The 57,671-nt window shown below is 52.9% G+C and carries 45 protein-coding genes and 3 tRNA genes (1 of these 48 running past the window's edge); 38 read left to right on the top strand and 10 right to left on the bottom strand.

Annotation, left to right across the window (positions count from 1 at the left end; all coding sequences use genetic code 11):
* The 5 genes from lon to G604_RS0101665 all read left to right on the top strand — a co-directional run.
* Positions 1 to 1,125 carry the 3' end of an endopeptidase La gene (gene lon / locus G604_RS0101685; protein WP_028909026.1) on the top strand. Its footprint begins 1,350 nt before the window's first position, so only the last 1,125 of its 2,475 coding nucleotides appear in the window; its start codon lies beyond the left edge, outside the window; its stop codon occupies positions 1,123 to 1,125.
* Positions 1,122 to 2,249, top strand: a complete 1,128-nt coding sequence (tgt, locus tag G604_RS0101680) for a tRNA guanosine(34) transglycosylase Tgt (RefSeq protein WP_028909025.1) — start codon at positions 1,122 to 1,124, stop codon at positions 2,247 to 2,249. The genes lon and tgt overlap by 4 nt, the downstream gene beginning before the upstream one ends.
* A gap of 59 nt (positions 2,250 to 2,308) precedes the next feature.
* The gene (locus G604_RS0101675) at positions 2,309 to 3,472 is read left to right on the top strand and encodes an LptF/LptG family permease (protein ID WP_036904443.1); all 1,164 of its coding nucleotides are present in this window, start codon (positions 2,309 to 2,311) and stop codon (positions 3,470 to 3,472) included.
* A gap of 101 nt (positions 3,473 to 3,573) precedes the next feature.
* Complete coding sequence (locus G604_RS0101670; protein ID WP_028909023.1) at positions 3,574 to 5,283, top strand: DEAD/DEAH box helicase; 1,710 nt, start codon at positions 3,574 to 3,576, stop codon at positions 5,281 to 5,283.
* Between the two features lie 172 nt (positions 5,284 to 5,455).
* The gene (locus tag G604_RS0101665) at positions 5,456 to 6,331 is read left to right on the top strand and encodes a DMT family transporter (protein WP_028909022.1); all 876 of its coding nucleotides are present in this window, start codon (positions 5,456 to 5,458) and stop codon (positions 6,329 to 6,331) included.
* A gap of 31 nt (positions 6,332 to 6,362) precedes the next feature.
* Here G604_RS0101665 and G604_RS0101660 read toward each other — a convergent pair whose 3' ends face one another.
* A complete protein-coding gene (locus G604_RS0101660) occupies positions 6,363 to 7,238 on the bottom strand; it encodes a hypothetical protein (protein ID WP_155941828.1) in 876 nt (291 codons plus the stop codon).
* A 151-nt stretch (positions 7,239 to 7,389) separates the two neighbouring features.
* Here G604_RS0101660 and G604_RS0101655 point away from each other — a divergent pair, with 151 nt between their 5' ends.
* From G604_RS0101655 to G604_RS0101625, 5 genes are all read left to right on the top strand, one after another.
* Positions 7,390 to 10,317 (top strand): DEAD/DEAH box helicase family protein, encoded by a 2,928-nt coding sequence (locus G604_RS0101655; protein WP_028909020.1) that lies wholly within the window; start codon positions 7,390 to 7,392, stop codon positions 10,315 to 10,317.
* Between the two features lie 9 nt (positions 10,318 to 10,326).
* A complete protein-coding gene (locus G604_RS0101650; protein ID WP_028909019.1) occupies positions 10,327 to 12,213 on the top strand; it encodes a DNA-methyltransferase in 1,887 nt (628 codons plus the stop codon).
* A gap of 364 nt (positions 12,214 to 12,577) precedes the next feature.
* On the top strand, positions 12,578 to 13,150 hold the full coding sequence (locus tag G604_RS0101635) for a hypothetical protein (protein ID WP_036904358.1): 573 nt from the start codon (positions 12,578 to 12,580) through the stop codon (positions 13,148 to 13,150).
* A 5-nt stretch (positions 13,151 to 13,155) separates the two neighbouring features.
* Complete coding sequence (locus tag G604_RS0101630; RefSeq protein WP_028909016.1) at positions 13,156 to 13,407, top strand: hypothetical protein; 252 nt, start codon at positions 13,156 to 13,158, stop codon at positions 13,405 to 13,407.
* Positions 13,408 to 13,458: 51 nt separating this feature from the next.
* Complete coding sequence (locus tag G604_RS0101625) at positions 13,459 to 14,361, top strand: alpha/beta fold hydrolase (protein WP_036904441.1); 903 nt, start codon at positions 13,459 to 13,461, stop codon at positions 14,359 to 14,361.
* Between the two features lie 139 nt (positions 14,362 to 14,500).
* Here G604_RS0101625 and G604_RS0101620 read toward each other — a convergent pair whose 3' ends face one another.
* Positions 14,501 to 14,932, bottom strand: a complete 432-nt coding sequence (locus tag G604_RS0101620) for an Hsp20/alpha crystallin family protein (protein WP_028909014.1) — start codon at positions 14,930 to 14,932, stop codon at positions 14,501 to 14,503.
* A gap of 265 nt (positions 14,933 to 15,197) precedes the next feature.
* Here G604_RS0101620 and G604_RS0101615 point away from each other — a divergent pair, with 265 nt between their 5' ends.
* The 4 genes from G604_RS0101615 to G604_RS0101600 all read left to right on the top strand — a co-directional run bounded on the left by G604_RS0101615 (position 15,198) and on the right by G604_RS0101600 (position 17,721).
* Positions 15,198 to 15,875, top strand: coding sequence for a hypothetical protein (locus G604_RS0101615; RefSeq protein WP_028909013.1), 678 nt, complete (start codon positions 15,198 to 15,200; stop codon positions 15,873 to 15,875).
* Between the two features lie 168 nt (positions 15,876 to 16,043).
* Positions 16,044 to 17,378: an NADP-specific glutamate dehydrogenase gene (locus tag G604_RS0101610; RefSeq protein WP_028909012.1), complete on the top strand. Its 1,335-nt coding sequence runs from the start codon at positions 16,044 to 16,046 to the stop codon at positions 17,376 to 17,378.
* A 172-nt stretch (positions 17,379 to 17,550) separates the two neighbouring features.
* Positions 17,551 to 17,624: transfer RNA gene (locus tag G604_RS0101605), tRNA-Asp, on the top strand.
* Between the two features lie 23 nt (positions 17,625 to 17,647).
* Positions 17,648 to 17,721 (top strand) — tRNA-Asp (locus tag G604_RS0101600).
* 112 nt (positions 17,722 to 17,833) lie between these two features.
* Here the strand turns inward: G604_RS0101600 and uvrB are convergent.
* The gene (uvrB, locus tag G604_RS0101595) at positions 17,834 to 19,885 is read right to left on the bottom strand and encodes an excinuclease ABC subunit UvrB (RefSeq protein ID WP_028909011.1); all 2,052 of its coding nucleotides are present in this window, start codon (positions 19,883 to 19,885) and stop codon (positions 17,834 to 17,836) included.
* 145 nt (positions 19,886 to 20,030) lie between these two features.
* Between uvrB and G604_RS13250 the strand changes: the two genes are divergently transcribed.
* The 12 genes from G604_RS13250 (at position 20,031) to G604_RS0101530 (ending at position 32,152) form a co-directional block, all read left to right on the top strand.
* On the top strand, positions 20,031 to 20,852 hold the full coding sequence (locus G604_RS13250; protein WP_036904355.1) for a DUF4468 domain-containing protein: 822 nt from the start codon (positions 20,031 to 20,033) through the stop codon (positions 20,850 to 20,852).
* Positions 20,853 to 20,863: 11 nt separating this feature from the next.
* Positions 20,864 to 21,160 (top strand): mechanosensitive ion channel protein MscS, encoded by a 297-nt coding sequence (locus G604_RS0101585; RefSeq protein WP_231376013.1) that lies wholly within the window; start codon positions 20,864 to 20,866, stop codon positions 21,158 to 21,160.
* Between the two features lie 15 nt (positions 21,161 to 21,175).
* The gene (locus tag G604_RS0101580; RefSeq protein WP_028909009.1) at positions 21,176 to 23,518 is read left to right on the top strand and encodes a putative porin; all 2,343 of its coding nucleotides are present in this window, start codon (positions 21,176 to 21,178) and stop codon (positions 23,516 to 23,518) included.
* On the top strand, positions 23,515 to 24,474 hold the full coding sequence (gene menA / locus G604_RS0101575; protein WP_410524357.1) for a 1,4-dihydroxy-2-naphthoate octaprenyltransferase: 960 nt from the start codon (positions 23,515 to 23,517) through the stop codon (positions 24,472 to 24,474). Before G604_RS0101580 ends, menA begins: the two co-directional genes overlap by 4 nt.
* Entirely contained in the window at positions 24,471 to 25,106 is a 636-nt protein-coding gene (locus G604_RS0101570; protein ID WP_028909007.1) for an HD domain-containing protein, read from the top strand. Before menA ends, G604_RS0101570 begins: the two co-directional genes overlap by 4 nt.
* A gap of 310 nt (positions 25,107 to 25,416) precedes the next feature.
* Entirely contained in the window at positions 25,417 to 26,019 is a 603-nt protein-coding gene (locus G604_RS0101560; protein ID WP_028909006.1) for a riboflavin synthase, read from the top strand.
* Positions 26,020 to 26,042: 23 nt separating this feature from the next.
* On the top strand, positions 26,043 to 26,417 hold the full coding sequence (locus G604_RS0101555; protein ID WP_051220179.1) for a LytR/AlgR family response regulator transcription factor: 375 nt from the start codon (positions 26,043 to 26,045) through the stop codon (positions 26,415 to 26,417).
* A 138-nt stretch (positions 26,418 to 26,555) separates the two neighbouring features.
* Positions 26,556 to 27,908: a TolC family protein gene (locus G604_RS0101550; protein WP_028909004.1), complete on the top strand. Its 1,353-nt coding sequence runs from the start codon at positions 26,556 to 26,558 to the stop codon at positions 27,906 to 27,908.
* 7 nt (positions 27,909 to 27,915) lie between these two features.
* Positions 27,916 to 29,166, top strand: coding sequence for an efflux RND transporter periplasmic adaptor subunit (locus G604_RS0101545; protein WP_036904352.1), 1,251 nt, complete (start codon positions 27,916 to 27,918; stop codon positions 29,164 to 29,166).
* A 2-nt stretch (positions 29,167 to 29,168) separates the two neighbouring features.
* A complete protein-coding gene (locus G604_RS0101540) occupies positions 29,169 to 29,990 on the top strand; it encodes an ABC transporter ATP-binding protein (RefSeq protein ID WP_081657609.1) in 822 nt (273 codons plus the stop codon).
* A gap of 87 nt (positions 29,991 to 30,077) precedes the next feature.
* Positions 30,078 to 31,322, top strand: a complete 1,245-nt coding sequence (locus G604_RS0101535; RefSeq protein WP_028909001.1) for an ABC transporter permease — start codon at positions 30,078 to 30,080, stop codon at positions 31,320 to 31,322.
* A 104-nt stretch (positions 31,323 to 31,426) separates the two neighbouring features.
* Positions 31,427 to 32,152, top strand: a complete 726-nt coding sequence (locus G604_RS0101530; protein ID WP_028909000.1) for a nitroreductase family protein — start codon at positions 31,427 to 31,429, stop codon at positions 32,150 to 32,152.
* On the opposite strand, the gene G604_RS0101525 is transcribed toward G604_RS0101530, so the two are convergent.
* The 6 genes from G604_RS0101525 to G604_RS0101500 all read right to left on the bottom strand — a co-directional run bounded on the left by G604_RS0101525 (position 32,070) and on the right by G604_RS0101500 (position 37,045).
* The gene (locus G604_RS0101525; RefSeq protein ID WP_081657608.1) at positions 32,070 to 32,750 is read right to left on the bottom strand and encodes a Maf-like protein; all 681 of its coding nucleotides are present in this window, start codon (positions 32,748 to 32,750) and stop codon (positions 32,070 to 32,072) included. The genes G604_RS0101530 and G604_RS0101525 overlap by 83 nt on opposite strands.
* A 50-nt stretch (positions 32,751 to 32,800) precedes the next feature.
* The gene (locus tag G604_RS0101520) at positions 32,801 to 33,319 is read right to left on the bottom strand and encodes a KdsC family phosphatase (RefSeq protein WP_028908998.1); all 519 of its coding nucleotides are present in this window, start codon (positions 33,317 to 33,319) and stop codon (positions 32,801 to 32,803) included.
* On the bottom strand, positions 33,312 to 34,088 hold the full coding sequence (locus G604_RS0101515) for a Rossmann-like and DUF2520 domain-containing protein (RefSeq protein ID WP_028908997.1): 777 nt from the start codon (positions 34,086 to 34,088) through the stop codon (positions 33,312 to 33,314). Before G604_RS0101515 ends, G604_RS0101520 begins: the two co-directional genes overlap by 8 nt.
* Positions 34,089 to 34,116: 28 nt before the next feature.
* A complete protein-coding gene (locus G604_RS13245) occupies positions 34,117 to 35,370 on the bottom strand; it encodes a DUF4861 domain-containing protein (protein ID WP_081657607.1) in 1,254 nt (417 codons plus the stop codon).
* A 74-nt stretch (positions 35,371 to 35,444) separates the two neighbouring features.
* Positions 35,445 to 36,419, bottom strand: coding sequence for a GNAT family N-acetyltransferase (locus tag G604_RS0101505; protein ID WP_051220158.1), 975 nt, complete (start codon positions 36,417 to 36,419; stop codon positions 35,445 to 35,447).
* A 2-nt stretch (positions 36,420 to 36,421) separates the two neighbouring features.
* Positions 36,422 to 37,045, bottom strand: a complete 624-nt coding sequence (locus tag G604_RS0101500; protein ID WP_028908995.1) for a TetR/AcrR family transcriptional regulator — start codon at positions 37,043 to 37,045, stop codon at positions 36,422 to 36,424.
* A gap of 119 nt (positions 37,046 to 37,164) precedes the next feature.
* On the opposite strand from G604_RS0101500, the gene G604_RS0101495 reads away from it, so the two are divergent.
* The 10 genes from G604_RS0101495 (at position 37,165) to G604_RS0101450 (ending at position 54,167) form a co-directional block, all read left to right on the top strand.
* Positions 37,165 to 39,456 carry an NADP-dependent malic enzyme gene (locus tag G604_RS0101495; protein WP_028908994.1) on the top strand — a complete coding sequence of 764 codons (2,292 nt, stop codon included), beginning with the start codon at positions 37,165 to 37,167 and terminating at the stop codon, positions 39,454 to 39,456.
* 294 nt (positions 39,457 to 39,750) lie between these two features.
* Positions 39,751 to 39,824: transfer RNA gene (locus tag G604_RS0101490), tRNA-Cys, on the top strand.
* Between the two features lie 88 nt (positions 39,825 to 39,912).
* A complete protein-coding gene (locus tag G604_RS0101485; RefSeq protein ID WP_028908993.1) occupies positions 39,913 to 43,479 on the top strand; it encodes a UvrD-helicase domain-containing protein in 3,567 nt (1,188 codons plus the stop codon).
* Positions 43,476 to 46,397 carry a PD-(D/E)XK nuclease family protein gene (locus tag G604_RS0101480; protein WP_028908992.1) on the top strand — a complete coding sequence of 974 codons (2,922 nt, stop codon included), beginning with the start codon at positions 43,476 to 43,478 and terminating at the stop codon, positions 46,395 to 46,397. The genes G604_RS0101485 and G604_RS0101480 overlap by 4 nt, the downstream gene beginning before the upstream one ends.
* Before the next feature lie 78 nt (positions 46,398 to 46,475).
* Entirely contained in the window at positions 46,476 to 46,715 is a 240-nt protein-coding gene (locus G604_RS0101475; protein ID WP_028908991.1) for a hypothetical protein, read from the top strand.
* A 253-nt stretch (positions 46,716 to 46,968) separates the two neighbouring features.
* Entirely contained in the window at positions 46,969 to 47,436 is a 468-nt protein-coding gene (locus tag G604_RS13240; protein WP_231376012.1) for an outer membrane beta-barrel protein, read from the top strand.
* Between the two features lie 202 nt (positions 47,437 to 47,638).
* Positions 47,639 to 50,755: a hypothetical protein gene (locus G604_RS0101465; RefSeq protein ID WP_155941827.1), complete on the top strand. Its 3,117-nt coding sequence runs from the start codon at positions 47,639 to 47,641 to the stop codon at positions 50,753 to 50,755.
* A 147-nt stretch (positions 50,756 to 50,902) separates the two neighbouring features.
* Entirely contained in the window at positions 50,903 to 51,682 is a 780-nt protein-coding gene (locus G604_RS0101460) for an acid phosphatase (RefSeq protein ID WP_028908989.1), read from the top strand.
* A gap of 29 nt (positions 51,683 to 51,711) precedes the next feature.
* Entirely contained in the window at positions 51,712 to 52,869 is a 1,158-nt protein-coding gene (locus tag G604_RS0101455; RefSeq protein WP_028908988.1) for an OprO/OprP family phosphate-selective porin, read from the top strand.
* Between the two features lie 11 nt (positions 52,870 to 52,880).
* Positions 52,881 to 54,167, top strand: a complete 1,287-nt coding sequence (locus G604_RS0101450) for a histidine-type phosphatase (protein ID WP_028908987.1) — start codon at positions 52,881 to 52,883, stop codon at positions 54,165 to 54,167.
* A 74-nt stretch (positions 54,168 to 54,241) separates the two neighbouring features.
* Here G604_RS0101450 and G604_RS0101445 read toward each other — a convergent pair whose 3' ends face one another.
* Positions 54,242 to 54,670, bottom strand: a complete 429-nt coding sequence (locus G604_RS0101445; protein WP_196801076.1) for a hypothetical protein — start codon at positions 54,668 to 54,670, stop codon at positions 54,242 to 54,244.
* 368 nt (positions 54,671 to 55,038) lie between these two features.
* Between G604_RS0101445 and G604_RS13235 the strand changes: the two genes are divergently transcribed.
* Positions 55,039 to 56,805: a polysaccharide lyase family 1 protein gene (locus tag G604_RS13235; protein ID WP_231376011.1), complete on the top strand. Its 1,767-nt coding sequence runs from the start codon at positions 55,039 to 55,041 to the stop codon at positions 56,803 to 56,805.
* A 435-nt stretch (positions 56,806 to 57,240) separates the two neighbouring features.
* Positions 57,241 to 57,579 (top strand): peroxiredoxin family protein, encoded by a 339-nt coding sequence (locus G604_RS14935; RefSeq protein WP_231376010.1) that lies wholly within the window; start codon positions 57,241 to 57,243, stop codon positions 57,577 to 57,579.
* The last annotated feature ends 92 nt before the right edge of the window (positions 57,580 to 57,671 follow it).

The following is a 57,671-nucleotide window of genomic DNA, read 5'->3' as shown; positions in this document are numbered from 1 at the left end:
GAGATCGATAAGGTAACCCGGAACCAATATAATGGTGACCCCGCGTCTGCTCTCCTGGAGGTCCTCGACCCGGAACAGAACAGTTCCTTCCATGACAACTATCTCGACATGGATTTCGACCTCTCGAAGGTCCTCTTCGTCGCTACGGCCAACGATCTGAACACCATTCCGCGGCCGCTCATCGACCGTATGGAGATCATCGAGGTCAGTGGGTATATCACGGAGGAGAAGATCGAGATTGCCAAACGTCACCTCGTGCCGCGGGAGTTGGAGAATACGGGACTTAAGGACCATGAGCCGAAGATCAAGTTTACCAAGGCCGCCCTGGAGAAGATCATTGAGTCGTATACCCGTGAGAGCGGCGTCAGAGAGTTGGAGAAACAGATCAACAAAGCGCTCCGCAAACTTGCCTATCAGCAGGCCCTCAACGGAGAGCTGGAGACGACAACGGTCACGCCGGCCCATCTTGAAGATCTCCTCGGCAAGCCGCCGTACTACCGCGATATCTATCAAGGTAACGAATACGCCGGTGTCGTCACGGGACTGGCCTGGACGAGCGTCGGTGGTGAGATCCTCTTCATCGAGACGTCACTGAGCAAAGGCCATGGTGGCAAGCTCACGCTGACGGGAAATCTCGGTGACGTGATGAAGGAGAGTGCGATGATCGCCCTGCAATATGTCAAGGCACATGTCGATGACCTCGGTATCGACTACCGCATCTTCGACAACTGGAACATCCATATCCATGTCCCGGAGGGTGCCGTGCCGAAGGACGGTCCGTCAGCCGGTATCACTATCGCTACGAGTATCGCCTCCGCCCTCACGCAGCGTAAGGTGCGTAAGAACACGGCCATGACGGGTGAGATCACCCTCCGTGGCAAAGTGCTCCCCGTCGGTGGTATCAAGGAGAAGATCCTCGCCGCCAAGCGTGCCGGCATCACGGATATCGTGATGTGCCAGGACAATCAAAAAGATATCGAAGAGATTCCTGAACAGTACCGTAAAGGTGTCACCTTCCATTATGTGGAGAATGTTCAGGATGTATGGGATTTCGCCCTCACCGATGAGGTCGTCAAGAATCCTGTCGATCTCTCCATCCCTGAAGAAACGAAGAAGAAAGAATGACATTCGAACTACAACATACCGATCCCTGTTCCGACGCCCGCGCCGGACGTATCACGACAGACCACGGCGTCATCGAGACGCCGATCTTCATGCCGGTAGGTACCTGCGGCAGCGTCAAAGCGGTCCATTTCAGTGAGTTACGGGAGCAGGTGAAAGCACAGATCATCCTCGGTAACACCTATCATCTCTATCTCCGTCCGGGACTGGAGATCCTGCGTGCCGCCGGTGGTCTCCATGGCTTCAACGGCTGGGAGCGCCCTATCCTCACCGATTCCGGTGGCTTCCAGGTGTTCTCCCTCACGGGCATCCGCAAACTCTCCGAGGAAGGCTGCGAGTTCCGCAGTCATATCGATGGCAGCAAGCATTTCTTCACGCCGGAGAATGTGATGGACACCGAACGTATCATCGGTGCCGACATCATGATGGCCCTCGACGAGTGTCCGCCGGGACAGAGCGACTATGCCTACGCGAAGAAAAGTCTCGGGATGACGCAGCGGTGGCTGGACCGCTGCATCAAGCGCTTCCACGAGACGGAGCCCCTCTACGGCTATCACCAGAGTCTCTTCCCCATCGTCCAGGGTTGTACGTATAAGGACCTGCGGAGAGAGGCGGCGAAATTCGTGGCCGACAAGGGCGCTGACGGTAATGCCATCGGCGGCCTCGCCGTAGGAGAGCCCACGGCGGTGATGTACGAGATGATCGAGGTCGTCAACGACATCCTCCCCAAGGACCGTCCGCGCTATCTCATGGGCGTCGGCACGCCGCAGAACATCCTCGAGGCCATCGAGCGCGGCGTGGATATGTTCGATTGTGTTATGCCCACACGCAATGGGCGCAACGCCATGCTCTTCACCTACCAGGGGACGATGAACATGCGCAACAAGAAATGGGAGGCCGACTTCACCCCTCTCGATCCCGATGGCTGCGAGACCGACAGGGTGTATACGAAGGCCTATGTACACCATCTCTTTAAAGCCGGCGAGCTCCTGGCCATGCAGATCGCCAGCATCCATAACCTGGCTTTCTATCTCCGCCTCGTCACCGATGCAAGACAGCATATTATAAAAGGTGACTTCGTCAAGTGGAAAGCAGGGATCATCGACCAACTGGGCCGGAGAATTTAACATCATTCATCATGCAGAAAAGGAATATCAAGCTGTTCTTCCGACGCGCCGCCATCCGGATGATCCGGATGTGGCGGTGGCTGAAAACGCATCTTGCTTTTCTTGGATTCCTCAGGGTCCTCAATCCGTTTCATTACATCAAGCGGATCGACTGGTATATCATCAAGAAGTTCATTGGCACCTACTTCTTCTCCATCGCCCTGATCATCTCCATCGCCATCGTCTTCGATGTCAATGAGAACCTGGCAAAATTCACGCAGTATCATGCTCCGCTGCGTGCGATCGTCTTCGACTACTATGCGAACTTCGTACCTTATTTTGCCAACCTCTTCAGTGCCCTCTTCGTCTTTATCGCCGTCATCTTCTTCACCTCGAAGTTAGCCGGCAACTCGGAGATCATCGCCATGCTCGCTACGGGAATATCCTTCAAGCGGCTCCTCCGGCCGTATATGATCTCCTGTACCTTCATCGCCCTCCTCTCCTTTTATCTCTCGGCCTTCGTCATTCCCCATGGCACCGTCATCCGTCAGAATTTCGAATCGCTGTATAAGAACAGTAAGAAGAACACGGCGGCAGAGAATGTGCAGTTGCAGGTGGCTCCCGGTGTCATCGCCTATATCCAGCATTACGATGACACGCAGAAGAAAGGCTATGGCTTCTGTTTGGACAAATTCGAGGATAAGAAACTCGTGAGTCACATGACAGCCATGGAGATCCAGTATGACACCATCTCCGACTCGAAATTCCATTGGAAAGCCTCCAACTGGAAGATCCGCAGTCTCCGTGGCCTCCGGGAGACGATCACCACGGGTGCGGAGAAGGACACCACGGTGATGATGGAGCCTACGGACCTCGTCTACAGTAAAGGTCAGCAGGAGACCTTTACGTTGCCACAGCTCAGCGACTATATCGCGAAGCAGCAGCACCGAGGGTCACAGAATGTGGTGCAGTATCAGGTGGAGTATCACAAGCGTATCGCTTCCTCCTTCGCCTCCTTCATCCTCACCATCATCGGCGCCTCCCTGTCATCCCGCAAGCGCAAGGGCGGCATGGGCATGTACCTCGGTATCGGACTGGCCCTGAGCTTTATCTACATCCTCCTGCAGACCATCTCGGCGACCTTCGCCATCAATGCCGGCGCGCCGCCGATCCTCGCCGCCTGGGCTCCGAACATCCTTTATGCTTTCATTGCCTGGGGATGTTACCGGAAAGCGCCGAGATAAAACGCAGCCATCCGACCTGACGGTCGGCGGGCCGCCACAAGGGACGGCCCCTGCAACTTCGCTGATCAGGCAATGAACCACCCATTAAAAAAATTGTAATAATGAAATTTGAAGAATTAGATTTATCCGATAACGTTCTCGATGCACTCTATGACATGCATTTCGATGAGTGTACGCCCGTTCAGGAGAAATGTATTCCTCCTATCCTCGAAGGTCATGACGTTCTCGGTGTCGCACAGACCGGTACCGGCAAGACGGCCGCCTATCTGTTGCCTATCCTCAGCCGTCTCGATGAAGGCGACTATCCCGACAAAGCCATCAACTGTGTCATCATGAGTCCTACCCGTGAGCTGGCCCAGCAGATCGACCAGGCCATGCAGGGCTTTGCCTACTATCTAGACGGTGTCAGCTCCGTCGCTGTCTATGGCGGCAACGACGGTAACCGTTATGATCAGGAGGTGAAAAGCCTCTCCCTCGGCGCTGATGTCGTCATCGCCACGCCGGGCCGTTTCATCAGTCATATCTCCATGGGAAATGTCGATATGAGTAAGGTGAGCTTCTTCGTGCTCGATGAGGCTGACCGTATGCTCGACATGGGCTTCTCCGATGATATCATGAAGATCGCGTCGAAACTCCCTGCAACCTGTCAGACGATCATGTTCTCCGCTACCATGCCGAAGAAGATCGAGGATCTCGCCAAGACATTGCTGAAGAACCCCGTAGAGGTGAAGCTCGCCGTGAGCAAGCCGGCAGAGAAGATCAAGCAGAGTGCCTATGTCTGTTATGAGACGCAGAAAATGGCGATCATCAAGGATATCTTCAAGGCCGGGGACCTCAAGCGCGTCATCATCTTCTGTGGCAGTAAGATGAAGGTCAAGCAGGTGGCCGGCAGTCTGCAGCGCCAGCATATCAACTGCGGTGAGATGCACTCCGACCTCGACCAGGCAGAGCGCGACGACATGATGTTCAAGTTCAAGAGCGGACAGTATGATGTTCTTGTGGCTACGGATATCGTTGCTCGTGGTATTGATATTGACGATATCGAGATGGTCATCAACTATGACGTGCCCCATGATGCCGAGGATTATGTCCATCGTATCGGTCGTACGGCCCGTGCGCAGCGTGACGGAAAGGCCATCACCTTCGTCAGTGAGGAGGATATGTTCTATTTCCAGCAGATCGAGAAGTTCCTGGAGAAAGAAGTAGAGAAGAATCCGCTGCCCGATGGTATGGAGGGTCCGGAATACAAGCCTCTGAAGCGCCCTGCCAAGGGTCAGAAGACGAGTGCCAAGAGCCGTCGCCGTAAGGACCGTGACCAGAACAGTCATAAGGACAAGAAACAGCGTACGAAGAACAGCCAGCAGGGCGGTCAGCGCCAGTCCCGTCAGCAGCGTCCGGCTCAGAAGAACGGTGAGGGACAGTCTCAGCAGTCTGCTACGCCGAAGGGTCAGGAGCAGGGTCAGCCGAAAAACAACCGGAAACGTAGAAATGACCCGTCCAATGGACAGAATGGCGAGCAGGAACAGCAGAGCCGTCGCCGTAAGCAGCGCCCGGCCAACAATGGTCAGAAGCAGGACGGTACCGCTGCACAGGAGCGTACGCCGAAGAACAATGCCACGAAGAATGCGGCCGCTAACGGTCAGCAGCGCCATAAGCGCCGTCGCGGTAATGTGGAGGGTAACTACCACAAGCGGCAGAAAGAACAGCAGAGTTCAACGAAGACGACAAAATATAATATCCCCGAGCCCAAGCGTCAGGAGAGCGGCATCAAGAAGTTCTTCCGTAAGGTCTTCGGCTTCGGCAAGAAATAATGTCGCCGTTTCGTCATTCCTTATACATAAAATTGCAACAAGAAGAAAGTATCTTTGCAAGTGTAAAAAGGACTTGTACTACTTCTTTAAATTGCAATAGTTTATGTAATCTTTTTTTGAAAAACGGCTATTCGGGAGAATAGCCGCTTTTTCTAATACACAAACATAAAATATGAAACACAAGAATTTTCTTTATCACCTCATTGCCTGTCTCACCGTTTTCGTATGGGGTGGTACTTTCGTCAACAGTAAGGTTCTCATCCTCCATGGCATGACGCCCGAGGAGATCTTCATGGTGAGATTCCTCATCGCCTATATCGCCATCTGGACCGTCTCTCCACACCGGCTGTGGGCGGATAACTGGCGCGACGAGGGTTTGATGCTGTTGCTCGGCATCACCGGTGGATCCTTATATTTCGTATCGGAGAACTGGGCCGTAAGCATCAGCTATGTCAACAACGTGTCGTTCATCGTCTGTACGGCACCACTCATCACCACCTTACTGGCCATTGCCTTTCTGAAGGATGTGAAGGCGACACCATCGCTTATCCTCGGTTCCCTACTGGCGCTGGCAGGTGTGGCTATCGTCATCTTCAACGGGCATTTCGTGTTGAAACTGAATCCCGTCGGTGACCTGCTGGCCCTCAACGCCGCCTTCTGCTGGGCCATATACAGTCTGCTGATGAAGAATGTCACGGGACGTTACGGGGCCGTGTTCATCACACGGAAAGTATTCTTCTATGGTCTCGTGACGATGATCCCCTTCTTCGCCGTCCATCCTTGGCAGTTCCCGTTGAGCGGCTTCCTCCATCCCGTGATTGCAGGAAACCTCATCTTCCTCGGTTTCATCGCTTCCTTCCTATGTTTCTTCCTCTGGAGTTGGGTGAACAAGAAGATCGGCGCCCTGAAAGCTTCCAATTATATTTATCTGAACCCAATCACTACGGTCGTCGTCAGTGCCCTCGTCCTCAGCGAGCCTATGACAACCCTCGCCTTCGTAGGCTCCGCCATGATCCTCATCGGCGTCTTCTTCGCCAACAGACACTAACTCCATATTCATCCACTTCCTCTTCCATCGCTCAAGATCTGATTACGCCAACCGCCCGGAGGACGCGCCAGTCTGTACGGGAACATACGAACAGATACCCGGCACCGACTAACGCAAAGAAAGGATAATTCCACACGGGACCGTTCATGACAAACGGAAGAAGGCTCAAAGCAGCCAACGGCGGCATGAGGAGACGGCATTGTCGCAGGACGGTGAAGGCCGTGAGAAGGACCAAGGGCATGACGATGAAAAGGGGCATTCCGCAAAACTCCAACAGAATTTCTTTCCCGATCACCCCGCAACAAGTCGTCAGGATCAGTGCCCGCACCAGTCTGTGGGGATGATGGCGCAGCGCGTTACCCGGTTGACAAAGTGTGGCAAAGACGACCATCAGCGGCGGTGCCACGAGGGCGGCATGACCGCCGTACTCCGCCATGAGCAATAACGGGAGAATGCCGGCGGCCATCAACAACCATTGCCGGCGACGGTCCAACGGACTCCTCCGCTTCGTTCCGTTCACAGGATCTACGTCCTTCCATCCCCTACTGACCGCTATCCGATTGAGAGATACCATCATCATAGCGATCAGGGCCACGGTCAACGGATAGAGTGGTGTTGTGAGGTGGAGAATGATCGGCAGCATCGCCGTGGCTACCGTAGGGAACAGTGTGGACCGGAACGTCATGAGTACCATGCCCGTCAACAGAAAGGCCATGAGCAAGGCCACCACCGGCACTTCTGGCAGCCACTGCTCCAGCATTGTCCCGATGAGCGCCCCCAATGTCAGCAACACGGGGATCTGCCACAGACGGACCTGCCACGGTCGATGGTCAGCCACGAGAAGTCCCGTAGCCAGCGCCGCGATCGGCGGATAAATCATCGCCCGCTGTCCGGACAATTCGGCCATTGCCGCCATCAAAGCTACTGCCAATAGGGCAAGCAGATCATTATAAAAGGAGTGATATCGCATTTGTCTGCAAAGATAATCTTTTTATTTTGAATCAAACAAAATTTTCAGAATTTATTTGTACCTTTGCACGGAAAGAACGAAAGAAGAAATGTTTTACCAGCTCATCCAACAGAAAGTAGAAGAATGGTTCCGACAGGACGACTGTCCCGCACGACAACTCGTAGGTTATATTACGCAACGCGGCATGATGCGTGACGCTCAGATTGCAGCCATCCGAACCTTTCTATATCTGAAGATCGCTTGCGGTAATCAGCCATTAGCAAGTCTATTCTGTGAAGGTCGTTTCAATGGTCCGGCTCCTGATTACGATGACATGCCCCTGAGCACCGCTGCTCGTAAGGCCCTCAAGAAACATGGTGCCGCAGAGGCACTGTTCCAGTATGCCCAGACGAAAGACCGGAAAGGCAAGCCGTTATCGAAAGAATTGGAGGAGTTTATCACCGTTCATTCCGACGAGATAGACTACGACCAGTCCTTCCGTGACATCTTCTATGGCATTTCCTATCCCGATTATGTTTTCTCCCTCCCGATGGGCGCCGGCAAGACCTTCCTCATGGCGGCATTTATCTACCTGGATCTCTATCTCGCCTTGCAGGATCCCGAGAATCCTGCTTTCGCGCATAACTTCATGATTATGGCCCCGTCGGGCTTGAAGACGAGCATCATTCCTAGTATCAAGCATATTCAGGACTTCGACCCTACGTGGGTGATGCCCGATCCTACGGCCTCGAAACTGCGGAGGATGATCTCCTTTGAGGTCCTGGACGAACAAAAAACTTCCAATAAAAGTAACCTCGTCAAGAATCCCAATGCGCAGAAGATCAACAACCACCAGCCTCTCCATGACTGCTGGGGCCTCGTGGCCGTGACAAATGCCGAGAAGGTGATCCTCGACCGCCTGGACAAGGATGCCGACAACAACCTTTTCCATGAAAATCCTACGGAATGGAATCATATCCGTTGCAGTAATGAGTTGCGCGATATCATCGGACGTATCCCCCATCTCGCTGTCTATATCGATGAGGTACACCATGCCAGTGACGGCGATATCAAACTCCGTCAGGTGGTCAACCACTGGATGGAGAGCACAAAGGATGATGATGATGGCTTCAACGGTGTCCTTGGTTTCTCCGGCACACCTTATCTGAAGAGTGCGGAGAAGATAACGCTTGGCGATACTTTCGACATCAAAGACACGAGTCTCTCTAATGTCGTTTACCACTACCCGCTCGTCAGTGGCGTGGGTAATTTCCTCAAACGGCCAACGATCAAGACGACTGCCAACAGTCAGGAGGCTATCGTCACCAAGGGTGTGGAGGAATTTCTTGACAACTTCGGATCTCTGGTCTATGCCAACGGCACAAAGGCGAAACTCGCCATCTACTGTTCCCGTATCGAGAATCTGGAAGAGACCGTCTATCCCCTCGTTGCCGCCCTCGTCAGCAAGCGCGGCATGAACCCACAGGATACCATCCTTAAATATCATGGTGGCAATAAACAGTATGCTGTTCCTGCCGGAGCAGCGGCTGCCTTTGCGGCCCTGGATACCGACTTCTCTCCCTACCGTATTGTCCTTCTCGCACAGATCGGCAAGGAGGGCTGGGACTGTAAGAGCCTGACATCCGTCATTCTCCCTCAGAAAGGGGCCTGTCCGCAAAACATGGTTTTGCAGACTTCCTGCCGCTGTCTGCGTCAGGTCATCAAGGGAGATACGGAGGAGCGGGCCCTGATCTGGTTGAATGATGACAATGCGAAAGTCCTCAATAAGGAACTGCAGCGCCAGCAAGATACCGATATCGATACCCTCAACCGGGCCGCAGATAACAAGAGGCCTCATATCGACCGCTATGTGCGCCGCGATGTTCCGCCTATCGATTTCTATCAATTACAGATACATTATAACACGCTCATCATCGCCGAGGAAAATGATGCCGCACGCCGTCTCGCCGCACTGGATATGGAGACGCAGGCAGCGATGGCGCAAACGGTGATCAGAGAAGCCCATGATCTCTCCGGACACATGGTGAATGAAACACTTGCCCATGTCCGTCAGGAGGGTGAGGCTGCACCCGTGAGTTACCATCAGTGGCTCCTGCGCATCAGCAAAGAGAGCATGGGTATGCTGAGGATGGCTGATCTGCGGGCGTGTGACGAACGGCTGAGACAGCTCTTCGAACAAGCCAGTGAGCAGAACCCGGAAGACGGACTGCGCTATCTCCGTACCGACATTGACCAACAACGTCTGCGGGCCCTCATCCGACGCTGCTTCGCGCCCGAACGGACGATAGAGACACGGAAAGACACGCTGCGCCGTGAGGCCAGCATCCTAAAGGTTGAGAACTTGACCTCTCCGCTCATCGTAGACTCTGAGCGTAACTTCTACCCCGATCAGCCCACGGTTCACAAAATTATCCTCGATGATCAAAGTAAGCCTACTGAAAATGAGAAGATGAAAGAGGCACGGGAAACGCTCGAGACTCTTCGGAAGATGAATCTCCCCGGGATGGAGGAAAGCATCAAGAAACTGGAGGAACTGGTGGAAAGACGGGGCAAGAATGACTCCGTTTTTGACAAGACCTATCATTATATCCCCTACCACTTTGACAGCAATTTCGAGATCAGCTATTTCTCCGATCAACTGCTGAGCATCGTCGGCAACAAGCCCTTGGAGGTCTATTTCAATGGTGATGACACCCTGACAGACTTCCGTATCGCCTGCTATAGCATGCGGGGCGATGACTGGCGGTATATCGGGTGTTACGTGCCCGACTTCCTCATGCTCAGCCGTAAGGAGGACGGAACCATCGACCGCGTGCTTATCATAGAGACCAAGGGTGAGGGTTTCGCGCCCCTGTTCCGTGAACGCCGGGACTTCATGTCGCAGGAATTCGTGAGACTGAATAATGATAAATTCGGCTATCGCCGTTTCGATTTCCTCTATATTGAGGACACGATGACAGTAAATGAACAATCGACGGTTACCCTACAGAAAATCAAAGATTTCTTTCAACTCTAACAGATTATTATGGCAGTAAAATATATTCCTTTCTTCCCGAATACCCTTGAGGGTCAGGCAATCCTCAACAACTTCGTACGTACACGCCGCTTCCTCGCCTATCGTGACAATGACCAGGTTGTGACGCAGATCCAGCGTGGCATGCCCCTCTATGAGGCTACCGAACGAGAGCGAGTGGGTAATGACAGTGACAATGTCGTGCTTCGTGGCGACTGCATCTCCTCCTGTGCCTGGCTCCGTGATCAGGGACGGACCGTCGACCTCGTCTATATCGACCCGCCCTTTGCCAGTGGTGCCGACTATGCTAAGAAAATTTATCTCCGCCGTAACCCGAAAGTGGCGCAGGCCGTGAAAGAGGCGGAACAGGAACTCGACAGCGAGGAACTGCGGGGCTTCGAGGAGAAGATGTACGGCGATATCTGGGATAAGGAACGCTACCTCAACTGGATGTATGAGAACCTCATGGCCATCAAGAGTGTCATGAGCGATAACGCGTCGATATATGTACACCTCGACTACCATATCGGACACTATGTCAAAATCCTTATGGATGAAATTTTCGGAGAACAAAACTTCCAAAATGAGATTATATGGCATTATTACAATAAGATGCAAGGTAATATAAATCGTTTTGCCTCAAACCATGATAATATCTTTGTATATCATAAATCTCCTGATTATTTCTTTCAGCCAATAAAAGAGGAACGTGAAAGTAAAACAAAACAAATTAAAAGAGTTTGGGATAAGAATTCACAGAAATTAGTAAATGCCAAAGACGAAAGAGGCAAAGTAGTATATATAGAAAGTAATGAAAAAACTGTGGATGATGTTTGGAGACTTTCTATGCTGCAACCAGCCGACAAGGAAGAACCGGTCGGTTACCCCACTCAGAAGCCCGAAGCCTTGTTAGAGCGAATCATCAAGGCCAGCAGCAATGAGGGGATGACGGTGGCAGACTTCTTCGGAGGCAGTGGTGTCACGGCCGTCGTGGCCAACCGGTTAGGACGGAAGTTTATCCATGGCGATGTCGGCGTCAACAGCACGCAGATCGTCCGTGACCGTCTCATCAAGGCCAAGGCCTCATTCCGTATCCTTGACATTGAGGATGGCGTACGCCTCTTCCGCAACCCCGTGCAGACGATGGACAAACTGAAGAGTCTCATCCCCGGCCTCCGCCAAGAGCCCGGTCTGGACGCTTTCTGGGCCGGTACGGTGATGGATCCGCACGATGGTATGGTCCCCGTCTATCTGCCCAACCTTCTTGATCCGGCCTGCCGCCTCCTCGACCGTCCGATGATGAACGAGATCGTTCGGGAGAAGCTCCCCGATCTGCCCGACAATACAAAGCGGGTCATCATCTATTATATCGACAGTATAGATCTCAAAGAGTTGGAGACGTTCATCCATGAACAGAATGCCACACTGATCCGTGTGGAACTGCGTGACCTCAAACGTGTCCTCGACGAGGTGGTCATCAATGATGAAGCCACCTGGCATCTCGAGGAAGTTCAGAAAGATCTCTTAAAGATGTGGCAGGTGACCATCGACTCTTTCCTCAGTGACCGTGTACTCTCTTGCATCCGCGACTATAATGCCAAGGGACAAGCACAAGCTGAAAACAAAGGCGTTACGTATCACCCCGTCACTGTCAGCGACGAGGGTCTGGAGACGATCGAGTGGATCAGCCTCGACACGACGACGGACGATGTCAAAGCCCCCTGGCACAGTACGACGGAGATCTTCATCGATGCAAAGGGCTTTGTACGCCAGGACTGCATCGATACCGGCAAACTCTGGGACGGGACGATCTGTTGTGACGAGAGACCGCTGCGCATGAAAATCCGCAATATCTGTGGCGACGAGAGCGTATTCTCACTTGGACCTATCACGCAATAGTTTCTAATTCTTGCCCGATTTTCCCGTCAAAAATGATCGGGTGGAAAGTCAGTTCTAGCCTCGATATGTAGAAATTTTTGATCTTTCGACGGCTAAACATCGTAGATAATTTTGTAAACATCGTGTTTAGAAAATTATCTACGGTGTTTACGCCTCGTAAATGACTGCTTTCTGATGAAAAACATCAGCCATTTTATGCATATTCATAAGAAATAGTCGCATATCCATGGTAATGTGGATGGCTATTCCCGTAACTTCTTCTCCCTGACGAGTGGCATCTATGTCCGCGACGGCAAGAAAATAATGATCAGATAAGTTGCACGACATATCAGAATTTCTTATATTTGCAAACGGAAAACGAAAAATGACAAAAATGACAGAAGAAAAGAAACTGGGGGCCTCGGCAACGAAAGAATATGAAAAGATCTTTCACGATGATCTCCATGACCATCTCAGAAAGATCGGACGCGTCGACGCCCATTTCCCTGAAGCCCCGGATATCGAGGAGCTGTGGCCGAAGATCGGTGAGAGTTATCTGCCCGACGCTCTCCGGGAGTTCAACGACTACCCCACGGTGGCCCTCGGCTGGATCATGTATGTCGGTATGGCCATCGCAAAATACTGGGATACGGACTGGACGCTCTACGCCCAAGTGCCCGATCTCTACAAATATCTCCGTGACCGCATCGACTTCGACCATCTCGACGACTATATCTGTTCACAGGTACTGTTGCTGAAGGATGAGGAGACGGCGGCGCTGCGGGAGGTTATCGCTGAGTGCGCCTCGCGTACCAACAACCGACTGTATCACCTTCATCTCAACCCCGGCAGCGAGTCCGCCTTCCGCGCCTTCATCGCCGCCCTCCACGAGCTCTATCTCATGGGGGCCGCCATACAGTTGAAGGATATGGGCTATCACATGACGAAAATCAACTAAACCTTATGATTACGCAAGACGCGATAGACTCTGCTTATGCCTTCTTCCATCAGAAATGGAGAGTCTACGAATTTTCCCACAGTGACGGGCAGAAGGATGACATTGAATATGCCATCAGCAGTTATGTTGATCAGATGGACCGTGACCTCTATGAACGGCTGGCCCATGGCCGTGAGGCCTTCCTGCAGGACCACACCACCTTCCCCGAGGATATGCAGGAGGCGCTGAAAGAACTTTCTGCCGCCGTAGGGACATGATTCATCATGTTCCGATTATGCCGCCGTAGGTTGATTAAAGATTCACCAATGATGGAAAAGAAATTCACACTTCAATCCAATGCCGACGGACTGAATCTCGCCGTTGAGCTCATCACGCCAACCGACTCTGCTCCCCGTGCCATTCTGCAACTGATCCATGGCATGTGCGACCATAAGGAACGCTATCTGCCCTTCATGCGGTATATGGCCTCCAAAGGCTATGTGTGTATCATCCATGATCAGCGCGGACACGGTGAGAGCGTGAAGAGCCCCGATGATCTCGGATTCATGTATGATGGGGGCTGGCGGGCTCTCATCGACGATACCCAGCTCGTCAACGAATGGATCCACACGCAATATCCCGGTCTCCCGCTGACCCTTTTCGGCCACAGCATGGGCTCCCTCGTGGCCCGCTCCTTCGTCAAGCGCTATGATGACCGTATCGACAAGCTCATCGTCTGTGGCTGTCCGAGTTATAACCCCGGCACCCCCATCGCGCTCCTGCTGGCCCGCATCTTCGGAGCTCTCCGCGGCAGCCATTACCGCCCAGAATTGTTACGGCATCTCTCTTTTGGAACTTTCAACCGCCCCTTCTGCCATGAGGGCTATGCGCAGGCGTGGGTATGTTCCAATCCCGAGACCTTGAAAGCCTATCATGCCGACCCGTTATGTATGTTCAACTTCACGGTCAACGGCTATGAGAACCTCTTCCGACTGATGCTCGACTGTTATTCCACGAAAGGCTGGCAGATGAAGAACCCCGACATGCCCGTCAGCTTCCTTTCCGGTGCCGCCGATCCCTGCCGCATCTCCGACCGTGCCTTCCACCATGCCGCCGACCTCATGCGCCGCGTCGGCTACCATCATGTCTCGGAAACACTCTTCCCGGGTATGCGCCATGAAATCCTCAACGAGACAGATCATAAAAAGGTTTGGACTTACGTTGGGACATGATTGATCTTATCGCTGCTGCCAACTTTTACTTTTTTACTTCTTTACTTTTACAAAAAAATCCCCGGCTTCCCTAACGCTAAAAGGAAACCGGGGACGAACCCTAATTAGACTGTATGTATTTAGATGAAACTTTCAACGATTAGGCCACGTTGATCTTGCGGACCTGATCCTTCTTCTCCTCAATCATCTTCGGCAGCGTGATATAGAGGATACCGTTCTCTACCTTGGCAGAGATATGATCCTTATCGACATCATCGGGCAGCGTGTAGGCCTGCTGGTAGTTGCCATAGGCGAACTCACGGCGCAGATAGTGCTCCTTCTTCTCTCCTTTCTCCTCCTCGTGATGCTCGAGCTTGTTCTCGATGGCGAGCTCCAGATCACCATCGGCGTTCAGGTCCACACGGCAGAACTCTTTCTTAATTCCGGGGACAGCCACCTCCATCGTATAGCTCTTCTCATCCTCCTTCACATTGACGGCGGGAGCCGTGGCGTTCATGCGGTTCATTGCACGATGATCGAAGAAATCATTAAAAGCATTATCAAACCAATCATTCAAAACGGGATACATCATAGTTTTAACCTCCTGATTATTTGTTTATTATTGTTTTTATTTTTCGTTTCTACATCCCTTTTTGCAACAGTTATACCAAGGTATCGAAGTGTGTAATTCTGACAGATTAGTGTGTCATTTTGGCAACGTCTGTATGCAGCCCCTTACGGCCCTTCGCATAGGCGATCCTTAAAACCGAATGGTTACTTTTATATTTTTAACACTACTTATTCACTTTCTTCCCCAAAAATATATATCTTTGCGAATAATAAAACCAGACAAGCCTATGGAACCGATTACATTTGAAAATTTTGAAAATACGTATATCGATCCTATTGAACAGGAAGAGATTGATAAGTTCGTCTGCAAGGAGATGGATCGCCAGATCCACCGCTATATCAAAGCCATGCATGGTACGAAAGGAGCGATGGAACGGTTCATCAAACGTCTTGACACGATGACGCTGGAGGAGAAAAAGCAGGCTATTGCACGCTACATCGATCTGAACCGGAAAGTCCTCGACGGACTGGACTTCAAGATTGTCCTCGCCAGAGCCGTGGCCAACTACTGCGATACCTTCTCGTATATGCTCACGCTGATCAACAACAAACGGAAGATGGTCTATTATCTCCATCGCATACGGGATACTTATATGCAGTTTCATGAAGTCTTTGAGGAGAATGGGAAATTCGGTATCCGTGACCATCAGGGCAATATCATCGTCAAGCCCGTCTATGACTTCCTGCGTACACCTTATATATATGTAGACGATCTCATCAACGTCCCTATCATCGCCGAGAAGAACGGAAAGATGGGACTGATCCTCGCTGACGGCAATGATACCGTCGTTGCCGATTTCGTCTTCGACGATATCTCCCTCCGTGACGAACCTCCCTATTTCGAGGCTCAAAATGGAAAGATGAAGGGCACCCTTGACTTCAACGGACAATTTGAGGAAATGTAAAAAGGTAAAAGAGTAAAAAAGTAAAGAAGTAAAAAGGTCCTACGTTTACTTTTTTTACTTTTTTACTTTTTTACATTTTACTTGATGATTTTCTTGCTTTTCTGCCGAAAAATGTTTAACTTTGCAACTGCAAACATTTTAACCAATAAAAGTAAATAGATTTTGTCAATGAAAGCAACAGAAGTCGTAGAGAATCTCAAGCGCAGATTCCCCAACGAGCCGGAGTACATCCAGGCCGTCAGTCAGGTCCTCGGCACCATCGAGGATGTCTACAATCAGCATCCCGAATTTGAGAAGTACAACCTCATCGAGCGTCTCTGCATCCCCGACCGCATCATCTCCTTCCGTGTCACATGGGTGGATGACAAGGGAAAGGTCCAGACAAACATGGGCTACCGTATCCAGCATAACAACGCCATCGGCCCTTATAAGGGCGGTATCCGTTTCCACAGATCTGTGAACCTCTCCATCCTGAAGTTCCTTGCCTTTGAGCAGACCTTCAAGAACTCCCTGACCACACTGCCGATGGGTGGTGCCAAGGGTGGCTCCGACTTCTCTCCCCGTGGTAAGAGCGATGCTGAGGTCATGCGCTTCTGCCAGGCTTTCATGTCGGAACTCTACCGTCACATCGGTCCCGACGAGGATGTTCCTGCCGGTGATATCGGTGTCGGTGGCCGTGAGGTAGGCTATATGTTCGGTATGTACAAGAAACTGACACACCAGTTCCAGGGGATCCTTACCGGAAAGGGCCAGGAGTTTGGCGGTTCTCTCATCCGTCCTGAGGCTACCGGTTATGGTAACGTCTATTTCCTGCAGAACATGCTCGCTACCCGTGGCATTGACCTCAAAGGTAAGACGGTCCTCGTCTCAGGTGCAGGTAATGTTGCGCAGTACACCATTGAGAAACTCATCCAGCTCGGCGCTAAGCCTGTCACCTGTTCCGACTCCGATGGTTATATCTATGATCCCGATGGTATCGACGCGGAGAAACTGGCTTATATCATGGAACTGAAGAATGTCGAGCGTGGCCGTATCCGTGAGTATGCTGAGAAATACGGCGTGAAATATGTGGAAGGTGCTAAGCCTTGGTTTGAGAAGGCTGACATCGCTACTCCTTGTGCTACACAGAACGAGATCAACGAAGAGGCTGCCAAGGCCCTCGTCGCCAATGGTGTCATCGCCGTCAGTGAGGGTGCCAACATGCCGACAGTCCCGGCTGCTATCAAGGTATTCCAGGACGCGAAGATTCTCTACTGTCCGGGTAAGGCCAGCAATGCCGGCGGTGTCGCTGTCTCCGGCTTGGAGATGACCCAGAACTCTGAGCGTCTGCGCTGGACCCGTGAGGAGGTGGACAACAAGCTCCATCAGATCATGAACGATATCCACGATGCCTGCGTGAAATATGGTACACAGGAAGACGGATATATCAACTACGTCAAGGGCGCTAACGTCGCCGGCTTCCTGAAAGTCGCTAAGGCGATGATGGCCCAGGGAATCCTCTAATAGACTGAGAATAAACGGATAGAAGGATATCCTCCCCTACCCGAACATGATAGGACGGAACTTTTTTGTAAGAAAAATGCAAAAAAGTTCCGTTTTTATTTGGTGGTTTAAAAGAAAGTTTGTACCTTTGCACTCGCATTTGAGAAACAAGCCTTCTCTGCAAGGCTCAAATGGTGCGTTAGTTCAGCTGGTTAGAATGCCTGCCTGTCACGCAGGAGGTCATGAGTTCGAGTCTCATACGCACCGCTCTTCTTCTCATTATGCATTTTGGTGCGTTAGTTCAGCTGGTTAGAATGCCTGCCTGTCACGCAGGAGGTCATGAGTCCGAGTCTCATACGCACCGCAAAAACCTTCAGAAGCAATTCTGAAGGTTTTTTGTTTGTAGGGACATGATTCATCATGTTCCGCCCCTATTCGAAATATCACTTTCTGATATCCTCAACTCCGACATCGTCCTACTTCAATTCCAGTTGTTTCTGCAACCGGAGAATCTCATCACGGTATTGCGCAGCCTGAATAAAGTCGAGGTTCTTGGCGGCCTCTTTCATCAGTGCTGTCGTGTCGGCGATACTCTTCTCCAACTGCGGTCTTGTCATGCGGGCAACGATAGGATCAGCGGCGAAGGCACCCTCGTCGGGCTCAAGACAAGCCTGCTGAGCCTTGATATTCGCCGACTGGATGGTGCCGATAGAAGTCCCTTTCTCGTCTGCATTCCCGACAGGGAGGTCCGTGTGGATGGCCTTCACGATCTGTTTCGGCGTGATGTGATGATCGGCATTATACTTCATCTGGATACTCCTTCGACGGGCCGTCTCATCGATCGTCTTCTGCATACTCTCCGTGATGGTATCCGCATACATGATCACCTTTCCGTTGACATTACGGGCCGCACGACCCGCCGTCTGCGTCAAGCTGCGATGGGAACGCAGGAAACCTTCCTTGTCGGCATCAAGGATAGCGACGAGGGAGACCTCCGGGAGGTCAAGACCCTCACGGAGGAGGTTGACACCGACGAGGACATCATAAACTCCCGCACGAAGATCGTTCATAATCTTTACACGGTCGAGGGTGGCCACATCACTGTGGATATAGGCCGCCTTAATCTCATGGTTCAGCAGGAACTCCGTCAGCTCCTCGGCCATCCGTTTCGTCAATGTCGTCACGAGGACACGCTCGTTCCGATGAATACGCGTGAGGATCTCATCCATCAGGTCATCAATCTGATTCTCACTCGGCCGTACCTCAATCTCCGGATCTAGGAGTCCTGTGGGGCGGATAATCTGTTCGACGACAACGCCCTCGCTCTCTTGCAACTCGTAATCGGCAGGCGTGGCACTGACATAGATCACCTGATGTATGAGACTATGGAACTCGTCGAAGGTCAGCGGACGGTTGTCGAAAGCGGCGGGCAGACGGAAGCCATACTCCACAAGATTCTTCTTACGGGCTCGGTCACCACCATACATCGCGGAGATCTGCGGCACGCTGACATGACTCTCGTCGATAACCATCAGATAGTCTTTCGGGAAGAAATCCAATAGACAGTACGGGCGCTCTCCGGGCTGACGACCGTCGAAATAACGGCTGTAGTTCTCGATACCCGAACAATGACCGAGTTCCTTGATCATCTCCATGTCATATTCCACCCGCTCTTTGATACGCTGAGCCTTCACCGCGTCACCAATACTATTGAAATAATCGACCTGTTTCACCAGATCATCCTGGATCATGCGGATAGCCCGCTCCGTCTGGTCCTTCGTCGTCACGAAGAGATTGGCCGGATAGATCTCATACGTCTCAAAGGATGTCAACCGATGGAAAGAGACGGCATCCACTTCCTCAATGGAATCGATCTCATCATCCCACCACGTCACACGCAACACATGATCACTGTAGGCCATGGCTACATCAACGGTGTCGCCCTTTACCCGGAAGTTGCCACGCTGAAGGTCTATATCATTACGGACATAAAGGGCATCAACGAGTTTACGAAGGAACTCCTGACGGTCGAGATGCTGCCCCTTCTTCAGTTTGATGACACTCTGTTGCATGGCCACGGGGCCGCCCATACCATAGATACAAGAAACGGAAGAGACGACGATGACATCTTTCCTTCCCGAGAGGAGGGCGGAGACGGCACCGAGCCGTAACTTGTCGATATCCTCATTAATCGCCAGATCCTTCTCGATATACGTATCCGTCGTAGGCAGATAAGCCTCCGGCTGATAATAGTCGTAATAACTCACGTAATACTCCACCGCATTATCGGGAAAGAACCCTTTCATCTCCTGATAGAGCTGAGCTGCCAATGTCTTGTTATGCGACAAGACCAGCGTCGGCTTGTTCACCTGCGCGATGACATTAGCCACCGTGAATGTCTTTCCCGAGCCCGTGACACCAAGCAGAACCTGGGCAGGATCGCCTTCGCGGATTCCTGCTGTGAGTTGGGCGATCGCCTCCGGCTGGTCTCCCGTAGGCTTGTATTTTGAGGTAAGTTTAAAATCCATTTCTCGTATTACTCCATTGTGTATCTTTGCAAAATTATCATATTTTCCCCATTCCAACAAATTTTAAGGATAAAAAATAGGTACGGCCAACATTTTTTAGTATCTTTGCGAATTGATAGATAAGAAAGACTAAGAAACTACCGATATGAAAAAAATCATGATCTCTTTGTCCTTGCTTTTCGCCATGGGCGTCACAGGGGCATACGCGCAGAGCACGCTCACACCGGAAGAACAAGTCAAGCAGGCCCAAAAGCAACTGCAGGAGGCCCAGGCTGCCCTTGCCAAAGCTCAGGAAGAAGCGAAGAAAGCCCAAGAACAGGCTGCGGAGGCTCAGAAACAAGCTACGGAGGCTCAGCAACAAGCTGCGGAGACTCAGCAAGGCTGGACAATACCGACGGCACCTGTAACGACGCCACGCAAGACCACGCAGCAGAAGCAAGCGGAATATGATCCGAAGTCGGATCCGAAATACCTCGCAGGCGCTGTCACCACAGATGCTGACGGCAAGGTCGTCTTCCGTCGGCATATCGAATTGCCGGGTAAGACAAAGGCAGAACTCTATCAGGCCATTCAGGAAGAACTGACAGAACTCACCTCCGGCGACCAGGAGATCACGGGCAGTAGGATTTCCCTGCTCAATCCTTCTGAGGGTACCGTCGTCGCTAGTGTCAAGGAATGGATTGTCTTCCAGTCCACATTCCTCTCCCTCGACCGCACGGAAGTAGATTATAATCTCATCGTCAACTGTCATGACGGCAGTGTGGACGCGGAGATCCGCAATATCGTCTTCCGTTACGAACAGGAACGTCCTACGGGATTCGTCGCCCCTGCCGACGATGTCATCTCCGATCAACAGGCATTGAACAAGAAAGGCTCGAAGCTCAGCCGTGGTTTCGGCAAGTTCCGCAGAGGAATGATCGATCGTAAAGATCAGATCTTCGATGAGATACAGAATTTATTTAAATAATATTCTACATTTTGGAAAATCAGAATACAACACCCAAGCATACCCCGACCGCTGAATCAACCGTGAAAGGCAGCGGACAACAGGAGACGGTGGCTGTCAAGCCCCATCACCGTATGGAGAAGATCACCGATCACACGCCAATGTTACGCGTACGCAACTACCTCAACATCGCGTTCATGGTCCTGGCCCTCATCGGCGTCGCCCTCTTCTTCATCCAACCTCTCTGGCGGCAGGCAGCCATGGTCATCATGCTCATCGCCGTCGTGATCAAAATCATCGAAGTATCCCTTCGATTGTTTCATCGTTGAACCGTTTCGCCCTTCATGAGAAAGTTATTTCTTTTATCCCTGACGGTCGCCGCCGTGGTCTCCGCACAGGCACAGACCAGACTGACGACAACAGATGCCTTCGGGCAACAGGACAACACCACACTGAACAATAATAGAAATTTCAACAGAAAGGATTCGCTGGGCAGTGAGAAAGTGATTCCTAAGGGGCTGAAGGTATGGACCGTCGACGAGCGTTTCGGAGACATCACACCGGCAAAGCCTGACACGCTGCCGCATCTCTACTCCAACGAGCATTTTACCACGGGACGCTATACGGATTATAACAGTACGGGAAACCTCGGATCGCCGCGTATCAACCGTATCTTCATCGACCGACTGCCCGACAGCCATTTCCTCTTCACGGATCCCTACGATTATTTCGTATCACCCGTCGACCAGCACCATTTCACGAATACCTACTCCCCGATCACGAATGTGTCCTTTAACACCTGTGGTAACCGTACGAACGGGGAGGATGCCCTGAAAGCCTTCTTCGCCGTCAATGCCGGTAAACGACTCGGTGTCGGCTTCCAGTTCGACTACCTCTACGGTCGTGGATACTATAACAGTCAGAGCAACTCCCATTTCGGCTATAAGATGTGGGGCTCCTATCTCGGTGACCGTTATCAGGCTCATCTCCTCTTCTCTACCAACCATGAGAAGATGACGGAGAACGGTGGTATAACGAACGATAATTATATCACCCATCCGGAGATGTTCAGTGAGAGCTATGCCTCCGATGAGATTCCTACAGTCTTTGAACAGAACTGGAACCGGGAGGACAACCAACGTGTCTTCTTCTCCCAACGCTATAATATCGGCTTCAATCGGAAGGTACCGATGACTCCGGAAGAGATCAAGGCCAAGAAATTCGCCATAGCTTCCAAAAAGGAGAATGCCGCCGAGAAAGCCAAGGAGGAGGCCCGCAAAGCCGCCAGAAAGGATGGACGGAAATTCGATGAGGAGGCCTATGACCGTCAGCAGACCTTCAACGGCCGTCCAGACGACGCGAAGATCGCGGGGAATGAACCCGCCGCTGCGGATAAACAGCATGAGCGCATCGCCGTCCATGGCACCGCCGCTGCCGACTCCCTCCTCGCTGCCGCTACCAAGGCCAAAGAGGATACTTCCTGGTTGAAGAACGAGTATGTTCCCGTGACAAGTTTCATCCATACCTTGGAGTTCAAGAACTTCCGACGGATTTATGAGGCTTACCAGACGCCGGTCGACTACTATCAGGACACCTATTATAATATAGGGCGACTGCGTAATGACTCTATCTATGACCGGACGAGACACTTCGAACTGAAGAACACCTTCGCTATCGCTATGCTCGAGGGGTTCAACAAATGGGCCAAGGCAGGACTGAAGATCTTCGCCTCCCATGACCTGCGCCATTATGAGTTGCCCGACAGTATCGGGGGTACGAACAAATATACCGAAAACAACCTCTCCGTGGGTGGACAGCTCATCAAGACCCAGGGCACCCTCTTCCACTATAATGTCACGGGTGAGGTCGGCGTCGTCGGTAAGGATGCCGGCAACCTCCTGCTCGACGGCCACGGCGATATGAATTTCAGACTCTTCGGCGATACCGTCAGACTGGCCGCTACGGCCTTCTTCCATCGTACGACACCATCGTTCTACTACCGTCACTATCATGCCCGTCACTACTGGTGGGACAACGACGACCTCGACAAGGAGATCCATTCCCGTATCATGGGAGAGTTCAGTCTTGACCGTACGGAGACGAAACTCCGTGTGGCTTACGATAATCTGCAGAACTACACGTATCTCGTTCAGAGCTACGACATCGTCGACGGTACGACGATCCGCCGTTCCAACAACCATGTAGAGGTCGCTCAGAGCAAGCGTAACATCAGTGTCCTCACGGCACAACTGATGCAGAACCTGCGCTATAAGATCGTCAACTGGGAGAATATCCTGACCTTCCAGAAGTCGTCCGATGAGGACGTGCTGCCGCTGCCCTCGTTCAATATCTATACGAACCTCTACCTGAAATTCAAAATCGCCCATGTGCTGAATACGGAGCTCGGCGTCGACGCACGCTTTTTCACCAGCTATTACGCTCCCGACTACAGTCCCGCCCTCGGCCTGTTCACCGTACAGGGAGAGGGTACGGACCAGCGCGTGAAAATAGGCAACTACCCCATCCTCAACGCCTATGTCAACTTCCAACTGAAGTCGGCCCGCTTCTATGTGCAATACAGCCACTTCAACAGTGGGTCAGGAAACAAGGGGTATTTCCTCACACCTCACTACCCTATTGATCCGGCCGTCATCCGCTTCGGTATCAGCTGGACTTTCTTTAATTGATCATGACAGAACAGAACATAAAAGTCAACTCTCTCCATGCCTGGGTCCTCGCCGCACGGCCAAAGACACTCTCCGGAGCCGCCGTGCCTGTGCTCCTGGGCTGGGCTATGGCCTTCCATATCGGTGGATGGGACAACTTCCAAATGATTCCGGCCATCCTCTGTCTCGCCTTCGCGTGGATCATGCAGATTGACTCCAACCTTATCAATGATTATTTCGATTTCATACACGGCAATGATGACCCCGGGAGTCGCCTCGGACCGGCAAGAGCCTGCGCGGAAGGATGGATCACGCCACGTGCCATGCGCGTAGGACTGGCCGTGACGACAGCAACGGGATGTCTCGTCGGACTGCCGCTGATCCTCTTCGGCGGCTGGACAATGATCATCATCGGTATCCTCTGTGTCGCCTTCGCCTTCCTCTATACGCTGAAGTTCAGTTACCTCGGCCTCGGCGACCTCCTCGTCCTCGTCTTCTTCGGCATCATCCCGGTCTGTCTGACGACCTATGTCATTCTGCCTGAGAGCCTGCAGGCATTCTCCTGGGCGACCTTTCTCGTTTCCATCGCCTGTGGCCTCGTCATCGACACCCTCCTCATCGTCAACAACTACCGGGATCGTGACAATGACAAGAAAGACGGGAAGATGACACTCGTCGTCAGACTAGGCGCCAAACGGACGGAGAAGCTCTACCATTGGCTGGGCATTGTGGCCAGCTTGATCATGTTGTTCGTGCTCCTTGATTTCTACAATGAGAGAAGCATCAACATCCTGCTTCACATCGTTGCCTTCATCCCTTCTGTGGTATACCTCTTCTTTTTCCACGGACCTACGGTAAGACAACTGGTGGAGATCCATGAAGGCAAAGCCTTGAACAGTGTGCTGGGAAAGAATGCTCGTAACATGTTTATCTTCGGCCTCCTCAACGCTCTGGCCATTATCCTCTTAAGCCTATGAAACAACATGTCAATCTGGAGATCATGGCGTTCGTAGAACAGCAGATCCTCCCCCGCTATAATGCTTTCGGTGCCAGTCATGGACTGCGGCATGTGACGAGAGTGATCAAAAACTCCCTGGAACTCGTGCCCTGTACCGGTGCCGACATCGATATGGTCTATGTCGTCGCCGCCTATCATGATCTCGGCATGGAAGGGCCCCGGGCCATCCACCATATCACGGGTGGAAAAATCCTCGCCGCTGACGCCCGCCTGAAGAAATGGTTCTCGCCCGAACAGATCAAAATCATGAAAGAGGCCGTTGAAGACCACCGTGCCTCCAGCAGCCGACAGCCCCGGAGCATCTATGGCAAGATCGTGGCAGAGGCTGACCGCGATCTCGAACCGCATGAGGTGTTCACCCGGGCCGTGCAGTACGGACTGGAGAACTGTCCCGACCTCGATGACGAGGGACAGTGGCAACGCTTCCGCCAACATATGGAAGAGAAATATTCCCGCCGCGGATACCTCCGCCTGTGGATCCCCGGAAGTCCCAACGAGCGACATTTAGCCGAAATCAGGGAGATTATCGATAATAATGATAAACTTCGTGAAATTTTCGAACAAATACTTGCATCTTTCAAACATTTATAGTATATTTGCACACAGAAAGGAGACAACTATCGGGGTCGTGTCGATTCGATCGGGATACTCATCAAATTAATACGAAAACCGAGAACGTTTCTTTGTTAATGGCGGGCCATACACTGCTTGCGCAGCTAATCCGTAAGGATCGGTGGATTACAAAGACAAGGGGACACTCAAAACTTCTTAGCTCGGAGTTTCATCACATCATCGAGCGACCCTTTTTCATACAAGGCAGGATGGACAGCATGCCCACCCTGCCTTTTTAGATAGAAGAATAGAAAATCATAATAGTAACTAGTAAACAGAAAGGAAAACGATGTTCTCTGGAATTATAGAAGCGATGGCAACAGTCACAGCCGTTGAGAAGGAAGCCGGTAATGTGAACCTCACACTCACCTGTCCCTTCGTCAACGAACTCAAGATAGACCAAAGCGTGAGTCATAACGGCGTCTGTCTGACCGTCGTCGACATCAAGGATAACACCTATACGGTGACGGCGATGAAGGAGACCCTCGACCGCTCCAACCTCGGTAGTCTGAAGGTCGGCGACAAGGTCAATGTAGAGCGGTCCATGCTCCTCAACGGACGCCTCGACGGACATATCGTACAAGGTCATGTTGACGAGACAGCCACCTGCACGGCGATGGAGGATGCCGACGGCTCCACTTATTTCACCTTTGAATATCCCTATGATGCGGAGATGGCCAAGAAAGGGTATTTCACGGTCGATAAAGGTTCCGTCACCGTCAATGGTGTCTCGCTGACCGTCGTCAACCCGACGAAGAATACCTTCAAGGTCGCGATTATCCCTTATACCCGAGAGCATACCAATTTCTGCAACATACAAGTAGGATCGGTTGTCAACATCGAGTTCGACATCCTCGGCAAATATATCGCACGCCTGCAAACGTTATCGTAATAACCACATAAACAAGAATGAGTATGAAAAGACCAGTATCTACAACCAAGAAGATAGAGACGATCACGAAAGACCGCTTCTTCTATGTCAACAGTGATTATAAGACCGTACAAATCCGCCTCGACGACATCCTGTATGTCACAGGTATGAAAGACTACGTGAACTTCTATCTTGAAGATGGTCGCGTCGTCAACTGTCTTCTGAACATGAAGACCCTTGAAGACATGCTTCCGAAACCGGAGTTCATGCGCGTCCACCGCTCGCATATCGTCCACATGCCTAAGGTCACGCTCATCGACCGGGCACGCTTCAAATTCGGCGATGTCTTCATCCCGATCTCCGAGACGGCAAAGATCGCCGTTCAGGACTACGTCGAAGAGCATACCATTCAGTCATAATCTTTAGGGCAACGCACAGCGCTGCCCTATTTTTTTTTCTTTCTATGTTAACTAAACTTAAACACATCTTCCTTTAGTAAACGTTTCTAGCCTGTTTTCGTCAAAAAGCAAACGAACATAAAAAAAAACAGATAACGCATGAATACAGTGATGAAGGCTTCTGCGGCTGTGCTCTCCCTCTTCTTCATAGGAGTACCCGCCACGACACAGGCCAGACAATGGACGTTGAGCGATTGCATCAACTATGCGCTGACCAATAACATCTCCCTGAAGAAGACCACCCTTCAGCGGCTCAGTGCCTTGGAGGATGTCTGTGAAGCGAAAGCACAACTTCTCCCCTCTCTCTCCGCCAGCACCTCCCAGACGGTGACCTACAACCCCTTTCCTCAGTCGGGGCGTGCTACGATGGCCGGAGACTATATCGAGTCGAGTGTCGATAAGGTGTATTATAACGGCTCCTACACCGTTCAGGGCAACTGGACGGTATGGAATGGCAACCGTAACCGCAATCAGGTTAAACTCAACCAACTCATAGCCGACAAGGCCGATCTCGACAGTGCTTCTCAGGCACGCTCTATCCAGGAGCAGATCGCCCAACTCTATGTGCAGATCCTCTATTCCACCGAAGACGTGAAAGTCTGTCAGGAGAGCTATGCCATGAGTGCCAAGAATGAGGAGCGCGGTAAGGAGATGGTGAAAGCCGGAAAGATGAGTCGCTCGGACCTCGCACAACTCTCGGCTCAGGCCGCCCAGGATAAATATAATATTGTGGCAGCGGAGAGCAGCGTGAAGAACTACAAACGACAGCTCAAGCAACTCCTGCAGATCACCAATGATGAGCCCTTCGACGTCGTCGATCCGAAGACCACCGACGCACAGGCCCTGCAACCCGTGCCGAAGCTCAGCGGCATCTATGAGGCATCGCTGAACAACCGGCCGGAGCTGAAAGCCTATCAGAACACGATCGATCAATATGCGTTGAACTATAAGATGGCCAAAGCCTCCAACCTGCCCACCGTCAGTGTCAACGCCGGCGTAGGAACATCAACGACCTCACTGAGCTCCAATGCCTGGGGCAACCAAATCAAGAACAATTTCGGGATCAATGGCGGTGTCACCATCTCCATCCCGATCTTCGACCAGCGGTCTCGCAAGACTTCTATGAACAAGGCGATGATCGCTCAGGAGAGTGCACGCCTCGACCTGCAGAATGAGCAGACGACGCTCTACTCCACCATTGAGAACTACTGGCTGCAGGCTGTCACCAACCAGGATCAGTACAAGGCCGCCCGTGTCAGTACTACGAGTGCGGAGACGAGTTATAACCTCCTCTCCGAACAGTTTAAACTCGGGCTGAAGAATATCTCCGACCTCCGTACGGGAAAGGATAACCTCATCAAGGCTCGCCAGTCGGAGTTGCAGGCCAAATACCTCACCATCCTCAATCTCGACATGCTCGACTTCTATAAGAACGGTACATTGAAAAAGTAGTAACATCATGAATAAATTTAACTTCAAGAAAATCAGCAAGGTATGGATCGCGGTCGGTGTCATCGTCATCATCGCCGTCGCCTGCATCGTCTTCTCCGGGGATAAGGACACGGAACAGATTTCCTTTACCCAGGAGACCGTATCCAAACAGACGCTACAGAATAGTGTCACCGCCACAGGTACCATCGAACCGGTTACCTCAGTCACCGTGGGTACCCAGGTGAGCGGTATCATCGACAAGATCTACGTCGACTATAACAGTGTCGTGAAGAAAGGACAGGTCATCGCTGAACTCGACAAGAGCAACCTCATCAGTCAACTCAACTCTGCCAAGGCCTCCGAGAACCAGTCCCGCGCTAACCTGGAGAGTGCACGATCCGACCTCAACTACCAGGCAGCCAACTTCCGTCGCTATCAGACCCTCTATCATAAGGGCCTCGTCAGTGCCGATGATTTTGAAAATGCACGCCTGAGCTATCAGAAAGCCCGTGAGACGGTCAACGCCAACGAGGATCTCCTCGCTTCTGCCGCTGAAGAGGTGAAACGGTCACAGACGAACCTCGGCTATGCCACCATCACCTCTCCGATCGATGGTGTCGTCCTCTCCAAGAGCGTCGAGGAAGGTCAGACGGTGGCCGCCAGCTACAGCACCCCTGAGCTCTTCACCATCGCCCAGGATCTGACGAACATGCAGGTCGTCGCTGATGTCGACGAGGCCGATATCGGTGATGTCAAGGTGGGTGAGCGTGTGACCTTCACCGTCGACGCCTATCCCGATGATACCTTCGAGGGTACCGTCAAGCAGGTCCGTCAGGAAGCTACAACCACGAATAATGTCGTCACCTACGAGGTGGTGATCTCTGCTCCCAATGCTGATCTGAAACTGAAGCCGGGCCTCACCGCCAATGTCACCATCTACACTTCCGAGAAACCGAATGTGCTCTGCGTCTCCACGAAGGCCTTGCGTTTCACGCCGACGAAGGAGACGGTAGGCAAGGATAAGAAAATCGTAGACTGCAAGGGAAAGAATAAGGTATGGACGCTCTCCGGTAACACCCTCACGGCCCACGCCGTCAATATCGGTACGAGTGATGGCATCCATACGCAGATCCTCAGCGGTATCAAACCGGGCACACGGATCATCACCGCTATCGCCGTGAAGACTGATGACGACAGTGATGACAGCGATAGCCAGGGCGGTCTCTTCGGTCCTCCGGGAAAGAAGAAGAACGGTAAAAACTCCAATAGTAGTAAATAAGTATGCAGGATAATGATAAGAACGCTGCCGCTGTCATTCCGACAGCGCAGGACGACCCCAATGCCAGCGAGCATGCTGGCAAGAAGGTCGTTATCGAACTCGATGATGTCAAACGGGAGTTTCAGGTGGGCGACGAGATCGTCCATGCTCTCCGTGGCGTGAGCTTCAAGATCTATGAGGGTGAGTTCGTCACCATCATGGGAAAGTCAGGCTCCGGTAAGTCGACCCTGCTGAACCAGTTGGGCTGCCTCGACACGCCTACGAGTGGAGAGTATTATCTCGATGGTGTCTCCGTAAGGACGATGAGCCGCGCCCAACGTGCCGTGCTCCGCAACCGGAAGATCGGATTCATCTTTCAGAATTACAACCTCCTGCCGAAGACGACGAGTATTGAGAATGTCGAGTTGCCGCTGATGTATAACCCCGATGTCAACGCCGTTGAGCGTCGTCAGCGTGCCGTGGCCGCCTTGCAGGCTGTAGGCCTCGGCGACCGTCTGTACCATAAGTCCAACCAGATGTCCGGTGGTCAGATGCAACGTGTGGCCATCGCCCGTGCCCTCGTCAACAACCCCGCCGTCATCCTCGCCGATGAGGCAACAGGTAACCTCGACACCCGTACGAGTTTTGAGATTCTCATCCTCTTCCAGAAGCTCCATGCCGAAGGGCGTACGATCATCTTCGTCACCCATAACCCGGATATCGCCAACTACAGCAGCCGGAATATCCAGTTGCGCGACGGACATATCATCAGTGACGAGTATAACCATCATATCCTCAGCGCTGCCGATGGTCTCGCCGCCCTGCCGCCGAATTCGGATGAGTAGGTGGCCGCCATGTTGCGGCCACGCACCCGCATCAGTCGGACCATGATAAATCATGTCCCTACATTTCTTGATTAAGATTACTCAACTATGAATTTTACGAATCTTTTCAAAATCGCCGTCCGTGCCATTGCCGCCAACAAGATGCGGTCGTTCCTCACGGCCCTCGGTATCATCATCGGTATCGCCTCCGTGATTACCATGCTGGCTATCGGTCAGGGTACGAAGAAAAGTATCAAGGACAATATCTCCGAGATGGGCTCGAACATGATCATGATCTCCCCGGGATCCGATGACCATGGCCAGGGAGGCGTCCGTCAGGATGCCTCTTCCATGGAGACATTGAAGGAGACCGACTATGAGGCGATCAAGGACGAATGCGATTATATCTCCGCCATCTCTCCCACCGTCAGCAGTAGTGGACAGTGGATCAACGGCAACCAAAACTGGCCGTCAACGATCTATGGCGTGAATACCGACTATCTCACCATCCGTCAGTTGAGTGTTGACGACGGTGAGATGTTCACCGATAAGGATATCAAGACGAACGCGAAAGTCTGTGTCCTCGGACAGACCATCGTCGACAACCTCTTCCCCAATGGTGAGGAGCCCGTGGGACGAGTGGTCCGCTTCGGCTCCATCCCCTTCCGAGTCATCGGCGTACTGAAGAAGAAAGGATACAACTCCATGGGTATGGATCAGGATGACCTTGCCCTGGCTCCGTATACCACGGTGATGAAGCGTATCCTCGCCCAGACCTATCTCGGCGGCATCGTCTGTTCGGCTACGACAGAGGAAGCCTCCGAGCCCGCGCAGAATCAGATCGAACAGATCCTGCGCCGGACCCATAAGCTGAAGGACGCCACGGATACGCAGGAGGCGGACGATGACGACTTCAACATCCGCTCTCAGGAGGAGATCTCCTCGATGATGGACTCCACGATGACGACACTGACGATCCTCCTCGGCTCCGTCGCCGGCATCAGTCTGCTCGTCGGTGGTATCGGCATCATGAACATCATGTATGTCAGTGTCACCGAGCGTACGCGTGAGATCGGCCTCCGTATGAGTGTCGGTGCCCGTGGCATCGATATCCTCAACCAGTTCCTCATCGAGTCGATCCTCCTCAGTGTCACGGGAGGTATCATCGGTGTACTGTTGGGCGTGGGGATCTCCCTGGGCATCCAGTATTTCGCTCACATGACGATGGTCATCGAACCCTGGAGCATCATCCTCTCGTTCGCCGTCTGTACCTTCACCGGCGTCTTCTTCGGCTGGTATCCGGCCAAGAAGGCCGCACAGCTTGACCCGATCGAGGCTATACGGTATGAATAAGAGTATGTTTCTGACACGAGTAGGTGGTCGTCCTATTGCGGCCACGCACCCACATATAAGGACTATGAATTATTCAGTTTATAAAGATCATAAAAGTTAAAGAAATGAGTTTAGAAGAAATCCTACAACACCGTCGTGCCGTACGAAAATACGACGCCGAGAAGGCCCTGGACCCGGAGAAGGTCAAGGAGTGTATCCGTCTGGCCACACTGGCGCCTACAAGTTCAAACATGCAACTTTGGGAAGCCTATCATATCACCGATCCGGAAGTATTGAAAAAAATGGCCGTGGCCTGCCTAAACCAAGGCAGCGCGAAGACCTGTAAGGAGATGGTCGTCTTCGTCACCCGACAAGATCAATGGAAGCGCCATGCTCAGGCCGTCCTTGAGGCAAATATCGCCGAGATCAACGCCAACAGCCCGAAGGACCGGAAAGCCCACCGCATCGAGTTACAGAAAAAATACTATGCCCAGTTGATGCCGCTGACCTACAAACGCTGCTTCGGTCTGCTGGGTCTTCTACGTGTCATCATCTCCCAGGTCGTCGGCCTCTTCCGCCCCGTGCCCCGTCAGGAGAGCGAGGCACAGATGAACACCGTTGTTCATAAGAGTTGTGCCCTCGTCGTCCAGACCTTCATGCTGGCCATGAGTGAGCAGGGCTATGACACATGTCCGTTGGAAGGCTTCGACAGTCTGCTCGTCAAGCGAGCCCTTCATCTGCCCCACGACTGTGGTATCAACATGGTCATCACTTGTGGCTATCGGGCGCCCGGAGGTGTACGCGGAGAGCGCTTCCGTCTGCCGCTGAAAGAGTTTTACCACCGTATCTGAGCATAAACGGCGGACGGCGCAATTCCTCATAGATGCGCTGCAAGGGCAGTCCCATCACGTTATAGAAGCTGCCGTTGAGTCCTGTACATCCTATATAGCCAATCCATTCCTGGATGCCATAGGCTCCGGCTTTGTCGAAAGGTTTGAAACGGCTGATATAATAATTGATCTCCTCATCATCCAACGCCTTGAAGGTCACCTCCGTGGTCACCGAGAAATGGCGCTGGAAAGAGGTGGTGGTGAGGCAGACTCCCGTTGTCACCTGATGGGTACGGCCACTGAGGAGACGGAGCATCCGCCGTGCATCAGTCTCATCCTTCGGCTTGCCGAGAATCTCATGGACACTGATAACGACCGTGTCCGCAGTAAGCACAAGCTCATCATCTTGCAGCTCTTTCTGATAGGCCGCCGCCTTCTCTCGGGCAATATATTCGGGTACGGCAACGGCAGGGAGGTCTGAGGGATACTGTTCCTCGATACCTTTCTTCACCCTTACCTCAAAGTCCAGGCCCAGTGCCGCCAACAGCTCCTTACGGCGCGGACTGCCACTGGCGAGGATCAGCCGCAATGGCCGGTTTTCTTGATTTCTGATTTCCATATTCTTTTTATTAAAAAGGTAAGGACGGCCACGAAGACCGCCCTAAACAATTACCATCCGAAGGCCTTGGCGTCACTGAGCCATTTACCCTGCGTGCGCAACACCTGTTCGATGACATCTCGGGCACAGCCGCAGCCACCTGGACGGTCAGAGATATACAGACTGACATCTTTGATATCCGGACAGGCGTCCTTCGGACAACACGGACAGCCAACGCGCCGCATGACCTCATAGTCGGGGATGTCATCACCCATATAGAGCACCTCCTCATCCTTGTAGCCCGTTCGCCGGAGATAATCGTCATAAGCCTTGATCTTTACGCCGGCACCCTGAATGATTTCTTTCACGCCGAGGCGCTCATAACGGATCCGTACGGCATCTGTCGTGCCTCCGGTCAGGATGACAACGGACAGCCCCTGTTTAACGGCCAGTTGAATGGCATAACCATCCTTGATATTCACGGTCCTCAACGGCTCTCCCGATGCGGCCAGCGTGATGGTCTCACAACTCAACACGCCATCGACATCGAAGATCAGCGCCTTGATTTTCTTTAAGTCGTAATCAATCATTATTTTTGTTTTTTATAATACTTTCGCTCATCAGTTGATAAATCTCCTGCATCCGGGGATCATCATCCAAGAGTCTCTTTTGCGCCTCCATAACATTCCCATCTTCACGGACGGCCGGGCCTGTCTGGGCAGCTACAGGGGACAGTTCATGTACCTTCCGTGCCGTCTCGTCAATCAGGGGCAGCATGACCTTGAAAGGCAGATGGACCTTCTCCAACACCTCTGCCGAGAGGGTATAACAGTGGTTCACGAAGTTACAGGCGAAGACGGCCGCGAGATGGAGATAGCGGCGGTCCTCAGAGGACAGTTCGTAGACCAGCTCACTGATACTTGTTGCCAGTGACTTCATCGTTTGCAGCGTCGCCGCACTGTCCGCCTCGAGAAAGACAGGGATCTTCCGGAAGTCAACATCCCGCTCCTTGGAGAAAGTCTGCATCGGGTAGAAGACGCCGTAATGCTTGGCATAGCCTTGAAAGAGATCTTTCGATAGGGAGCCCGCCGTATGCAGGAAGAGGGCATCCTCTCTTCCCTTACAGACCTCCGGGATCAGCGACGGTAGTACACTGTCCTTGACGGCGAGGAAATAGACGTCGGCATCCGACCGCAGAGCATCCACGGTGGTCACCGCCTCTGCGCCTACCCTCTTCGCCAGTGCCTGTGCATGAGCCGCCGTCGGTGAAAAGACCTGTAAGAGTTGATGTCCGGCAGCCTTTAAGGCCACCGCCAGTTGGGTGGCCAGACGACCGGAGCCGATCATTACGATATTCATTGTCATTAATATTTAATATTTTCTGTACCTACATTTTTCCTTGCGTGGCCGCAACAGGACGGCCACCTACATAACGGAACCAGTCCTTGGCTGAAGAAAAGCCATAGTTTTCTTTCTTACTCGTATATAATATATAATAGGTGAGATGACTCTTTCCTGCACCATCTTGTTGGGGCCGCACCACCATCGTATAGTCGTCTTGGGTGGCCGGCATCTCCTTGACGAAATATTCCTGAGGGATCTGAATGGCGAGTCCCACCGTCTCCAACTGGTGTTTGCCGTCATCCTTTCCCGTCGGCCAGTCGGTGCCCCAGCAGGCCCGCAGGCCCTTATGGTCACTATACTCCTCCGATCCTTTCACGTTGACCAATCCTGTAGCGAATAAAGTCTGCGACGTGTCGCCGTCGAAGAAGGCATCCACGCGGATATCGCGGTGACCGGCATAGAGAGTATAGCGCATGGTCGCGTTGATGGCTGGAGCCCCCGGTGCCGGTGTCCAGTGGACATCACGCATCTCAACGACCGTCCGGACAGGTCCGTAAGCGAGGATACGCTGTTCACGGCTCCTCACGTCACTGAGCAACAATGACCGGGAACCATCCCAGCCCCGCAGGGCCCCGAGACCGTAGGTGTTGCCGACCCAGAGCACGTCATCACCATAACCTTTTTGTAACTGTTCCGCAGAAGGATAGAACTGCGTGGCCTGCAACTCCAAGCCCTGATGTCGCTTGCCGTAGAGATCAACCGTCTGCCGGTGGTCGAAATAGACACGGAGGGCCAGAAGCTCATTCTCAAACATCATCCCATGTCCGTGAACGGCATGATAGGGATCTTTCGTACGGTTGCTGAAAGCGATGCGGTCCACAAAGACATCCTGCGCGTTCTTCGCCAGATTCTTGTTCTTGCTCGGCAGTACGATCTGCGCAAAGGTACGGTCGGCAAAGACGGCCGGATGTCCTCCTTGGTACGTCCGCACGGTGAACGACAGGGACTTTCGGGAAGGGATATCGGTCAGAAAACAGAGTTCGTCGTATCTCCCGTCACCGTTCAGGTCATCGAGTTGACAGGGGATCACCTCCCCTTTCTCATTCGTCACTGACGCAGAGTCGACATCCTGCCGGTCAAGGGTGCAGATGACAGGCTCGTTTTTCTTCTCCTGATGCGTGTGGTTGCTGACGACGACGGTCTTGACGCCCGTCTCCTGAGCATGCTGCGCTGCCAGACCATTCATAGGAAGTGAGGCCAGCGCGATCAATAAGGTTTGTTTTAGTATAGTCTTCATTGTTGTTGTTTATTATTTATTTTCTATTTTCTATTCTCTATTCTCCGTTCTCCATTCTCCATTTTCCATTTCTATCATTCCCTGTACCACCATCTGAAGAAACCGTTGATCCAAGGGATATTGAAGCGGAACCAGCGATAGCGGGCCACGGGCTTGCCACCGAAACCGAGGATGAACTCACGGAAAGGATTGCGGCGCCACGGGAGTCCGACATCGAGGAAACGGATATGACGACACCCCTGTTGCCATGCGTTGACAATGGCCTGCCATACCGTCATCGAGTCAGCATGAAGCATGACATAACGTTTCTTCACCCTCGCCAGATACCAGAGGAAGGCATCGCCATCAGAATAGACACTCACACAGCCACCGATGATCCGGCCTTTGAAACGGGTCACGAGGACATGAGCACTGCCCAGGGCCTGTAACTGCAGGATCTGTTGCAGCGGCGGCAGCACCCGTCGCAGTCGCAGCCGGTAGAATCCCGAGAGGAGCTTGTAGAACCGTCGGATATCTTCCGGATCCGTCGTCTCCGTGGTCTCCACCCCTATCTCCCGGCTTTTGCGGATATGCTGTTCCGTCTTCTCCGTCAGCCGTTCTTCCGGTCCCAGACTGTGCAGGGAGTTGTATACTTCCTGCCATTTCAGGGCGAAATAGCCACAGCGTCGGAACATACGATAGCCAAACATCTTCGGACAGATATCCGACACCTCGATCAGCACGCAGAAGCGCCGCTTCAACGCCCTCGTCATGGCATGGAGCATCAGTCCGAAGACATATTCCTCGTCGACACCGTCGGCATAGACTCCCTTGCCGTAGATACGGGCCTGACGGAAGAGAAACGGCGGCAGCCAGGTATGACGGATACGGATCACCGCCAGCAGATGGCCTACGATATGCCCCTCCTCATCCTCGGCGACGGCCATGAGGGGCGTCGTCAGGGGACTCTCCGCGGCGACCTTGAAATACGTCTTGCTGTGGAAGAACACCGTATCTCTCAGTGGCGGGAGATCGTTCAACTTGTCTATGATCCGTATCGTGATATCCATGACTATTTCAGTAAACCCAATTGATGATCGAGACTCTGCAGGCCTTTCTCCGTACAGAGTCCGCGAAGGAAGACGAAGATGAAACTGCGGAAGATATCCTCTGTCTTATAGCATTTGATCTTCTTGGAATCATGGAAGTTGTCAAAGGCCGACTGGGCAACCTGCAAGGCCATCCGATAGTCTATCTCCTGACGGAAATAGCCCTCCTTGACGCCTTTCTCAAAGAATGCCGTGCCGTCGTCGACTCGCCTTACCTTCAGATTCTGGATAAAATCCGTCACCTTTTTATATTTGATGACATCCTCGTAAAACTGCGGTACCACATGGCGGTTGAAGTCCAACTGCCGGTGATAGAAAAACATGATACTGTCGATGGGGTTATGCTCCGGCACTTCTGCGTAGGCATCCATCTCTCGGTCCATCTTATCATTAAAATACTTCACGCCACAGAGCACGAGACTCTCCTTGTCGGTGAAGATCTCATAGACCGTCCGCTTCGATATGGAGAGGGATGCGGCAATGTCATCCATCTTCACCGCACGGATACCTTTCCGACAGAAAAGTTTAAAAGCGGCCTCAAGAATTTTCTGTTTTAGATTGATCTTATATGCTGTTGTCGTATTCATAGTTGTTAACCATGTAATCGATTTCGTGACAAAGTTACAAAAAAAGTTCGGAAAACTGATTGTTTTTACATCGTTTTTTATTAACTTTGCACGAAGAAAACCAATAACATGATTATATTATGGTAAAAATCACGAAAGAGGCTGCCCTAGCCTATCATTCTAATGGAAGACCCGGTAAGATCGAAGTAAAACCGACCAAGCCGTACCGCACACAGACAGACCTGAGTCTGGCTTATTCGCCCGGTGTCGCCTATCCCTGTCTTGAGATTCAGAAAAATCCTGATGACGTATATAAATATACAGACAAAGGTAACCTCGTTGCCGTTATCTCCAACGGCACGGCGGTCCTCGGCCTCGGTGATATCGGCGCCATGAGCGGCAAACCGGTCATGGAGGGTAAGGGCCTGCTCTTTAAGATCTACGGTGGCATCGATGTCTTCGATATTGAGGTCAACGAGAAAGACCCTGAGAAGTTCTGCGAGGCCGTAGAGAAGATCGCTCCCTCTTTCGGTGGCATCAACCTCGAGGATATCAAAGCCCCGGAGTGCTTCTATATCGAGAACCGTCTGAAGAAGACTCTTGACATCCCCGTGATGCATGACGACCAGCATGGCACGGCCATCATCTCCTCTGCCGGACTGCTCAACGCCCTGGAGGTGGCCGGCAAGAAGATTGAGGATGTGAAGATCGTCGTCAGCGGTGCCGGCGCTGCCGCCATCAGCTGTACGAAACTCTATGTCGCCCTCGGTGCCCGGAAGGAGAATATCGTCATGCTCGACTCCCACGGCGTCATTACCGATGACCGTCCGAACCTGACGGAGCAGAAGAAACTCTTCGCCACCAGCCGCCGCGATGTCCACACGCTCGCCGAGGCGATGGTCGGCGCCGATGTCTTCCTCGGTCTCTCCAAGGGACACATCGTCAGTCAGGACATGGTCCGCTCCATGGCCAAGAACCCGATCGTCTTCGCCCTCGCTAACCCTGTACCGGAGATCACCTACGAGGAGGCGATGGAGAGCCGCCCCGACGTGCTGATGTCCACGGGCCGCAGCGACTATCCTAACCAGATCAATAATGTCATCGGCTTCCCTTATATCTTCCGTGGCGCCCTCGACGTCCACGCCAAGGCCATCAACGAGGAGATGAAGCTCGCTGCCGTGAAGGCTATCGCACAGCTCGCTAAGGAGCCCGTGCCCGATGTCGTCAATGATGTCTACCATGTCAACGACCTCACCTTCGGTCCGAAATACTTCATCCCGAAGCCCGTCGATCCCCGTCTGATCACGGAGGTCAGTGCCGCCGTCGCCAAGGCCGCCATCGAGAGTGGCGTCGCCCGCCGCACCATCACCGACTGGGATGCCTATAAGAAGAACCTGCGCCAGCTCCTCGGTCAGGAGACGAAGTTGACGCGTAAGCTCCACGATACTGCCCGTCTGCATCCGCAGCGTGTCGTTTTCGCCGAGGGTGGTCACCCGACCATGATGAAGGCTGCCGTCCAGGCCAAGACAGAGGGTATTTGTCAGCCGATCCTCCTCGGTAACCCCGACCGGCTGAAACGTATCGCCAATCGTCTGAAACTCGACCTCTCAGGCATCGAGATCGTCGATATGCGTGCTGACCAGGAGCAGGGCCGCCGCGCCACCTTCGCCAAGCACCTCGCCGAGAAGCGTGCCCGTGAAGGCTACACCTTCGAGGAGGCTTATGATAAGATGTATGAGCGTAACTACTTCGGCATGTCCATGGTGGAGCAAGGCGACGCTGACGCCTTCATCACCGGTCTGTATACGAAGTACAGCAATACCATCAAGGTGGCCAAGGAGGTCGTCGGCATCCAGCCGGGCTTCAACCACTTCGCCACGATGCATATCCTCAACACGAAGAAGGGCACCTATTATATTGCCGACACACTCATCAACCGCCATCCCGACGAGAGCGTGCTCTATGATGTCGCCAAACTGAGTGCCAACACCGTGAAGTTCTTCAACGAGGACCCCGTCATCGCCATGATCAGCTATTCCAACTTCGGTACCGACGCCATCGGTGGGCCGCTGAAAGTCCATAATGCTGTCGCCATGATGCAGAAAGACTTCCCCGACCTCCCCATCGACGGTGAGATGCAGATCAACTTCGCCCTTAACAAGGACCTGCGGGATGACAAGTATCCCTTCACCCGCCTGAAGGGAAAGGATGTCAACACCCTCGTCTTCCCGAACCTCAGCTCCGCCAACGGCAGCTACAAGCTCCTGCAGAGCCTCGATCCAGACTGTGAGATCATCGGCCCGATCCAGATGGGTCTGAACAAGCCGATCCACTTCACTGACTTCGAGAGCTCCGTCAGCGATGTCGTCAACATCACCGCCGTCGCCGTCATCGACGCCTACGTGGAGAAGATCAAGAACGGTAAAGAATAGAAAAGGTGACCGCCACCCTCCCTGCAAAGGGAGGGAACCTATTTTTCCGGCCCCTCCCGCAAGGGAGGGGCCTTTTTATGCCCTCCCTCACCCCTTCGGCGCACGCAGTGCCGCCGCGTTCACGCAGTGCCGCCGCGTTTCATGGCCTGCCGTCAAGTGCTTGCGCTTTGCAAGCGCAAGGAGGCGCAGATAGCTCCCACTACCCCTCCCCCAAAGAAAAAATGAAAAAAATCCCCGAAAAATTTGCACGGCTGAAAAACTTTTACTACCTTTGCACTCGCAATTCAAAACCATGGTGCGTTGTCCGAACGGTTAGGTACCGGTCTGCAAAACCGCTTAAGGCAGTTCGACTCTGCCACGCACCTCCATCATAGAATTTGTAACTTTGTACATCTGGGAGTTTCGCTGAGAAGTGAGACTCCCTTTTTCAATTCTAACCACAACGATATATTGTTTATGGCACAATCCTCCATACAGAAACCACTCACCGTCTTCCGCGCCAGCGCCGGCTCAGGAAAGACCTTCACGTTGGCCACGCAGTTCATATCCCTGCTCATCAACGACCCCTCCGGATATGGTAACATCCTCGCCGTCACCTTCACCAACAAGGCCACGGGAGAGATGAAACTCCGTATCCTCTCCCAACTCTATGGCATCGCCCGACAGCTCCCCGGCAGCCGCGACTACCTCGAGGTCGTCAAGGCCAACACCCGACTCCCCGAAGAGGAGATCGCACGCCGCGCCGCCATCGTCCTGACCAGTCTCCTCCATCACTATAACTATTTCCGCGTGGAGACCATCGATGCCTTCTTCCAGACCGTCCTCCGAAACCTCGCCCGTGAGCTCGACCTCACGGCCAACCTCAGTGTCAGTCTCAACGACAACGAGGTCCTCGACGAGGCCGTCGACGAACTCATCGAGAGCCTCGATGCCACCGATCCCGTCCTCTTCTGGATCATGGACTATATCCACGACAAGATGAGTGACGACAAGGGCTGGAATGTCATCGGACAGATCAAGTCCTTCGGTAAGCAGATCTTCGAGGATGACTATAAGACGCACCAGCAGGCCTTGGAGGAACTCTTCGACAGTTCCCGGGGCACTCAGGCCTCCTCTTTCTTCGACGATCTGAAGCGCACCCTCTCCACGACCTGTAAGAAGATTGAGGACCAGGTGCAGCAATATGCCGCCACCTTCTTCGACGAGCTCGAGGCCAACGGCTTCACCTATCTGGACCTGAAAGGTAAGGACAGAGGCATCGGCAGCTATTTCAACAAGCTCCGGAACAACAACTTCACCGATACGGAACATCTCCTCAACACCACCACGCAGAAATGCCTCGACGATCCCGCCAACTGGGTCAACAAGAAGGATGCCGTCGACGGTAATCCCCTCTTCGATCTCGTCAGGGGCGAGCTCCATCCGCTGCTCGTGAAATGCGAGGAACAGCGTGCCACTTGGGTGAAAGACTATCTCTCCGCCAAGCTGACGCTGAACCACCTCAGTCAGCTCCGCCTCCTCGGCAGTATCGGCCGCCGCGTCAGGGAGAACAACGAGGCCGCCAACCGCTTCCTCCTCTCCGACACGCAGACGCTCCTCAAAGGACTCATCAAAGACGACGACTCTCCCTTCATCTTCGAGAAGATCGGCAGTATGCTCAACCATATCATGATCGATGAGTTCCAGGACACGAGTAATATCCAGTGGGACAACTTCAAGAAACTCCTCCTGGAGACCATGAGCCATAGTGATCCCAACAGTGGCGCCGTCAACAACCTCCTCGTCGGTGATGTCAAACAGAGCATCTACCGCTGGCGTAACGGCGACTGGCGACTGCTGAACCATATCAACCAACAGTTCCCCGCAGAGAGTCTCGATCTCAGAAGTTTGCAGACCAACTGGCGCTCCCTGCCGAATATCATCACCTTCAATAACGCCTTCTTCCGCCGTGCCGCCTTCCTGACGGGCCTGGAGGTCGGCGAGACGAGCAAGAGCCGTCACGCGGAACTGCTGCAGGCCTATGCCGATGTAGACCAGGACATCCCCGCGAAAAAAAAGGAGAAAGGCGGCGGATATGTCGAGGTCGACTTCCTGGCCAACGCCAAGGACTCCTATGAGCCGGAGACCCTGCAGAAGACGGCTGACATCGTCCGGCAGCTCCTCGATGGTGGCGTGAAGGCGAAAGATATTGCCATCCTCGTTCGTAGCAATGCCACGATCCAACAGATCGGTGACTATTTCATGAACAGTGAACCTGATATCCCGCTCGTCAGCGACGAGGCCTTCCGCCTCGATGCCTCCTCTGCCGTGAATATCATCATCGCTGCCCTACAGACCCTGCTCACCCCCGATAACCTCCTCTGCCGGGCCACCCTCGTCAAACTCTATCAGACCCAGGTGCTGCAGTCGGAGGCCCCGGAGACGGCTATCCTGCAACCGATGCTGTTCAAGAGCAAGGATACGGACGGGGAGATGATCGCGGCCTTAAACACCCTCCTGCCCGACGCCTTCACGGCCCATTTCCCCGAACTGCTGAAGATGCCGCTCGTAGAACTCGTCGAGCGACTCTACCAGCTCTTCGACCTCGAGAAGCTCGACGGACAGAACGCCTATGTCTGTGCCTTCTTCGACCAGCTGAACCGTTTCGCCCAGGACCAGGTGCCCGACCTCGCCGCCTTCCTCAACGCCTGGGCCGACACGCTCTGCAAGAAGACGATCCAGAGCGATGAGGTCAACGGTATCCGACTGCTCACGATCCATAAGAGTAAGGGCCTCGAGTTCGACCATGTGATCATGCCCTTCTGCGACTGGCAGCTGGAGAAATCCCATACCCTCTGGTGCTCCACCGACAAGGCACCCTATAACGCCCTGCCCGTCATCCCGATCGACTTCAGTAAGAAACAGATGGTGGGGTCCGTCTACGAGGAGGACTATCAGGAGGAACATTTCCAGGATATCATCGATAACCTCAACCTCCTCTATGTCGCCTTCACGCGTGCCGGAAAGAGTCTCTATATCCTCACGAAACATGGCGACAATGTCTCACGCCGCAGCATCCTCATCGAACAGGTGATCTCCTCGCTGCAGGAGGATGCCCGGCAGCCGCAGCTCCCCGCCAATGCCGACACCACGGAGGATAAGCTCATCGATGCCTTCGATCCCAACAGCGTCTATACAGCCGCCATCGCCGACGAGGCGACCTTCGATGCCCTCGACGCCCCCAAGACGTCCCCCGCCGTCTTCTCCTTCGGTCAGCCCGCCGCCCCGTCGCAGCAGCCTGCTCCGTCGCAGCAGCCTGCTCCGTCGCAGCAGTCCGCCCCGTCGCAGCAGTCCGCCGCCGTTCAGGGCCTGCCGTCGGGTGCTTGCGCTTTGCAAGCGCAAGGCAGCGCTTCGTCTTCGGCGCCGCAGGCCGCCGCAGGGTCCGCCTCTGAATCCGCTCCCGAGCCGAACGTCTTCCTCCGCCCCGTGGCGCCTTTGCGCGTGGACATCCGCAACTACGACGCCCCCCTCGTCTTCAAGCAGAGCAACCGCTCCGAGGAGTTCGTCAGCGGCCGGGAGGATGAGGACGCGCCGACCTCCTTCATCCAGACGGGTGACCTCATGCACCGCATCTTCAGCTCCATCAATACCGCCGATGATGTCGACCGTGTGCTGCAGGAGCTCGAGCTCGAGGGCGTCATCTACGACACCGCCCTGAAGGCCGACGTGCTGAAGGACATGATCCGCAAGCGTGTCGAGTCACCGAAGATCCGTGACTGGTTCTCCCCGAGGTGGCAGCTCTTCACCGAGTGTTCCATCCTCCGAATGAACCCCGATACCCACCAGCCCGAGGAGCGCCGCCCCGACCGTGTGATGACCGACGGCAACGAGACCATCGTCGTCGATTTCAAGCTCGCCAAGCACCATGACGAGTACCACGACCAAGTCAAGGAATATATGGACTTGCTCCGGGCCATGGGCCATCAAAATATCACCGGATATATCTGGTATGTTCTCCCTAACCGTATAGAAGAAGTAAAATGAAACGATTCCTATATTATGTCGCCCGCGATATCCTGAAGAAATATGGCGACAACCTCAGTCATATCGCCGTTGTCTTCCCCAACAAGCGCGCCTCTCTCTTCCTCAATGAGGAACTGGCCACCCAGGCCGGACACCCGATCTGGAGCCCGGCCTACATCACCATCTCCGACCTCTTCCGCCGGCACTCCACGCTGGCCGTCGGCGACCCCATCAAGCTCGTCTGTGACCTCCACAAATCCTATAATGAGGTCACCGGACTCAATGAGGATCTTGATAAGTTCTATGGCTGGGGACAACTCCTCATCAGCGACTTCGACGACATCGACAAGAATATGGCCGATGCCACGAAGATCTTCTCGAACCTGAAGGATATCCATGAGTATGACGATGTCAACTATCTCTCTGAGGAACAGAAAGATATCCTCCGGCGGTTCTTCAAGAACTTCAACATCGACAAGGAGAGTGAACTGAAGCAGCGGTTCTTCCGGCTGTGGAGTCATTTCCTCGATATCTACAACGATTTCAACGCCCGCCTCGAGCGTCAGGGCCTGGCCTACGAGGGTGCCCTCTACCGCCGTGTCGTCAACGACCAGTCCGTCACGTTCAAGTATGACACCTATCTCTTCGTCGGCTTCAACATGATGCAACAGGTGGAACTGCGCCTCTGCGACCGGCTGCAGAAAGCGGGTAAGGCAAAGTTCTACTGGGATTTCGACGACTACTACATGCACGGTCAGGAGGCCGGACACTATATCGCTCAGTATCTGAAAGCCTATCCCAATGAACTCGATACCACGGACGCGGAGATCTACCGCAACTTCTCCCGTCCTAAAGACATCCGTTTCATTGAGGCCTCCACGGAGAATATCCAGGCCCGCTATGTCGCCGATTGGCTCCTCGACAACCAGGGTGAGCGTATCAACGCCGGCAGCCGTACCGCCGTCGTCCTCTGCGATGAGAACCTGTTGCCGACGGTCATCCACTCCCTCCCCGACGAGGTCGAGAAGCTCAATGTCACCACGGGCTTCCCGTTGGCACAGACTCCTGTGGCTACCCTCGTCAATATCCTCGTGGAACTGCAGACGAAAGGTTACAGTCCCTCTGCCGACAAATACCGCCTCCACTGGATCCGCATGATCCTCCGCCATCCCTATGCTCGCTATATCGCCGACACCGACCGCGATCCCCTGAACGAGGTCGGCAAACGTTTCTATTTCTCCGGCGATGAGCTCGCCGGTGATGACGAAGGACTGCGACTGCTCTTCCACTACCCCGCCAACGGTCTCTCCCACTGGCTCCTCGACATCCTGCGACGTATCGGCGCCCACTACCATCAGGCCGTGGCCGACGATCAGGCACCCTCGGTGAAGGATCCCTTCTTCCAGGAAGCCCTCTTCCGTATGTACACCCTCATCAACCGTCTCTGCGCCCTCATCGACGCCGGCGATCTCACGGAGGACCTGAACATCTGGCAGCGCCTCCTCGGACAGCTCATCAAGACCACCTCCATCCCCTTCCACGGCGAGCCCGTCGTCGGCACACAGGTCATGGGTGTCCTCGAGACCCGTAACCTCGACTTCGACCATGTCCTCCTCCTCTCCACGAATGAGGGTAACATGCCGAAGAGTGTCAACGACTCCTCTTTCATCCCCTATGCCATCCGCAAGGCCTTCGGACTGACGACGATCGATAATAAGGTGGCCATCTACGCTTATTATTTCCACCGGCTGCTGCAGCGGGCCTCCGACGTGACCCTCTGTTTCAACCATGCCACTACCGACAACCGCAACGGGGAGATGTCGCGGTTCATGCTCCAGCTCCTCGTCGAGAGCCGTCAGCCGATCCTCCGGGAGAGCCTCGCCGTGGGACAGATCCCCGTGAAGACCGTCATCATGCCCATCGAGAAGGACGAGGCCGTCATGCGGGTCCTCAACGGGACGCGCAGCCTCTCCCCAACGGCCCTGAACAACTTCATCTACTGTCAGCTGAAGTTCTACTACCGTTTCGTGGCGAAGATCACGGAGCCCGACGATACCGATGAGGATGAGGTCGACAACCGTATCTTCGGAAATATCTTCCATAAGGCCGCCGAACTCCTCTACCGGGGTCTCATGGATCGCAACGGTCTGGTGACGAAGGAGAAGCTCGAGGAGACCCTCAAGCATCCCGAACAGTTCGATATCCTCGTGGACCGTGCCTTCAACGAGGAGCTCTTCCATTTCGATGAGCATCAGAAGGCAGAGTATAATGGTCTGCAGTATATCAACCGGCAGGTCATCATCGACTATCTCCGGCAGCTCGCCCGGATCGACAAGGACCAGGCGCCGTTCACCATCCTCGGACTGGAGAAGAATGTCAGTCACGAGTTCAACGTCGAGATGGCTGACGGACAGTCGAGGAACGTCGCCATCTACGGTTTCATCGACCGCCTCGACAAGGTCAGGAGGAAGGATCAGAACGGGATGCTGAAGGAGTATATCCGCGTCGTCGACTATAAGACGGGGGCCAACAACAAGCTTGCCGTTAAGACAGTCGATGAGATCTTCACGGGCGATAATCTGCAGAACCATACCGATTATTTTCTCCAGACCATGCTCTATGCCCTCATCGTCGAGATGCTGAAGAAGGGACGGGACGGTGCCGCGGGACTGCCGGAGCGCCTCGCCCATGAGGCGCCCACGCCCGTCATCCCTGCCCTCCTCTATATCCAGCATGCCGGCGGTGCCGACTACGACCCCGTGCTGGCCATCGGAAAAGAGAAGATCGACGATATCCGGGCCTATGCCCCGGATTTCGAGGCCGGACTGAAGAGGCTCCTCGCCGATATCTACAACCCCGATGAGCCCTTCAAGCCTACCTCCGACAAGGACCGCTGCACCCGCTGCCCCTATCGGGCCCTCTGCGGACGACCCGAATAAGCGGAAAAAAATACGCGAAAATATTTGGGATCTTCAAAACTATACTGTAATTTTGCGTAGAATTTTTGATCGTATAAAATGAACAAGGATACTTTCAAGCAAGAGATCGCCGAGTTCAAGCAACAAGGCGGTGACTTTAGTTTCGTCTTCGGAGACGTTCGTTTACCGGTATACTATCGGGAGATGTTAGGCGTCATCGGCGTGCGCATGCCCGCCCATGAGGTCTTCCTCCCCGTAGACTACCGCCTGAGCATGCTCGACAACCTCGCCATGCTCCAGGATAAACTGTTGGAGAAATATCCCGAACTCGTGCAGTAAAGGATGTGACTGGGTGAAATCCTCTTGTAGGTGGCCGCCATGTTGCGGCCACGCAAGGAAAATATTCGGTATATTATTGGGTCAATGTGGGTGCGTGGCCACAACATGGTGACCACCTTCAAAGGGATCGTCTTCCGGGGCTGTTTTGTTTTTCAGTTGGCCTTTCCTCATTTTTTTTGCAAAGAAATTATGAGAAATATTCGTATCGTTCCGAGAAATACTGTACCTTTGTATGGTAAAAAACAAAAAGATAATGAGAAAGTCCTTACTTCTTTTCCTAGCATTGGGCATCTGTACCACAGGTCATGCCCAGGTGAAACACGTAGAGCATAACTTCTATTTAGGTTTGGGAGGTGTGACCTCCACGCCTTACAAGGATGACTCCTTTGCCTTCCGTGTGGGTTACGGTCTCAACTGTTATTTCTCCGACCACTGGTCTTTCATGCCCGGTGTAGCCATGCGGGCGAGAGTAGAGCCCGGGGATGCTGATTACAATGTGGGCGCATATGACTGCACCTATATCGATATTCCCCTGCTCGCGCAGTACCATCTGCGTGCACCGAAGGAGAGCGGCCTCGTGGTGGAGTGTGGTCCGGTCCTCTCTTTCGTCACCTCGAATAACACCTATTACGTTGACGCTGATCCATCCAACGAGATAACAACAAAGCGATCTATAAGACCTTTGATGTCGGTATTCAGCCCGGCATATACTATCAACTAGGGAAGTATTGGCGTTTCGGCGTACAGGGATATATTGGTCTGACCAATACGCTAAAGCGATATCCTGCCGTAAAGGATAGTTATCATTGGCTGGATGGTACCGCAACGATCAATTTCCACTTCTAGAGAAGCTGCATCTTCCGCTTTTCAGATGAGGTAAATCCGGGGATATACAGTTATGTCTCCAATAAAGACACACAACTATGAGAAAGAAAATATTGGGATATCTGTCCCTCCCGGGCACTCTCTGGCTGTGCTTGCTACTGACCAGTCTGCTAGCCGGATGCTCAAAGGTCAAGGAACAATCAGACCTTGGCGAGATAGAGATGTATTTCGACGAACAACTGTCGTCGCTTTCCACGGAGGGTGGCAGCATCCACTGGGTGGGCAGTGAATATGGTAATGTATGGCGCATCACGGCCCATCAACAAACGAAATACAAGTTGGCCTCCGACCGTATCTATTTCGTCAAGCCCTACCACAATGGCTATTGGGTGAGCGTCCGCAATGGCGGTCTGCGCTTTTACACCCTTCATTCCGGGAAGATGGTCCTTCGTACAACCATCATGATGCCGGAAAAGGGAAAGCTCTATTCTACCTATGATGTTCTCCCTACCCCCGAGGGCCTGCTGATGGGTACCAGTCAGGGACTCTTCCTCTACCAGGAGAAAGAGAACCTGCTTACCAAACTATATCCTTCCCGACTGTCTAACCGTAACACCTTCCAGGTAAACCGGCTGATCGAACTACCCCATCATCAGGGTATCGTCGCCGCCACGGAGAACGGACTGGTCTGCCGGCACCCGCACAGCGGAACGCTGACGACGACCCATGAGGGAGAGAAGATCGGGGATATCACCCTTTACCGGGGGCGCTTGCTCATCGTGGCAGAGAAACAATGCTTTCTCATTGACTCCCGTGGCCGGGAAGAGCGTTATGAGCTCCCCGAAGCCATGCATTATGTCTTTCCGTCAGGGAATACGATGGCCTTCTTCGGCATCAACCAAGCCTATCTCACGGATGATCTCCGCCATTTCACCCATGTCACCCTGCGCCGATCCATCCCGCAGAAATCTTCCCATATCCTCACGTATACCCCCGGTGACGACTATGTCTGGATGGTTACCGACCATGCGGTCTGGAAAATACCATCGCATCTGTCCGTGAATGGTGCCGACCATCCGATGATGACTTCTTGTCAGGACCAAGGAACGCTCTATTTCGTTGATACGAGGAATAACATCTATCATGTTGACAAGAGCGGGACGTATGCCGACAAGATCTTCGACTTTATCAAGAGCAACTCCATCGTCAGTTGCGCTTGTCACCAGGGGAGATTCTTCTATTTGGACAACCAGCGGCGGATCTATAGCATCACCCTCGGCCGACAGCTTTGGGGCAACTACCTCACGGCGTTTCAGAAAGAACTGTTCTCCTCGAAATCCAAGGTGACGGCACTGCATATCGATTCGGACAATGGTCCGCAGCAACTCATGATCGGCCTGCAGGACGGGTTGGTGATGATAGATGGCAACGGCAGGACCGACACGCTCCCGTCGCTCAGAAATCAGTATGTTACGTCCATCTTTCAAAGAGACGGAGATCCCCATGTCTATCTCCCTACGTTGAATGACGGACTGTATGTGCTGCAGAACGACCGGACGACAAAGGTGATGAACGATTCCACGCTCTCCCCCCAGCATGTCGTCGTCACCTCCGCCTTCCCTTCCGACATGCTCATCGCCACCAACGACCGCGTGTTTCTCCAAGGGAGCCGGGACACGCTGATGCTTGCCGGTATCGGTAAACTCCTCATGGCCAACGATACGACTGTCTATGCCGTACTCGACAACGGCATAGAGAGACTCAGCATCCGCAATCATCATCTGTATGACGGCGGACATCTCTTCTCAGACATTCATTTCAACCCACAGGCTTGTCAGACGCTGAACGGGAGACTCTTTCTGGGTTGTAATCTGGGTATCCTGACCTTCATGACCGGCCACGAGCTCCAGAGCTCCTGGCTGCCGATAACGGAGAGCAAGGTCTCCAGACGCGGACTGCTGATGTCCATCCTGCTCCTCTTGTTCATCGTCACTACCCTACTGGCCGTGCGGCATTTCGTCTATCGGTGGTCACGGGGAGAGCTGAGGACCCGAAAGGCAGAACTCACCCACCGCCTTCATGACATCTGGCCCTATAGGGAGATCATCGACGTCAAACAGCGGGAAAAGTTGGAGCAGTTGCGGGAACAGGTCTATCAGATCCATTACAGAGGTGTCGGTTCCTGGAAACAGGTAGACAAGAGAATTTCCACCTGTTCTGACGCGATCATGCGCCTGAACCGTGATGTCGTCCTTTCTCTGCTCCGACTCCTGGAAGGACAGATCAAGGAGATCACCGCCACGGAGCTCTTCGACGCCACGGCCCTTGTCATTGCCTCAGAGAAGGCCATCAACGACGGACATCCCGATCAGATGGGACGGCAGGCATTGGCAAACCGGCAATGGCTGCAGAATGTCGCCGACTCCAGAGCGCAGCTTCAGACTATAGAGGAAAATATCCGTGGCACGCTCCCTCTGAAAGGCATTACGGATACTTTATCCGAAAAGATTGAGCAATTCTACAAAGATCTGGCGATCAAGCCACTGGATGACCTCAAGCCCTTGTTTGAAGATATCACCGGCCGTTACGACACCCTGACCTCTCCTGCCGTGGTGGTCCGCCTGCAACAGTTCTGTCAGCGTCAGGTCAAACGGCTCCGGGCCCTGAATCCGCAGGACAAGGTGATGAGCACCCTCTGCAGTCAATATGAGGAAGCCAGCCGCCGTATTCCGGAGGACCCTGCTGCCGGTATGCCACTTCCCTTCTGTCTGGAGCTCCTTCGCCGTCTGCAGCACCTCTATGACCGCTCAGCTCAGCTCATCCTGTTGCAACAGATCCGAGAGAAGATCTACGAGTATGTCCGTGAGGCAGACGACCAGGCGGATCCCCGCGCCACGGTCCAGTCCATCCACCTGTTGAACGAAAGATTCTATGACCACTTCAAGAAGACCGACCCGCGGCTGCTCCGTGACATCCTGCAATTGACGAACAGTGACAGTCAGCCCTCCCGTGTCCTTCTTCTTCTCATGGCCTGTCCGAAAGTCAAGCGGCTGCTCATCCCCGGCATGCTTGACCTTGCCGGCAACCTCAATCCGGTCATCAGCCGTCTGGTCCGGGGCCGTCTGAAGCCACAGGAAGAGGCGCTGAGAGCCTATGCCGAGCGCCATCCGTCGAGTGTGGCCGAATTTATTTTGGTTCTGACACAAAAGTCATAAGTTATTAAATACCAATACTTTGTAAAAAGTTGCATTTGAGTTGTTTCCACAAAACATCAAATGCAACTTTTTTTGTTGGAGATTACAACATAACTTTGCAGCAAGAAATCTGAAATCGAATTAATAACTTAAACTCAATTCAAAATGATGAACGTCAAAAACATTTTTGTCAGTGTCGCACTGTCATTCGTAGCGATCTCTTCCTTCGGTCAGACCAAGATCAAGGACGTACGTACTAATCCCGACCTCTACTTCCTCCGTGCCGACGAGGTGGCCAACTCCCTGAAGCTCCTCCCCGCTCCTCCCCAGCAGGGCTCTATCCTCTGGCTCAATGACGAGGCCCAGTATCAGTGGGGCAAACTGCAGCGTGACACGCCGCGCGGCGATCAGGCCGCTGCCGACGCCCGTGTCGGTGGTGACGGTGTTCCCAATGCCTTCTCAGAGGCCTTCGGCGTGAAAATCAGTAAGGAGACGACGCCGGAGATCTATAAGCTTGTTATCAACATGCGTGAGGATGCCGGAGACCTGGCTACCCGTGCCGCTAAGAATTACTATATGCGCAAGCGTCCCTTCGCCTACTATAATGAGATGACCTGTAACCCCGAGCAGCAGAAAGAGCTGTCGACCAACGGCTCCTACCCCTCCGGCCATACCTCTATCGGCTGGGCCACGGCGCTGGTGCTGGCTGAGATCAACACGTCCCGTCAGGATGATATCCTCAAGCGTGGCTATGAGATGGGACAGAGCCGCGTGATCTGTGGTTATCATTTCCAGAGTGATGTCGATGCCGCCCGCCTCGTCGCTGCCGCTGTCGTTGCCCGTCTGCATGCCAATGCCAACTTCATGAAACAACTGGAGAAGGCCAAGAAAGAGTTTGCCAAACTCGTGAAGGACGGTAAGGTCAACCTCCAGGAAGAGACTAAGTAATCGTTGAACCTTAAAATACAAACGTGATCATGAATAAGTCTATGCTACTTTTGGGATCTGCCCTTCTGCTGGCAGCTCCTCTTTTTGCCCAGGAGAACAGTGAGAGTAAACTCGTGGTGAAGCCCTCCGGCCGTATCCTCCTCGATGCCGGTCTCTTCGATGCCAACAAGGAGATCAACGACAAGCTCAATGACGGTATGGCCGTCCCCGATGCCCGTGTTGGTTTCAAGGCTACCTATGAGGACTGGACGGCAAAGGTCGACATCGGCTATGCCTATGGTAAGGTAGGACTGAAAGATATCTTCATCGAGCACTCGCTGGGTAAGCAAAACCTCATCCGTGCCGGTTATTTCGTCCATCAGTATGGTCTGCAGAGTGCCACGAGCTCCTCTTTCAAAATCTCCATGGAAGAGCCGCGCAGCAACCAGGCTCTGAACAACTCCCGTCTCCTCGGTCTGATGTTTGAGCATGCTGACGACAAGTTTCTGGGAACGTTCAGCTTCTTCTCTGAGACCGACGCCATGAAGATGACGAGCGACAAGACCGGTAATCAAGGTATCGGTGTGATGACGCGTCTCGTCTATCATCCCTTTACGGCTCCCGGCCGTATCTTCCATGTCGGCCTCTCCGGCGCTTATGAGAGTCCCCGCTACAACAGCAATTCTGACTTGAACCATAAGTCGTTCGTCCTTTCCACCACATGGCCCACCCGTATCGCCCAGGTCACCTCGATGTCGGCAACGGTGGACAATGCGAAGGCGATGTACAAGTTCACGCCGGAGGTGACGGCAGCCTATGACCGTATTGGTTTTGAAGGTCAGTATTTCTACAATGCCATCACGCGTGAAGAGGGCAATCACAGTTTTCACAGTAACGGCGCCTATGCTACGGTCCGTGGTCTGCTCCTCGGCAAACAGTATAAATACAACTACTGGGACGGCGGCATTGACACGCCGGCACGAGGCAGTCTCGAGCTCGTCCTGTCCTACGACTATCTCGACCTCTCCGATTCCAAGGCACAGGTATGGGGCGGACGCAGCAATGACTGGTCAGCAACCATCAACTACTATATCAACAAGTATATGATTTGGCGTATCCGTGGCTCTTACACGAAGGTTACTGACCGTGCGGGATATGACGACAATCATTTCTCCGCTCTTGAGACCCGTCTCCAAATCAAATTCTAAACGAAAAGCATATGAACAGAAAATTCTTTTCTGTCCTGATCCTCCTCCTCTCCCTTTGCCCGTCGGTCCTGATGGCGCAATTGGAGCGGAGCAAGGAGTTCAAGGATAAATATCAGTTGAAGGAAGTCGTTATCCTCAGTCGACATAATATCCGTTCCCCTTTGTCTACCAATGGCAGTGAACTGAGTAAACTCACGCCGCACCAGTGGACACAATGGTCCTCGGCACCGAGTGAGCTGACCTCCCGGGGAGGTGTACTGGAAACCATCATGGGACAGTTCTTCCGCAAATGGGTGGTCGACGAAGGCCTCTTCAAGGAGAACGCCACACCCTCTGTCGACGATGTCAACTTCTACGCCAACAGCATGCAGCGGACCATCGCCACGGCACAATATTTCTCCTCCGGTTTCATGCCCCTTGCCAATATCCGGGTCGCTCATCGCTACAATGCCAGTACGATGGACCCCGTGTTCTGTCCCCGTCTGACCAAAGTCAGTGAGGCCTTCCGGAAAGAAGCCCTCAAGGAGATTGCCGCCATGGGTGGAAAGAAAGGGATCGTCGGCATCAACGAGGGACTGAAGGACAGCTATGAGACGACAGCCCGGGTGTTGGATCTCAAGGACTCTCCGGCCTGTAAGAACGGTACGACCTGTGCCTTCGACGACTACAACACCCAGTTTATCTTCAAGCTCAATGACGAGCCGAAGATGAAGGGCTCCCTCAAGCAGGCCAACTCCGCCTCTGATGCCTTCATCCTCCAGTATTATGAGGAGCCGGATGCCCAGAAGGCCGCTTTCGGCCATGATATCACCCTTCAGGACTGGGAGAAGATTGCCCGCATCAAGGATGTCTACGGCGATGTGCTCTTCACGGCTCCCATCGTTGCCGTCAATGTGGCGCATCCGTTGCTGATGTACATGAGTGATGAGCTGAACGCCAAGAACAGGAAGTTTACTTTCCTCTGCGGACACGACAGCAATATCGCCAGTGTCGACGCGGCATTGGGTGTCGAGGACTACAGTCTGCCCCACTCCATCGAGAAGAAGACACCTATCGGCTCAAAGGTCGTTTTCGAGAAATGGGCGGATAAGGATGGCAAGGAATACATCGCCATCAATCTGGTCTATCAGTCCACCGACCAGTTGCGCCATCTCGCCCTCCTCGACCTCCAGAACCCGCCGATGATCTATCCGCTGAAGCTGAAGGGCCTGACGGCCAACGCTGATGGCCTCTATTCCTTCGAGGATGTCAACGGCCGCTTCACGGAGGCTATCCGTGCTTACGATAAGATTCAATAAATATAAAAACCAAGAAGCGTCATGATGGTCCATCCGTCATGACGCTTGCTTATTTTTATTGAACCGTCGAAAGATTACAGGCTGCTCAATGGTCCGAAATCCAGTCGGACCTCATCAACCTTTCCATTCTTATAGATGCCGAAGGAGAAGGCTGAACGGCTGTCATTCCGGGGATCCGTACCGCCCTGATAGCACATCCAACCATCCGTATCCGTATTCTCCTCCAGCACGCCATACGTTTTCTGAAGACCATAACGGAGGGCGGCGATGGTATTGAAGGCGTCATGCGTGCTCTTACACTGCTTGACGAGCCGACAGCTCTTTACCTCTCTCTGCTGGCCGTTGACGCTATAGGTCACGACCATCGTGTCCCATTGCTGACCTTGATAATTGACATTCCGGAATGTCTGCTGACATTCTTTCGTTCCAAACACAAGATTGTGAATCTCGCTCTGTGCCTGTGTCGTCATTCCGGCGAGGACAAGCATCACTGTTAACAACATTTTTTTCATCATTCCTATTCTTTTAAATTCCCGCTACAAAGTTATGAAATTCCTTTCGTACCAACAATAGGGCAACTCTATCGTCATAGTTTCTTCATCGATTTGAAACATAAAGGTCCTCGTTACCCCCCTCGTTAAAAATCAAACAAAATTAAGAAAAAACTAAAAATGTTTTCCAAATAGGGCTATCATAAAGAAATTATTTCTATCTTTGCAACGTCTTTTTGTCAGATGTTCTGCCCTCAAGACAGCACAGAGTGGGAAGTTTGATAGAAAGATATGGAAAGAAGTTCGTGAGAGCCCTTTTCCATGCGATCTTTACTATTACAAATCGTGCTGCCACAATTTATTCAATCTACTTAAACAAAATGAAAGTAAAATTGAAATGGGGCATGGCCTTCTGCCTTGTCTTGCTGTGCTCCCTGGTGTCCCCGTCCAAGGTGTCGGCCGGTACCATTACTGCCCTTTGGGATTTCAAGAATGTCAACCCGTCTTCCCTGAAAGGTCTGACGCTGGAGGGCAAGCAAGGACGTATCCCTTCCACGGTGAGCAATGTCACCATCTATTGCATTGCCAAGTATGGTAAGTTCGCCCAGCGTACTGCTGATGCCCAGCTGAACGCCAAGACCACGCTGCGTGTTCCGGTCAGCGCCACAGGAGATGTGGTGACGGTGACGAGTGTCAAAGGCTATCACAACTATCAGGTGGCCGGCGTTAACGCTTCGGCGGATGTTACGACGCACAAGGCTACCTCGAGTGAAGCCAAGGCCGGATATGTCGTGGTCTATGCCAAGGCGACCTCCTATCTGCAGAATATCAAGGTTGTACTCAATCAATACAAATCTTCGGGTTCTTCCTCCAGCTCCACTTCTTCCAGCTCTTCTTCTTCCAGCAGCTCTTCCTCGAATTCTTCCTCCAGTTCGACGACGACCTCCGGTCTGAGCCAGTATGATGCCAATGCGCCCGTTGGATGGGGTACGGTAGGCGGAACCATTACGGGTTCATCCAACAAGAATGCCGTCATCGTCACCACGGCTGCCGATCTGATCAAACAGATGTCGGGCACAGATGCCAAGACGATCTATGTCAAGGGAACACTGACCTTCACGGGTCAGTTGGCCGTCCAGGACGCGCAGAACAAGACCGTCTATGGCTTGCCGGGATCGGCGCTTGTCAATCTGACGCATACGGCAGACGTGAACAAGACGGGAATTCTGATGATCAAGCGATGCAAGAACATCATCCTTCGCAACCTCACCTTCAAGGGTGCCGGAGCCTATGACATTGACGGAAAGGACAACCTGACCCTGCAGAGTTCAGAATATATCTGGGTCGACCACTGCGATTTCCAGGATGGCGTGGATGGAAACTTCGACTGTAACAATGGTGCCGACCATATCAGTGTCACCTGGTGCCGTTTCCGTTACTTCATCAAGCCGTGGGCCGGTGGTTCCGGTGGCAGTAATGATCACCGCTTCTCTGATCTCTGGGGTGGCAGCGACAAGAACACGAAGGATCTGGGAAAGCTCCGCACGACATTCGCCAACTGTTGGTGGGATGAGGGCTGTAAGGAGCGTCAGCCGCGCGTACGCTTCGGTCAGGTACATATCGTCAACTGTCTTTATTCCTCTTCGGTCTCCAACTACTGTATCGGTGCCGCCTACCGCAGCAACCTGTATGTGGAGAATACCGCTTTCACCAGTTCCGCAGCTCAGAAGACACCTTGGAAAGTATATGCCACGGCCAAGGGATATACCGACTATAACATCACGGTCAAGGGTTGTTACGGAGCCGGTGATGTCCAGTCCCGTTCAGGCAACATCTCCTATTTCATCCCTTCAGCCTACTATAAGCTGACTGCCTACGACGCCGGTAAGGTAAAATCGGAAGTATCCGCTCATGCCGGTGCCACCCTTAAGATCACGGCCCCGTCATCCGCTGCCAAGAGCGCATCTATGGACGCTTCCGATGGGACAACGGGCATCGAAGCGCAGGCTGCTGACGTAAAAGTGGTTGCTACCCGTTATTATTCGTTGAGTGGTATGCAACAGCAGGGTCTTCAAAAAGGAATGAATATCGTCAAGACCATTCTCTCTGATGGCACTGTCACCACCAAGAAGGTCCTCGTGAAATAACCCCTTGTTAAGGAATTCTCCGGCAGGACGGTCGATGGGCCGTCCTGCAACGAACCATAAAAAAACGGTCAAGAGCACGCTGCTCCTGACCGTTTTTTAGGTTTGTGCCTCACGGCGCAAAACTAATGTTGTGTGTTATCCAAATGATGAAACAATCTTTACCTATAACTAAAAACCTAAATCTAATACTACTAACCTAAACAATCTATTAACCTTTTGACACTGCAAAGTTACGCATTGTGTTCGAACACGCTAAATCTTTTCCCAGGAAAATGCAAAAAATATGCGATTACTTGATTTGTATCAATTAATCCATTTGTAGGTGGTATTCAACGGATTCTGTATGGAAATTTATGATTATGTTTGCAGACTTCGCAAAATTATGCTATCTTTGCGGTAAATAAAAAAGATAAGCAAATGAAACATGTACTTTTTATGCTGGCGATAGTTTTGCTGTCAGCAATACCCCTTCGTTCTTCGGCTCAGTTCGGCCCGGTACACGACATCGATACGCAATATGCTACCGACTTGCCCAAGGTAGGAACCAAAGCTCCGGACTTTAAGATGAAGACCATAGACGGCAAAAACTTTAAGTTGTCGTCGTTGAAAGGAAAGGTCGTCGTCCTCGACTTCTGGGCTTCCTGGTGCCCCGATTGTCGTCGTGACATGCCGGAGATGATGCGTATCTATGACCGCTTCAAGGACAAGGCCACTTTTGTAGGCGTGAGTTTTGATACAGACATCAACTCCTGGCGGAAAGCTGTAGACAAATAGGCCCAAGGGGGATTGTCCGTGGCGGGCGGATGCCGCTGCCTAACCAAAGACGGTAATACATCTATAGAAAAAGAAGGGTATATCCCTTATTC

Source organism: Prevotella sp. AGR2160, assembly GCF_000424185.1.
In the GTDB taxonomy this organism is placed as follows: Bacteria; Bacteroidota; Bacteroidia; order Bacteroidales; family Bacteroidaceae; genus Prevotella.
The sequence above is the reverse complement of the archived record's forward strand: the minus strand, read 5'-3'. Positions and strand labels throughout refer to the sequence as shown.

Coding starts and splice junctions, on each gene's coding strand:
- tgt (WP_028909025.1), top strand. CDS start 1,122: ATGACATTCGAACTACAACATACCGATCCCTGTTCCGACGCCCGCGCC.
- G604_RS0101675 (WP_036904443.1), top strand. CDS start 2,309: ATGATCCGGATGTGGCGGTGGCTGAAAACGCATCTTGCTTTTCTTGGA.
- G604_RS0101670 (WP_028909023.1), top strand. CDS start 3,574: ATGAAATTTGAAGAATTAGATTTATCCGATAACGTTCTCGATGCACTC.
- G604_RS0101665 (WP_028909022.1), top strand. CDS start 5,456: ATGAAACACAAGAATTTTCTTTATCACCTCATTGCCTGTCTCACCGTT.
- G604_RS0101660 (WP_155941828.1), bottom strand. CDS start 7,238: ATGGCCGAATTGTCCGGACAGCGGGCGATGATTTATCCGCCGATCGCG.
- G604_RS0101655 (WP_028909020.1), top strand. CDS start 7,390: ATGTTTTACCAGCTCATCCAACAGAAAGTAGAAGAATGGTTCCGACAG.
- G604_RS0101650 (WP_028909019.1), top strand. CDS start 10,327: ATGGCAGTAAAATATATTCCTTTCTTCCCGAATACCCTTGAGGGTCAG.
- G604_RS0101635 (WP_036904358.1), top strand. CDS start 12,578: ATGACAAAAATGACAGAAGAAAAGAAACTGGGGGCCTCGGCAACGAAA.
- G604_RS0101630 (WP_028909016.1), top strand. CDS start 13,156: ATGATTACGCAAGACGCGATAGACTCTGCTTATGCCTTCTTCCATCAG.
- G604_RS0101625 (WP_036904441.1), top strand. CDS start 13,459: ATGGAAAAGAAATTCACACTTCAATCCAATGCCGACGGACTGAATCTC.
- G604_RS0101620 (WP_028909014.1), bottom strand. CDS start 14,932: ATGATGTATCCCGTTTTGAATGATTGGTTTGATAATGCTTTTAATGAT.
- G604_RS0101615 (WP_028909013.1), top strand. CDS start 15,198: ATGGAACCGATTACATTTGAAAATTTTGAAAATACGTATATCGATCCT.
- G604_RS0101610 (WP_028909012.1), top strand. CDS start 16,044: ATGAAAGCAACAGAAGTCGTAGAGAATCTCAAGCGCAGATTCCCCAAC.
- uvrB (WP_028909011.1), bottom strand. CDS start 19,885: ATGGATTTTAAACTTACCTCAAAATACAAGCCTACGGGAGACCAGCCG.
- G604_RS13250 (WP_036904355.1), top strand. CDS start 20,031: ATGAAAAAAATCATGATCTCTTTGTCCTTGCTTTTCGCCATGGGCGTC.
- G604_RS0101580 (WP_028909009.1), top strand. CDS start 21,176: ATGAGAAAGTTATTTCTTTTATCCCTGACGGTCGCCGCCGTGGTCTCC.
- G604_RS0101570 (WP_028909007.1), top strand. CDS start 24,471: ATGAAACAACATGTCAATCTGGAGATCATGGCGTTCGTAGAACAGCAG.
- G604_RS0101560 (WP_028909006.1), top strand. CDS start 25,417: ATGTTCTCTGGAATTATAGAAGCGATGGCAACAGTCACAGCCGTTGAG.
- G604_RS0101555 (WP_051220179.1), top strand. CDS start 26,043: ATGAAAAGACCAGTATCTACAACCAAGAAGATAGAGACGATCACGAAA.
- G604_RS0101550 (WP_028909004.1), top strand. CDS start 26,556: ATGAATACAGTGATGAAGGCTTCTGCGGCTGTGCTCTCCCTCTTCTTC.
- G604_RS0101545 (WP_036904352.1), top strand. CDS start 27,916: ATGAATAAATTTAACTTCAAGAAAATCAGCAAGGTATGGATCGCGGTC.
- G604_RS0101540 (WP_081657609.1), top strand. CDS start 29,169: ATGCAGGATAATGATAAGAACGCTGCCGCTGTCATTCCGACAGCGCAG.
- G604_RS0101535 (WP_028909001.1), top strand. CDS start 30,078: ATGAATTTTACGAATCTTTTCAAAATCGCCGTCCGTGCCATTGCCGCC.
- G604_RS0101530 (WP_028909000.1), top strand. CDS start 31,427: ATGAGTTTAGAAGAAATCCTACAACACCGTCGTGCCGTACGAAAATAC.
- G604_RS0101525 (WP_081657608.1), bottom strand. CDS start 32,750: ATGGAAATCAGAAATCAAGAAAACCGGCCATTGCGGCTGATCCTCGCC.
- G604_RS0101520 (WP_028908998.1), bottom strand. CDS start 33,319: ATGATTGATTACGACTTAAAGAAAATCAAGGCGCTGATCTTCGATGTC.
- G604_RS0101515 (WP_028908997.1), bottom strand. CDS start 34,088: ATGAATATCGTAATGATCGGCTCCGGTCGTCTGGCCACCCAACTGGCG.
- G604_RS13245 (WP_081657607.1), bottom strand. CDS start 35,370: ATGAAGACTATACTAAAACAAACCTTATTGATCGCGCTGGCCTCACTT.
- G604_RS0101505 (WP_051220158.1), bottom strand. CDS start 36,419: ATGGATATCACGATACGGATCATAGACAAGTTGAACGATCTCCCGCCA.
- G604_RS0101500 (WP_028908995.1), bottom strand. CDS start 37,045: ATGAATACGACAACAGCATATAAGATCAATCTAAAACAGAAAATTCTT.
- G604_RS0101495 (WP_028908994.1), top strand. CDS start 37,165: ATGGTAAAAATCACGAAAGAGGCTGCCCTAGCCTATCATTCTAATGGA.
- G604_RS0101485 (WP_028908993.1), top strand. CDS start 39,913: ATGGCACAATCCTCCATACAGAAACCACTCACCGTCTTCCGCGCCAGC.
- G604_RS0101480 (WP_028908992.1), top strand. CDS start 43,476: ATGAAACGATTCCTATATTATGTCGCCCGCGATATCCTGAAGAAATAT.
- G604_RS0101475 (WP_028908991.1), top strand. CDS start 46,476: ATGAACAAGGATACTTTCAAGCAAGAGATCGCCGAGTTCAAGCAACAA.
- G604_RS13240 (WP_231376012.1), top strand. CDS start 46,969: ATGAGAAAGTCCTTACTTCTTTTCCTAGCATTGGGCATCTGTACCACA.
- G604_RS0101465 (WP_155941827.1), top strand. CDS start 47,639: ATGAGAAAGAAAATATTGGGATATCTGTCCCTCCCGGGCACTCTCTGG.
- G604_RS0101460 (WP_028908989.1), top strand. CDS start 50,903: ATGAACGTCAAAAACATTTTTGTCAGTGTCGCACTGTCATTCGTAGCG.
- G604_RS0101455 (WP_028908988.1), top strand. CDS start 51,712: ATGAATAAGTCTATGCTACTTTTGGGATCTGCCCTTCTGCTGGCAGCT.
- G604_RS0101450 (WP_028908987.1), top strand. CDS start 52,881: ATGAACAGAAAATTCTTTTCTGTCCTGATCCTCCTCCTCTCCCTTTGC.
- G604_RS0101445 (WP_196801076.1), bottom strand. CDS start 54,670: ATGTTGTTAACAGTGATGCTTGTCCTCGCCGGAATGACGACACAGGCA.
- G604_RS13235 (WP_231376011.1), top strand. CDS start 55,039: ATGAAAGTAAAATTGAAATGGGGCATGGCCTTCTGCCTTGTCTTGCTG.
- G604_RS14935 (WP_231376010.1), top strand. CDS start 57,241: ATGCTGGCGATAGTTTTGCTGTCAGCAATACCCCTTCGTTCTTCGGCT.